This window comes from Paraburkholderia bannensis NBRC 103871 (genome assembly GCF_000685015.1).
GTDB lineage: Bacteria > Pseudomonadota > Gammaproteobacteria > Burkholderiales > Burkholderiaceae > Paraburkholderia > Paraburkholderia bannensis.
This window is the reverse complement of sequence record NZ_BAYA01000007.1, coordinates 228,039-280,769: the sequence shown is the minus strand read 5'-3', so window position 1 is coordinate 280,769 and position 52,731 is coordinate 228,039. Positions and strand designations below refer to the sequence as shown.

71 protein-coding genes (2 of these 71 running past the window's edge) are annotated in these 52,731 nt (G+C 62.6%); 44 read left to right on the top strand and 27 right to left on the bottom strand.

All coding sequences use genetic code 11. The features are described 5' to 3' along the window. On the top strand, positions 1-264 hold the final stretch of the coding sequence (locus BBA01S_RS14730; RefSeq protein ID WP_027817122.1) for a cation diffusion facilitator family transporter. Its footprint begins 642 nt before the window's first position; the window shows 264 of its 906 coding nt (coding positions 643-906); its start codon lies off the left edge, out of view; it ends in the stop codon at positions 262-264. 198 nt (positions 265-462) lie between these two features. Here the strand turns inward: BBA01S_RS14730 and BBA01S_RS14725 are convergent, their stop codons facing one another. Continuing rightward, entirely contained in the window at positions 463-825 is a 363-nt protein-coding gene (locus BBA01S_RS14725; RefSeq protein WP_027817121.1) for a DUF4148 domain-containing protein, read from the bottom strand. Between the two features lie 249 nt (positions 826-1,074). After that, the gene (locus BBA01S_RS14720) at positions 1,075-2,079 is read right to left on the bottom strand and encodes a LysR family transcriptional regulator (protein WP_027817120.1); all 1,005 of its coding nucleotides are present in this window, start codon (positions 2,077-2,079) and stop codon (positions 1,075-1,077) included. A gap of 188 nt (positions 2,080-2,267) precedes the next feature. On the opposite strand from BBA01S_RS14720, the gene BBA01S_RS14715 reads away from it, so the two are divergent. The 6 genes from BBA01S_RS14715 to BBA01S_RS14690 all read left to right on the top strand — a co-directional run bounded on the left by BBA01S_RS14715 (position 2,268) and on the right by BBA01S_RS14690 (position 12,311). Next, positions 2,268-3,242: an alpha/beta hydrolase gene (locus tag BBA01S_RS14715; RefSeq protein WP_084162165.1), complete on the top strand. Its 975-nt coding sequence runs from the start codon at positions 2,268-2,270 to the stop codon at positions 3,240-3,242. Between the two features lie 66 nt (positions 3,243-3,308). Beyond that, on the top strand, positions 3,309-4,529 hold the full coding sequence (locus BBA01S_RS14710; protein ID WP_027817118.1) for an efflux RND transporter periplasmic adaptor subunit: 1,221 nt from the start codon (positions 3,309-3,311) through the stop codon (positions 4,527-4,529). A 95-nt stretch (positions 4,530-4,624) separates the two neighbouring features. After that, positions 4,625-7,810 carry an efflux RND transporter permease subunit gene (locus tag BBA01S_RS14705; RefSeq protein WP_027817117.1) on the top strand — a complete coding sequence of 1,062 codons (3,186 nt, stop codon included), beginning with the start codon at positions 4,625-4,627 and terminating at the stop codon, positions 7,808-7,810. A 42-nt stretch (positions 7,811-7,852) separates the two neighbouring features. Beyond that, positions 7,853-9,415 (top strand): efflux transporter outer membrane subunit, encoded by a 1,563-nt coding sequence (locus tag BBA01S_RS41340; protein WP_042297214.1) that lies wholly within the window; start codon positions 7,853-7,855, stop codon positions 9,413-9,415. A 210-nt stretch (positions 9,416-9,625) separates the two neighbouring features. Next, positions 9,626-10,864, top strand: coding sequence for an acyl-CoA dehydrogenase family protein (locus BBA01S_RS14695; RefSeq protein WP_027817116.1), 1,239 nt, complete (start codon positions 9,626-9,628; stop codon positions 10,862-10,864). Positions 10,865-10,985: 121 nt separating this feature from the next. Further along, positions 10,986-12,311: an Nramp family divalent metal transporter gene (locus BBA01S_RS14690; protein ID WP_027817115.1), complete on the top strand. Its 1,326-nt coding sequence runs from the start codon at positions 10,986-10,988 to the stop codon at positions 12,309-12,311. Between the two features lie 146 nt (positions 12,312-12,457). Here the strand turns inward: BBA01S_RS14690 and flhC are convergent, their stop codons facing one another. From flhC to BBA01S_RS14675, 3 genes are all read right to left on the bottom strand, one after another. Further along, positions 12,458-13,060 carry a flagellar transcriptional regulator FlhC gene (flhC, locus tag BBA01S_RS14685; RefSeq protein WP_027817114.1) on the bottom strand — a complete coding sequence of 201 codons (603 nt, stop codon included), beginning with the start codon at positions 13,058-13,060 and terminating at the stop codon, positions 12,458-12,460. A 10-nt stretch (positions 13,061-13,070) separates the two neighbouring features. Then, positions 13,071-13,391, bottom strand: coding sequence for a flagellar transcriptional regulator FlhD (flhD, locus tag BBA01S_RS14680; protein WP_027817113.1), 321 nt, complete (start codon positions 13,389-13,391; stop codon positions 13,071-13,073). A gap of 733 nt (positions 13,392-14,124) precedes the next feature. Further along, positions 14,125-14,964, bottom strand: a complete 840-nt coding sequence (locus BBA01S_RS14675) for a helix-turn-helix domain-containing protein (RefSeq protein WP_245641499.1) — start codon at positions 14,962-14,964, stop codon at positions 14,125-14,127. Positions 14,965-15,211: 247 nt separating this feature from the next. Here BBA01S_RS14675 and BBA01S_RS47555 point away from each other — a divergent pair, with 247 nt between their 5' ends. The 3 genes from BBA01S_RS47555 (at position 15,212) to BBA01S_RS14660 (ending at position 16,396) form a co-directional block, all read left to right on the top strand. Continuing rightward, the gene (locus tag BBA01S_RS47555; protein WP_167336017.1) at positions 15,212-15,373 is read left to right on the top strand and encodes a hypothetical protein; all 162 of its coding nucleotides are present in this window, start codon (positions 15,212-15,214) and stop codon (positions 15,371-15,373) included. Between the two features lie 251 nt (positions 15,374-15,624). After that, positions 15,625-16,056, top strand: a complete 432-nt coding sequence (locus BBA01S_RS14665; protein ID WP_027817111.1) for a DoxX family protein — start codon at positions 15,625-15,627, stop codon at positions 16,054-16,056. Between the two features lie 70 nt (positions 16,057-16,126). Then, a complete protein-coding gene (locus BBA01S_RS14660; protein ID WP_027817110.1) occupies positions 16,127-16,396 on the top strand; it encodes a hypothetical protein in 270 nt (89 codons plus the stop codon). 103 nt (positions 16,397-16,499) lie between these two features. Here the strand turns inward: BBA01S_RS14660 and BBA01S_RS41330 are convergent, their stop codons facing one another. Both BBA01S_RS41330 and BBA01S_RS14650 read right to left on the bottom strand, forming a co-directional pair. Further along, complete coding sequence (locus tag BBA01S_RS41330) at positions 16,500-18,002, bottom strand: MFS transporter (protein WP_084162163.1); 1,503 nt, start codon at positions 18,000-18,002, stop codon at positions 16,500-16,502. A gap of 143 nt (positions 18,003-18,145) precedes the next feature. After that, complete coding sequence (locus BBA01S_RS14650) at positions 18,146-19,447, bottom strand: MFS transporter (RefSeq protein WP_027817109.1); 1,302 nt, start codon at positions 19,445-19,447, stop codon at positions 18,146-18,148. A 413-nt stretch (positions 19,448-19,860) separates the two neighbouring features. Between BBA01S_RS14650 and BBA01S_RS41325 the strand changes: the two genes are divergently transcribed. After that, complete coding sequence (locus BBA01S_RS41325; RefSeq protein ID WP_052391759.1) at positions 19,861-20,355, top strand: response regulator transcription factor; 495 nt, start codon at positions 19,861-19,863, stop codon at positions 20,353-20,355. A gap of 43 nt (positions 20,356-20,398) precedes the next feature. Beyond that, entirely contained in the window at positions 20,399-21,262 is an 864-nt protein-coding gene (locus tag BBA01S_RS45175; protein WP_156965954.1) for a hypothetical protein, read from the top strand. Positions 21,263-21,348: 86 nt separating this feature from the next. Here the strand turns inward: BBA01S_RS45175 and BBA01S_RS41315 are convergent, their stop codons facing one another. The 3 genes from BBA01S_RS41315 to BBA01S_RS14620 form a co-directional block, all read right to left on the bottom strand. Beyond that, positions 21,349-22,431: a phage integrase central domain-containing protein gene (locus tag BBA01S_RS41315; protein WP_167336016.1), complete on the bottom strand. Its 1,083-nt coding sequence runs from the start codon at positions 22,429-22,431 to the stop codon at positions 21,349-21,351. Beyond that, positions 22,421-22,627 (bottom strand): excisionase, encoded by a 207-nt coding sequence (locus BBA01S_RS14630; protein WP_027817108.1) that lies wholly within the window; start codon positions 22,625-22,627, stop codon positions 22,421-22,423. Before BBA01S_RS14630 ends, BBA01S_RS41315 begins: the two co-directional genes overlap by 11 nt. A gap of 403 nt (positions 22,628-23,030) precedes the next feature. Continuing rightward, the gene (locus BBA01S_RS14620) at positions 23,031-23,564 is read right to left on the bottom strand and encodes a hypothetical protein (RefSeq protein ID WP_027817106.1); all 534 of its coding nucleotides are present in this window, start codon (positions 23,562-23,564) and stop codon (positions 23,031-23,033) included. 62 nt (positions 23,565-23,626) lie between these two features. Here BBA01S_RS14620 and BBA01S_RS14615 point away from each other — a divergent pair, with 62 nt between their 5' ends. Further along, positions 23,627-23,845 (top strand): hypothetical protein, encoded by a 219-nt coding sequence (locus BBA01S_RS14615; RefSeq protein ID WP_156965953.1) that lies wholly within the window; start codon positions 23,627-23,629, stop codon positions 23,843-23,845. Here the strand turns inward: BBA01S_RS14615 and BBA01S_RS48090 are convergent. The 16 genes from BBA01S_RS48090 to BBA01S_RS14525 all read right to left on the bottom strand — a co-directional run bounded on the left by BBA01S_RS48090 (position 23,842) and on the right by BBA01S_RS14525 (position 34,920). After that, positions 23,842-25,035 carry a hypothetical protein gene (locus BBA01S_RS48090; RefSeq protein ID WP_063750543.1) on the bottom strand — a complete coding sequence of 398 codons (1,194 nt, stop codon included), beginning with the start codon at positions 25,033-25,035 and terminating at the stop codon, positions 23,842-23,844. The genes BBA01S_RS14615 and BBA01S_RS48090 overlap by 4 nt on opposite strands. Beyond that, positions 25,032-26,300: a hypothetical protein gene (locus tag BBA01S_RS45170; protein WP_052391756.1), complete on the bottom strand. Its 1,269-nt coding sequence runs from the start codon at positions 26,298-26,300 to the stop codon at positions 25,032-25,034. Before BBA01S_RS45170 ends, BBA01S_RS48090 begins: the two co-directional genes overlap by 4 nt. Before the next feature lie 21 nt (positions 26,301-26,321). After that, positions 26,322-26,792: an XF1762 family protein gene (locus BBA01S_RS14595; protein WP_027817104.1), complete on the bottom strand. Its 471-nt coding sequence runs from the start codon at positions 26,790-26,792 to the stop codon at positions 26,322-26,324. A 13-nt stretch (positions 26,793-26,805) separates the two neighbouring features. Then, on the bottom strand, positions 26,806-27,570 hold the full coding sequence (locus BBA01S_RS41295; RefSeq protein WP_052391755.1) for a DNA cytosine methyltransferase: 765 nt from the start codon (positions 27,568-27,570) through the stop codon (positions 26,806-26,808). A 232-nt stretch (positions 27,571-27,802) separates the two neighbouring features. Continuing rightward, complete coding sequence (locus BBA01S_RS14580; protein WP_027817103.1) at positions 27,803-28,243, bottom strand: ASCH domain-containing protein; 441 nt, start codon at positions 28,241-28,243, stop codon at positions 27,803-27,805. Positions 28,244-28,250: 7 nt separating this feature from the next. After that, positions 28,251-29,261: a hypothetical protein gene (locus BBA01S_RS14575; RefSeq protein ID WP_042297147.1), complete on the bottom strand. Its 1,011-nt coding sequence runs from the start codon at positions 29,259-29,261 to the stop codon at positions 28,251-28,253. 2 nt (positions 29,262-29,263) lie between these two features. Beyond that, the gene (locus tag BBA01S_RS14570) at positions 29,264-30,286 is read right to left on the bottom strand and encodes a phage Gp37/Gp68 family protein (protein ID WP_027817101.1); all 1,023 of its coding nucleotides are present in this window, start codon (positions 30,284-30,286) and stop codon (positions 29,264-29,266) included. A gap of 30 nt (positions 30,287-30,316) precedes the next feature. Beyond that, positions 30,317-30,913, bottom strand: a complete 597-nt coding sequence (locus tag BBA01S_RS14565) for a hypothetical protein (RefSeq protein WP_027817100.1) — start codon at positions 30,911-30,913, stop codon at positions 30,317-30,319. After that, a complete protein-coding gene (locus BBA01S_RS41290; RefSeq protein ID WP_042297146.1) occupies positions 30,910-31,983 on the bottom strand; it encodes a UvrB/UvrC motif-containing protein in 1,074 nt (357 codons plus the stop codon). The genes BBA01S_RS14565 and BBA01S_RS41290 overlap by 4 nt, the downstream gene beginning before the upstream one ends. Before the next feature lie 70 nt (positions 31,984-32,053). After that, on the bottom strand, positions 32,054-32,278 hold the full coding sequence (locus BBA01S_RS14555; protein WP_245641498.1) for a hypothetical protein: 225 nt from the start codon (positions 32,276-32,278) through the stop codon (positions 32,054-32,056). A gap of 74 nt (positions 32,279-32,352) precedes the next feature. Beyond that, the gene (locus BBA01S_RS46825) at positions 32,353-32,520 is read right to left on the bottom strand and encodes a hypothetical protein (RefSeq protein ID WP_156965952.1); all 168 of its coding nucleotides are present in this window, start codon (positions 32,518-32,520) and stop codon (positions 32,353-32,355) included. Between the two features lie 18 nt (positions 32,521-32,538). Next, a complete protein-coding gene (locus BBA01S_RS48445; protein WP_281176970.1) occupies positions 32,539-32,667 on the bottom strand; it encodes a hypothetical protein in 129 nt (42 codons plus the stop codon). Continuing rightward, the gene (locus BBA01S_RS47550) at positions 32,667-32,816 is read right to left on the bottom strand and encodes a hypothetical protein (RefSeq protein ID WP_167336015.1); all 150 of its coding nucleotides are present in this window, start codon (positions 32,814-32,816) and stop codon (positions 32,667-32,669) included. The genes BBA01S_RS48445 and BBA01S_RS47550 overlap by 1 nt, the downstream gene beginning before the upstream one ends. Then, positions 32,813-33,139 carry a hypothetical protein gene (locus tag BBA01S_RS14535; protein ID WP_027817098.1) on the bottom strand — a complete coding sequence of 109 codons (327 nt, stop codon included), beginning with the start codon at positions 33,137-33,139 and terminating at the stop codon, positions 32,813-32,815. The genes BBA01S_RS47550 and BBA01S_RS14535 overlap by 4 nt, the downstream gene beginning before the upstream one ends. A gap of 409 nt (positions 33,140-33,548) precedes the next feature. Next, a complete protein-coding gene (locus BBA01S_RS14530) occupies positions 33,549-34,169 on the bottom strand; it encodes a hypothetical protein (protein ID WP_156965951.1) in 621 nt (206 codons plus the stop codon). 16 nt (positions 34,170-34,185) lie between these two features. Beyond that, the gene (locus BBA01S_RS14525; protein ID WP_042297141.1) at positions 34,186-34,920 is read right to left on the bottom strand and encodes an XRE family transcriptional regulator; all 735 of its coding nucleotides are present in this window, start codon (positions 34,918-34,920) and stop codon (positions 34,186-34,188) included. Positions 34,921-35,014: 94 nt separating this feature from the next. On the opposite strand from BBA01S_RS14525, the gene BBA01S_RS41285 reads away from it, so the two are divergent. From BBA01S_RS41285 to BBA01S_RS45160, 18 genes are all read left to right on the top strand, one after another. After that, on the top strand, positions 35,015-35,242 hold the full coding sequence (locus BBA01S_RS41285) for a helix-turn-helix domain-containing protein (RefSeq protein ID WP_042297139.1): 228 nt from the start codon (positions 35,015-35,017) through the stop codon (positions 35,240-35,242). 1 nt (position 35,243) lies between these two features. Further along, a complete protein-coding gene (locus BBA01S_RS46820) occupies positions 35,244-35,450 on the top strand; it encodes a hypothetical protein (protein WP_156965949.1) in 207 nt (68 codons plus the stop codon). Between the two features lie 290 nt (positions 35,451-35,740). Continuing rightward, the gene (locus BBA01S_RS41280; protein WP_042297137.1) at positions 35,741-36,037 is read left to right on the top strand and encodes a hypothetical protein; all 297 of its coding nucleotides are present in this window, start codon (positions 35,741-35,743) and stop codon (positions 36,035-36,037) included. Positions 36,038-36,235: 198 nt separating this feature from the next. Then, positions 36,236-36,676: a phage regulatory CII family protein gene (locus BBA01S_RS14505; RefSeq protein WP_027817094.1), complete on the top strand. Its 441-nt coding sequence runs from the start codon at positions 36,236-36,238 to the stop codon at positions 36,674-36,676. A 5-nt stretch (positions 36,677-36,681) separates the two neighbouring features. After that, on the top strand, positions 36,682-36,954 hold the full coding sequence (locus tag BBA01S_RS14500) for a hypothetical protein (protein WP_027817093.1): 273 nt from the start codon (positions 36,682-36,684) through the stop codon (positions 36,952-36,954). Between the two features lie 11 nt (positions 36,955-36,965). Then, on the top strand, positions 36,966-37,241 hold the full coding sequence (locus tag BBA01S_RS14495) for a helix-turn-helix domain-containing protein (protein WP_027817092.1): 276 nt from the start codon (positions 36,966-36,968) through the stop codon (positions 37,239-37,241). After that, positions 37,238-38,245 (top strand): helix-turn-helix domain-containing protein, encoded by a 1,008-nt coding sequence (locus BBA01S_RS14490; RefSeq protein ID WP_027817091.1) that lies wholly within the window; start codon positions 37,238-37,240, stop codon positions 38,243-38,245. The genes BBA01S_RS14495 and BBA01S_RS14490 overlap by 4 nt, the downstream gene beginning before the upstream one ends. Positions 38,246-38,392: 147 nt before the next feature. Next, on the top strand, positions 38,393-38,746 hold the full coding sequence (locus BBA01S_RS14485; protein WP_027817090.1) for a hypothetical protein: 354 nt from the start codon (positions 38,393-38,395) through the stop codon (positions 38,744-38,746). Next, positions 38,743-39,279: a hypothetical protein gene (locus BBA01S_RS47790; RefSeq protein ID WP_063750542.1), complete on the top strand. Its 537-nt coding sequence runs from the start codon at positions 38,743-38,745 to the stop codon at positions 39,277-39,279. Before BBA01S_RS14485 ends, BBA01S_RS47790 begins: the two co-directional genes overlap by 4 nt. Before the next feature lie 2 nt (positions 39,280-39,281). Continuing rightward, the gene (locus BBA01S_RS14475) at positions 39,282-39,506 is read left to right on the top strand and encodes a hypothetical protein (RefSeq protein WP_042297134.1); all 225 of its coding nucleotides are present in this window, start codon (positions 39,282-39,284) and stop codon (positions 39,504-39,506) included. Positions 39,507-39,532: 26 nt separating this feature from the next. Then, on the top strand, positions 39,533-39,991 hold the full coding sequence (locus BBA01S_RS41265) for a DUF1064 domain-containing protein (protein WP_245641497.1): 459 nt from the start codon (positions 39,533-39,535) through the stop codon (positions 39,989-39,991). Next, the gene (locus BBA01S_RS14465; protein ID WP_156965948.1) at positions 39,991-40,590 is read left to right on the top strand and encodes a hypothetical protein; all 600 of its coding nucleotides are present in this window, start codon (positions 39,991-39,993) and stop codon (positions 40,588-40,590) included. The genes BBA01S_RS41265 and BBA01S_RS14465 overlap by 1 nt, the downstream gene beginning before the upstream one ends. Then, entirely contained in the window at positions 40,587-40,946 is a 360-nt protein-coding gene (locus tag BBA01S_RS14460; RefSeq protein WP_027817086.1) for a DUF4406 domain-containing protein, read from the top strand. Before BBA01S_RS14465 ends, BBA01S_RS14460 begins: the two co-directional genes overlap by 4 nt. Next, positions 40,943-41,380 carry a dATP/dGTP diphosphohydrolase domain-containing protein gene (locus tag BBA01S_RS41260; RefSeq protein WP_042297130.1) on the top strand — a complete coding sequence of 146 codons (438 nt, stop codon included), beginning with the start codon at positions 40,943-40,945 and terminating at the stop codon, positions 41,378-41,380. Before BBA01S_RS14460 ends, BBA01S_RS41260 begins: the two co-directional genes overlap by 4 nt. Positions 41,381-41,634: 254 nt before the next feature. After that, positions 41,635-42,078 (top strand): nuclease domain-containing protein, encoded by a 444-nt coding sequence (locus BBA01S_RS14450; RefSeq protein WP_027817085.1) that lies wholly within the window; start codon positions 41,635-41,637, stop codon positions 42,076-42,078. Beyond that, positions 42,066-42,401 (top strand): hypothetical protein, encoded by a 336-nt coding sequence (locus BBA01S_RS14445; protein WP_156965947.1) that lies wholly within the window; start codon positions 42,066-42,068, stop codon positions 42,399-42,401. The genes BBA01S_RS14450 and BBA01S_RS14445 overlap by 13 nt, the downstream gene beginning before the upstream one ends. Further along, positions 42,398-43,081: a phage protein NinX family protein gene (locus tag BBA01S_RS45870; protein WP_052391754.1), complete on the top strand. Its 684-nt coding sequence runs from the start codon at positions 42,398-42,400 to the stop codon at positions 43,079-43,081. The genes BBA01S_RS14445 and BBA01S_RS45870 overlap by 4 nt, the downstream gene beginning before the upstream one ends. A 32-nt stretch (positions 43,082-43,113) precedes the next feature. Continuing rightward, the gene (locus tag BBA01S_RS45160) at positions 43,114-43,686 is read left to right on the top strand and encodes a hypothetical protein (protein WP_052391753.1); all 573 of its coding nucleotides are present in this window, start codon (positions 43,114-43,116) and stop codon (positions 43,684-43,686) included. 102 nt (positions 43,687-43,788) lie between these two features. On the opposite strand, the gene BBA01S_RS14430 is transcribed toward BBA01S_RS45160, so the two are convergent. Then, positions 43,789-44,043 (bottom strand): hypothetical protein, encoded by a 255-nt coding sequence (locus BBA01S_RS14430; RefSeq protein WP_156965946.1) that lies wholly within the window; start codon positions 44,041-44,043, stop codon positions 43,789-43,791. 76 nt (positions 44,044-44,119) lie between these two features. On the opposite strand from BBA01S_RS14430, the gene BBA01S_RS14425 reads away from it, so the two are divergent. The 13 genes from BBA01S_RS14425 to BBA01S_RS14365 form a co-directional block, all read left to right on the top strand. Continuing rightward, the gene (locus tag BBA01S_RS14425; protein WP_027817081.1) at positions 44,120-44,611 is read left to right on the top strand and encodes a hypothetical protein; all 492 of its coding nucleotides are present in this window, start codon (positions 44,120-44,122) and stop codon (positions 44,609-44,611) included. Next, on the top strand, positions 44,611-44,964 hold the full coding sequence (locus BBA01S_RS14420) for an HNH endonuclease (protein WP_027817080.1): 354 nt from the start codon (positions 44,611-44,613) through the stop codon (positions 44,962-44,964). The genes BBA01S_RS14425 and BBA01S_RS14420 overlap by 1 nt, the downstream gene beginning before the upstream one ends. Before the next feature lie 136 nt (positions 44,965-45,100). Beyond that, a complete protein-coding gene (locus BBA01S_RS14415) occupies positions 45,101-45,577 on the top strand; it encodes a phage terminase small subunit P27 family (protein WP_027817079.1) in 477 nt (158 codons plus the stop codon). A 3-nt stretch (positions 45,578-45,580) separates the two neighbouring features. Further along, the gene (locus tag BBA01S_RS14410; protein ID WP_027817078.1) at positions 45,581-47,296 is read left to right on the top strand and encodes a terminase large subunit; all 1,716 of its coding nucleotides are present in this window, start codon (positions 45,581-45,583) and stop codon (positions 47,294-47,296) included. Further along, the gene (locus tag BBA01S_RS14405; protein ID WP_027817077.1) at positions 47,293-47,478 is read left to right on the top strand and encodes a hypothetical protein; all 186 of its coding nucleotides are present in this window, start codon (positions 47,293-47,295) and stop codon (positions 47,476-47,478) included. Before BBA01S_RS14410 ends, BBA01S_RS14405 begins: the two co-directional genes overlap by 4 nt. Before the next feature lie 48 nt (positions 47,479-47,526). Next, on the top strand, positions 47,527-48,741 hold the full coding sequence (locus BBA01S_RS14400) for a phage portal protein (RefSeq protein WP_245641496.1): 1,215 nt from the start codon (positions 47,527-47,529) through the stop codon (positions 48,739-48,741). After that, a complete protein-coding gene (locus tag BBA01S_RS14395; protein WP_027817075.1) occupies positions 48,738-49,706 on the top strand; it encodes a S49 family peptidase in 969 nt (322 codons plus the stop codon). The genes BBA01S_RS14400 and BBA01S_RS14395 overlap by 4 nt, the downstream gene beginning before the upstream one ends. Positions 49,707-49,804: 98 nt before the next feature. Then, positions 49,805-51,121 carry a phage major capsid protein gene (locus tag BBA01S_RS14390; RefSeq protein WP_027817074.1) on the top strand — a complete coding sequence of 439 codons (1,317 nt, stop codon included), beginning with the start codon at positions 49,805-49,807 and terminating at the stop codon, positions 51,119-51,121. Positions 51,122-51,182: 61 nt separating this feature from the next. After that, positions 51,183-51,368 carry a hypothetical protein gene (locus BBA01S_RS14385; RefSeq protein ID WP_027817073.1) on the top strand — a complete coding sequence of 62 codons (186 nt, stop codon included), beginning with the start codon at positions 51,183-51,185 and terminating at the stop codon, positions 51,366-51,368. A 6-nt stretch (positions 51,369-51,374) separates the two neighbouring features. After that, a complete protein-coding gene (locus BBA01S_RS14380) occupies positions 51,375-51,956 on the top strand; it encodes a head-tail connector protein (protein WP_027817072.1) in 582 nt (193 codons plus the stop codon). Next, a complete protein-coding gene (locus BBA01S_RS14375) occupies positions 51,956-52,318 on the top strand; it encodes a phage head closure protein (protein ID WP_042297116.1) in 363 nt (120 codons plus the stop codon). The genes BBA01S_RS14380 and BBA01S_RS14375 overlap by 1 nt, the downstream gene beginning before the upstream one ends. Further along, the gene (locus BBA01S_RS14370; protein WP_027817070.1) at positions 52,311-52,664 is read left to right on the top strand and encodes a DUF3168 domain-containing protein; all 354 of its coding nucleotides are present in this window, start codon (positions 52,311-52,313) and stop codon (positions 52,662-52,664) included. The genes BBA01S_RS14375 and BBA01S_RS14370 overlap by 8 nt, the downstream gene beginning before the upstream one ends. Before the next feature lie 4 nt (positions 52,665-52,668). Continuing rightward, positions 52,669-52,731: the start of a phage tail tube protein gene (locus BBA01S_RS14365; protein WP_027817069.1), read on the top strand. Its footprint extends 366 nt past the window's final position; 63 of the gene's 429 nt are visible here — the first part of the coding sequence; it begins with the start codon at positions 52,669-52,671; its stop codon lies beyond the right edge, outside the window.

Genomic DNA, 52,731 nt, shown 5'->3' with positions numbered 1-52,731 from the left:
ATGATCGTGGGCGAATCCGCGAGCCCGGAAATGCGCCGCGCTATCGAGGCCTATTTGCGCGCGCGTCCCGAGATTCGCAGCATCATCAGCCTCATTACCCTGCAATGGGGCAAGGAGGTGATGGTGGCGGTGCAGTGCGAAATGCTCGACTACGAGCACAGCCGCACGATGGTCGAAGCGATCAACGAGATCGAAGCCGATTTGCAGGCTCGCTTTCCCGTGGTGCGCTGGGTGTTTTTCGAGCCGGACTTCGTGAACCGCTGAAATTTCGCGCGATCCGCGCATGACGACAAGGCCCGGCAGTCGCGAGACTGCCGGGCCTTGTCAATTGCTGGCGCTTAATGGCGGAACGGCGTCCACACCGGCGTGGTGTTGTCCCAGTTGTCGAGTTCAGACGATTGCGGAATCATGATTTGGCATCCTTATCGAAGTGATTGATGAAACTGATTGGGCGCGGCGCTGTTATTCGCCGGCGCGCGCAATGCGCGTCGTGTCGTTGGCGCGGCTTTCCTGCAGCGCGATGCGTTGCGCCTGCGTGCGGCCAATCAGGCTTTGATCGGGGTAGCTGGTCTTGTTGAGCGCGGGCAGCGTGCCGTTGCGATACGCTTCGACGATTTCCGCCTTCACCTGCGCACGCGTCTTCGGTGCACTGTTGTCGACGGCTTGCACACTTTCGACTTGCGCCGTGGTTTGCGCGGCGGCTTGCGTGTCGCTTTGCGGCCCATACGTCCCAGCGCGTCCAATGCCGCCTGCGAAGGCCGATGCGCTGGCAGCGAGCGTGACGATTAGCGTGGCGCCGAGGGTGCTTGCGAGAGTGCGTTTCATGATCTGCTCCTGTGTTGTAGTGCCGCGAGCGCTGGTGCTTGAATCGGGCGTCGTGGCGACAGGTGCAAATGTAGGCAAATGGGCGCGCGCGATAAACGGCTGGAACACGAAAGGAATTGTCGAAATTCCGGAACAATCGGCTTTCAAGCGCTGCGCCAAAGAAAATCGCGCGCCAGCAAGTCCTTGCCCGGCGCGCGATCCAGCGGGGCCAGAACCCCGCGATAAGCTTCGAAACAGACGAAAACCGCTTTAAGCCGCCCACTCCGTAATCACCGGCGTTTCCAGGTTCGGCGCGGATTCGCGCTCTTCCAGCGTGCGCAGCGTGCAGGTCTTGTCGAGCGACCCGCGGCCCGAAAGCAGCGGGCAACGGTCGAACACTTCCGCGATCCAGTCCACGAATACGCGCACTTTCGGCGACAGATGGCGGCTATGCGGATACACCGCCGAAATCGGCATCGGCAGCGGCTTGAAGTCGGGCAGCACCTCGACGAGTTCGCCCGATTTCAGGTGCGGCAGCACCATGTAGCGCGGCGCCTGAATCAGGCCGAAACCTTCGACGCCGCAGGTCACATAGGCGTCCGCATCATTCACGGACACCATGCTCTTGAGCTTGACCTCGACTTCCTTGCCATCGACGAGGAACGCCCAGTCGATCACGCGGCCCGTGCGGCTGGAGAAGTAATTCACGGCGCGATGCTCGGCCAGTTCTTCAAGCGTGCCCGGCGTACCGTGACGCTCCAGATACGCGGGCGACGCGCACGAGACGCCTTCGAACAGGCCAATGCGGCGCGCGACCAGCGACGAATCCTGCAGCGCGCCCACTCGCACCACGCAATCCACGCCTTCCTGCAGCAGGTCGACGGGGCGGTCGGTCAAACCCAGTTGCAAATCGATATCCGGGTAGCGCGTGTGGAATTCGCACAGCGACGGAATCACGATCAGCCGCCCGATCGAACCGGGCATGTCGATACGCAGCTTGCCGTGCGGCTTGCGGTTGCGGTCCTGGAATGTGGTCTCGGTTTCTTCGACGTCCGCAAGAATGCGCACGCAGCGCTCGTAATACGCCGCACCGTCCGGCGTGAGCGAGAGGCGACGCGTCGTGCGGTGCATGAGGCGCACGCCAAGAAACGCTTCGAGATTCTGGATGATCGTCGTGACCGACGCGCGCGGCATGTCGAGCGTTTCCGCGGCGCGGGTGAAGCTGTTGGTGTCCACGACGCGGGTGAACACCTGCATGGCCTGAAGGCGGTCCATTGCCACTCTCCGAAAGACTTCGGGCGCACGCCGCGCGGCGCTCACTGAAGCGCGGCGGGCGACTAAAGGAAACACATTGTTCAGGTGCGCCGAATTGTGTTGCCGGATTATAGGCATTTATTTGCAAGTCTGCCGAACCCACAATTCGCACCATTCGAATTTACTTTCGCGCTTTGCGCCGTTTCGATATGGATGCATTTAAACGTTCGACGCAGTGGAATCTTGCCGATCTGGCTTTGCCGGAGGTCGCGGCCGATGCTGCGCCCGCAGTTGCCCCGGCGGTTGTTCCGGCAGTTGTTCCCGACGCCACGCCCGAAGCCGCGCCAGCCGCGCGCCGTCTGGCCGCCGCGCCTGCGCCGAAGGCCCGCGCCAAGGCGGCGATCGACGTGAATGAGGTGACGATCGAAGGCCACGCGCAGGACATCGTATTGCGGCTTTATCGTCCGCAGGGCGCGACCAATCTGCCGGTGTTGCTTTATTTTCATGGCGGCGGCTTTGTGCGCGGCACGCTCGACGACGCCGAATCGGCCAGCCGCTATTTCGCAGAACGCTTACCGGCGCTGGTCGTTTCCGTCGGCTATTCGCTCGCACCGCAGTTTCCATTTCCGGCTGCGCCTGAAGACGCACATCGCGCGGCGCTCTGGGTGCTCACCCGCGCGCGCGCTTTTGGCGGCAGTACGAAGCGCATTGTCGCGGCAGGGCACGACGCGGGCGGCCAGATCGCCAATGTGCTCGCATTTATCGGACGCGATCGCGGCGACGTAAAACTCGCGGCGCAAGCATTGTTCGCGCCGATGCTCGACCCGAGCCTCACGCGCCTGGGCGACGAAGCGCGCCTCGCTTCCGATATTTCCGCGAGCGAATGCGCGGCCTGCTATCGCGCGTACCTGCCCGAAGCGGCGCAGCGCATGCACCCTTATGCCGCGCCGCTGGAATGCACGCGTCTGGCGGGACTGCCGCCCACGTTCATCGTCACCGCACAAAACGACGTACTGCATATCGAAGCGGAAAAGTACGCCACGCGCCTGATCGAAGCCGGTGTACGCACCCATGTGGTGCGTTACCCCAGCGTCTCGCACGCGCAGATTGGCGCGCATCCGGAAGCGCTTGCCGAAGCCGTGCGCTTTTTCCGCTGCTGTTTCGAAGCCGGCACGCCTGCCTAGCGGATGCCGCGCGCGCCCAAGATCGACATTAACAAACAAAAACCACTCACTATTCTGGAGCCCGCCATGTCACTCAACTCGCAATCCCGTACGCGCATAGCGCTATCGGTGGCCGCTGTACTCGTCGTCGCGGGCCTCGGCACCGTGGGCGCGATGCGCCTGGACACCCACACCGCCGTGGCCGCCGAAGCGCCGCCCGCGCCCGAAGTCGATGTCGCTGCCGTCGTGAAGCGCAATATCACCGACTGGCAGTCCTACTCGGGCCGTCTCGCGGCTGTCGAAAAGGTCGATGTGCGCCCGCAGGTGTCGGGCACGATCGTCTCGGTGAATTTCCGCGACGGCGCACTCGTGAAGAAGGGCGACACGCTGTTCGTGATCGATCCGCGCCCGTATCAGGCCGCGGTCGACCAGGCCGCCGCGCAACTGGCCGCCGCGCAGGCGCGCACGGGTTACGCGACGAGCGACTGGGAGCGCGCACAGCGCCTGATCGGCGATAACGCCATTGCCAAACGCGATTACGACGAGAAGCAGAACGCCGCGCGCGAAGCGAGCGCGAACCTGAAGGCCGCGCAAGCCGCGCTCGAAGCCGCGCAGATCAACCTGGGCTTCACGCGCATCGTCGCGCCCGTTTCGGGCCGCGTGTCGCGCGCCGAGATCACCGTCGGCAACGTGGTGTCCGCGGGCGCAAGCGCGCCGCCGCTCACGACGCTGGTGTCCGTGTCGCCGATCTACGCGGAATTCGACGCCGACGAACAGACCTACCTCGACTACATCAGCCGCATGAAGGATGGCTCAAAGGTACCGGTGGACCTGGGTCTCGCGAACGAAACGGGTTACTCGCGCCAGGGCACGATCGAATCGGTCGATAACCGGCTCGATACCTCGTCGGGCACGATCCGCGTGCGTGCGCGCTTCGATAACGCTGACGGCGCGCTGGTGCCGGGCCTCTACGCGCGTATCAAGGTGAGCGGCAGCGCGCCCCATCCGGCGCTGCTGGTCGACGAAGCGGCCATCGGCACCGACCAGGACAAGAAGTACGTCTATGTGGTCGACGGCGCGGGCAAGGTGGCGTATCGCAATGTGCAGATCGCGGGCCAGCAGGGCAACCTGCGCGTGATCGTGGACGGCCTGCAGGCGGGCGACCACGTCGTGGTGAACGGCACGCAGCGCGTGCGTCCGGGCGAGGCCGTGCGCTCGCATATGGTGCCGATGAACGGCGACCCCGACGGCAACGCCGCGTCGGCCATGGCGACGCAGCCTCAGGCCAAGGACGCAAAGACTTCCTGAAGCGCGGCGTTTCGCAGGCAGCGTAGTCGCAGGGCGAAGTGCGCAGCCTGCGCGATCCTCGCATCCAGTTAGTCATCCGAATCAAAGAGCGACCCATGAACATATCGAAATTCTTCATCGACCGGCCGATCTTCGCGGGCGTGCTGTCCGTGCTGATCCTGCTGGCCGGCGTGATCGCGCTGTTCCAGTTGCCGATCTCCGAGTACCCCGAGGTCGTGCCGCCCTCGGTGGTCGTCCACGCGCAATATCCTGGCGCGAACCCGAAGGTGATCGCCGAAGCGGTGGCCGCGCCGCTCGAAGAGCAGATCAACGGCGTCGAGAACATGCTGTACATGCAGTCGCAGGCCAATAGCGACGGCAATCTCACGCTCACCGTCACGTTCCGTCTGGGCACCGACCCGGACAAGGCCACGCAGCTCGTGCAGAACCGCGTGAACCAGGCGTTGCCGCGTCTGCCAGAAGACGTGCAGCGTCTGGGCATCACGACCATCAAGAGCTCGCCGACGCTCACGATGGTGGTGCACCTGATCTCGCCGAACAATCAGTACGACATGACGTATCTGCGCAACTATGCGCTGCTCAACGTCAAGGATCGCCTGTCCAACATCCAGGGCGTGGGCGAGGTGCAGTTGTGGGGTTCGGGCGACTACGCCATGCGCGTATGGCTCGACCCGCAGAAAGTGGCGCAGCGCAATCTCACCGCGCAGGACGTGGTCAACGCGATTCGCGAGCAGAACGTGCAGGTGGCGGCCGGTGTGATCGGCGCATCGCCTAGCGTGCCTGGCACGCCGTTGCAGCTGAACGTGAACGCGCGCGGCCGTCTGCGTACGGAAAGCGAATTCGGCGACATCATCGTCAAGACCAATGCCGACGGCGGCGTGACCTACCTGCGCGATATCGCGCGGATCGAACTCGCGGCTTCGGAATATGGCCTGCGTTCGCTGCTCGATAACAAGCCCGCCGTGGCGCTCGCGATCAACCAGGCGCCGGGTGCGAACTCGCTCGCGATCTCGGAGCAGGTTCGCGCGGCGATGAAAGACCTCAAGCAGGACATGCCCGCAGGCGTGGACTACAAGATCGTCTATGACCCGACGCAGTTCGTGCGCTCCAGTATCGAGGCGGTGATTCACACGCTGCTCGAAGCGATTGCACTGGTCGTGATCGTGGTGATCGTGTTCCTGCAAACGTGGCGCGCGTCGATCATTCCGCTGATCGCTGTGCCGGTGTCGATCGTCGGGACGTTCTCGCTGTTGCTGGCGTTCGGGTTCTCGATCAATGCGCTGTCGCTGTTCGGCATGGTGCTCGCAATCGGCATCGTGGTGGACGATGCGATCGTGGTGGTGGAAAACGTCGAGCGCAATATCGCAAGCGGTTTGTCCGCGCGCGATGCGACGTATAAAGCCATGCAGGAAGTGAGCGGGCCGATTATCGCCATCGCGCTCACGCTCGTGGCCGTGTTCGTGCCGCTCGCGTTCATGAGCGGCCTCACGGGTCAGTTCTACAAGCAGTTCGCCATGACCATCGCCATTTCGACGGTGATCTCGGCGTTCAATTCGCTCACGCTTTCGCCTGCCTTGTCGGCGCTCTTGCTGCGCGGTCACGATGCGAAGGAGGACTGGCTCACGCGTGGCATGAACCGTGTGCTGGGCGGCTTTTTCAAGCGCTTCAACAAGGTCTTCCACCGCGGCTCGGAAAGCTACGGGCGCGGCGTGAACGGCGTGCTGCGCCGCAAGGGCGCAATGCTCGTGGTCTATGTCGTGCTGCTGGGCGCGACGGTGTTGATGGGGCGCATCGTGCCGGGCGGCTTCGTGCCCGCGCAGGACAAGGAGTATCTGATCGCCTTCACGCAGTTGCCCAACGGCGCATCGCTCGACCGCACGGAAACCGTGATCCGCGAGATGAGCGCGATCGCGCTCAAGCAGCCTGGCGTGGAAAGCGCCGTGGCGTTCCCGGGTCTTTCGGTGAACGGCTTCACGAATAGTTCGAGCGCGGGCATTGTGTTCGTCACGCTCAAGCCGTTCAAGGAGCGCAAGGGCAAGGCGCTGTCGGCGGGAGCGATTGCGGGCGCGCTGAACCAGCAGTACGGCGCGATCAAGGACTCGTTTATCGCCGTGTTCCCGCCGCCGCCGGTGCTCGGTCTCGGTACGCTCGGCGGCTTCAAGATGCAACTGGAGGATCACGGTGCGCTCGGCTACGAGGAGCTCAACCGCGCGACCCAGGACTTCGTGAAGCGCGCGTCGCAGACGAAGGAACTGGGGCCGACGTTCTCGAACTATCAGATCAACGTGCCGCAGCTCAATGTCGATCTCGACCGCACCAAGGCCAAGCAGCTTGGCGTGCCGGTGACGGACGTGTTCGACACGATGCAGATTTACCTCGGCTCGCTCTATGTGAACGACTTCAACCGCTTCGGGCGCGTCTACCAGGTGCGCGTGCAGGCCGATGCGCCGTTCCGCCAGAAGGCCGACGACATCCTGCAATTGAAGACGCGCAACGCTGCAGGCGACATGGTGCCGCTCTCGTCGCTCGTGACGGTCTCGCCCACGTACGGCCCCGAAATGGTGGTGCGTTACAACGGCTACACCGCAGCCGACATCAACGGCGGCCCCGCACCGGGTTACTCGTCGGGCCAGGCGCAGGCGGCGGCGGAACGTATCGCGGCTGAAGTGCTGCCGCGCGGCGTGAAGTTCGAATGGACTGACCTCACGTATCAGCAGGTGCTCGCGGGCAATGCCGGCGTGTGGGTGTTCCCGATCAGCGTGTTGCTGGTGTTCCTCGTGCTGGCTGCGCTGTACGAAAGCCTGACGCTGCCGCTCGCGGTGATCCTGATCGTGCCGATGAGCGTGCTGTGCGCGCTGACCGGCGTGTGGCTCACGCAGGGCGACAACAACATCTTCACGCAGATCGGCTTGATGGTGCTGGTGGGGCTGGCTTCCAAGAACGCCATCCTGATCGTGGAATTCGCGCGTGAACTGGAGCATGACGGCCATACGCCGCTGTCGGCGGCGATCGAGGCGAGCCGTCTGCGTCTGCGTCCGATTCTGATGACGTCGATCGCCTTCATCATGGGTGTGGTGCCGCTCGTGCTGTCGTCGGGCGCGGGTTCGGAAATGCGTCACGCGATGGGCATTGCGGTGTTCTTCGGCATGCTGGGCGTGACCGCATTCGGCCTGCTGCTCACGCCGGTGTTCTACGTGGTGCTGCGCACGCTCGCGGGCGGCAAGATCCACGTCGCGCAGAAGAACAATGCACGTCATCCGGCAAGCACGGTGGATGCGTAAGAAGGGATGATCAAGATGACTAACTATTCATTCTCGCAAAGCATGAACAGCCCGTTGTGGCGGCGCACGCGTCTCGCGCTGGGCGTGGCGCTGTTCGCATGGCTCGCGGCGTGCTCGGTCGAGCCGACCTACAAGGTGCCCGACGCGGGCGTGCCGAAGGCCTACAAGGAAGCGCCCCTGCAAACGCAGGGCCAGACGTCGGGCCAGGCACAGGCCGACCAGCCGCTCGGCCCGCACGACACCGGTTCGTGGACGGCCGCGCAGCCCGCCGACGACGCGCACCGCGGCCAGTGGTGGACGGTGTTCGGCGACCCGACGCTCAATCAGCTCGAAGATCAGGCGCAGGCCGCCAACCAGGACCTGAAGGCGGCCGCCGCGCGCGTGCAGCAGGCGCGCGCCGTGACGCAGGCGGCGCGTGCGTCGTGGTTCCCGTCGATCGATGCGGGCTTTGGGCCGACCTACGAGCACGCTTCGCCGGCTTCGCAGTATCTGCCGCAGAACACCCAGGTGCCGACGCAGACGCTCTGGCGTGCGCAGGGCACGGCGAGCTACGAGGCGGATCTGTTCGGCCGTGTCAGCTCGAACGTGAATGCGGCGCGTTCGGACGCGCAGCAAAGCGAAGCGCTGTTCCGTTCCGTGCAGTTGTCGCTTCAGGCCGATGTCGCGCAGAACTACTTCCAGTTGCGCCAGTTCGATAGCGATATCGATTTGTACCGCCGCACTGTGACGCTGCGCGAGGACGCGCTCAAGCTCGTCGAGCGCCGCTTCAAGGAAGGCGATATCAGCGAGCTGGACGTTTCCCAGGCGCGCAACGAACTCGCGAGTGCGCGCGCCGATGCCGTGGGCGTGGCGCGTCAGCGCGCGGCTTCGGAACATAGCCTGGCGATCCTGCTCGGCAAGGCGCCTGCGGACTTTACGTTCGCGCAGACGCCGCTCGTGCCGGTGACGGCGCGCGTGCCGGCAGGTCTGCCGTCGACACTGCTCGAACGCCGCCCCGACATCGCCGCCGCCGAGCGCGCGATGGCCGCCGCGAACGCGCGCGTGGGTCTCGCGAAATCGGCGTTCTTCCCGAAGCTCGATATCACGGGCGCGTTCGGCTACGAGTCGACGACCCTGGGCGACCTGTTCATGTGGTCGAGCCGCGCGTTCTTCCTCGGGCCGCTCGCGGGCACGGCGCTCACGGTGCCGCTGTTCGACGGCGGCCGCCGCAAGGCCAACCTCGCCCAGGCGCGTGCGAAGTACGACGAGGATGTCGCGCAGTATCGCCAGCAGGTGCTGGTGGCGTTCCGCGAAGTCGAGGACAACCTCTCCGATCTGCGCCTGCTCGACGACCAGATCCGCGAGCAGAACGATGCCGTGAACGCGTCGCAGCGCGCGGCGCATCTCTCGCGCACGCAGTACGAGGAGGGCGAGGTGAGCTACCTGAACGTGATCGATAGCGAACGCTCGGTGCTGGTCTCGCAGTTGCAGGCAAGCCACCTGGAAGGCTCGCAGGCCGTGGCGACGGTCAACCTGATCCGCGCGCTGGGCGGCGGCTGGGGCGATGCGAAGCCCGCCGCGCAGCCGGACGGCGCGCCGCCGCCTGCACCGCTCGCGTCGCGGTAAGTGCGATAAGCGATCGCTAATCGCTGCGTTGCTGTGCCTTCGCGGCTGGCCGGTATGCCATTGCATATCGCCAGCCGCGATTTCATTTGCGTAAACGATTCGTAGCCTGCCCGCACGCGCGCCACTATCATCGTTCGATCGAAGCTGGAGCGGATAGCGCGTTTGCACCGCGCCGCCCCGGCACCGCGCAACTCATTCGGGAACGCAGGCATGAACGATCCACGGCCGCCGCAGGCGCACCTTCCATCGACGACACACACGACGCAGGCGACGCGGGAAACCCGCGATGCGCCTCTCGCGACGCTGATCGAGGCCTTGCGCGCGAGCGCCGCGCGCCGCGACCTGGCAGGCGGCCACGCCGCCGCCGAAAAACAGTGGATCGCCGACGCGGGGCTGCTTGCGCTCGCGGTGCCGCACGAGTTCGGCGGCCGCTTCGGCAAGGACGGCACGCGCTGGGGCACGCTCTACGAGACGATCCGCACGATCGCCCGCGTCGATAGCGCGCTGGCGCATCTGCTCGGCTTCCAGTTCCTGCAGGTCGCGACGGTCGATCTCTGGGGCAACGCCGCGCAGCGCGCGAACTGGCTGCAAGGCACCGTCGAGCATCGGTGGTGGTGGGGCAATGCCGTCAATCCGCTCGATACGCGTCTCATTGCGCAGGCCGACGATGCGCAAGGCAAGGGTGGCTGGCGATTGCACGGCAAGAAAGGCTTCTGCTCGGGCACCACGGGCTCGCAGATGATGACCGTGAGCGGGCACGACCCTGCCACCGGCAACCCCGTGTTCGCGGTCGTGCCGACCACGCGTGCGGGCATCACCGTGCATGACGACTGGGATCCGATCGGCCAGCGCCAGACCGATAGCGGCACGGTCTCGTTCGACGCCGTCGAAGTGCATCCCGCCGAAGTGCTGCATCGCCCCGATACGCCGCGTGCGTCGCTGCGCACGCTGGTGTCGCAACTCGTGCTGACGAACCTGTTCGTCGGCATTGCGCAAGGCGCGCTGGAAGAGGCGCGCGAGTATGTGCTGGCCAATGGCCGGCCGTGGGTCAATTCGGGCGTGCAGCGCGCGGCCGATGATCCTTACCTCCAGCAGCGTTTCGGCGAAATGCGCATCAAGGCGCTTTCTGCGGCCGTGCTGGCCGATCGCGCCGCCGCGATTCTCGACGCCGCCTGGGAGCAGGGCGATGCGCTCGACGCCGCGACGCGCGCCGAAGTTTCGCTCGCGGTGTCCGAAGCGAAGATCGTGGCGCATCGCGCGGCGCTCGACGCGGGTGAGCAACTCTTCGACGCCTGCGGGGCGCGCGCCACCAACGCCGCGCTCGCGCTCGACCGCTTCTGGCGCAACGCGCGCGTGCATACGCTGCACGATCCGCTCGACTACCGGCTACGCGACGTGGGGCGCTTTACGCTCTTGAGAGAGCTGCCGCAGCCGACGCTGTACACTTAAGGGATCGATCGCGCGCGCGCTTTAAATCGACGTTAATCGGCTTCAGTCCGCTTTAGTCCGTTTCGAATTGCTGTAAACGCCACCTCGCCGCGCGCATTTCACCCCTTCGAGGATCGCACCGTTGGAGTTCCGCTTACCGACCACGGCGACGGCGCCGTTTTGTCCTTCCGAAGTACAAGGCAGCGTGGCGGTGTCGCCGCGCGCGCCGTTCTGGAAGAAGCTCCTGCAATTCGCCGGGCCGGGCCTGCTGGTCTCGATCGGTTACATGGATCCCGGCAACTGGGCCACCGATATCGAGGCGGGTTCGAAGTACGGTTACAACCTGCTGTTCGTCGTCGTGCTGTCGAGCCTCGCGGCGATGGCGCTGCAATGCCTGGCGATGCGCCTTGGCATCGTCACGGGCCGCGATCTCGCCGAACTGTCGCGCGAGCGCTACAGCAAACCCGTCGTGCTGGGCCAATGGGCGCTGGCCGAACTCGCGATCATCGCCTGCGATCTCGCCGAAGTGCTGGGCGGCGCGCTCGCGTTTCATTTGCTGCTGGGCTGCTCGCTGATGTGGGGCATTGCGCTCACGGCGTTTGACACGATCATCGTGCTCGGCCTGAAGGGCAAGAACTTCCGCACGCTCGAAGCAATCATGGCGGGCCTGATCGCCACCATCGGGCTGGGTTACGTGATCGAGCTGGCGCTCGTGAAGCCGCACTGGCCCTCGGTGTTCGCGGGCGCGCTGCCGTCGTGGCACGCGCTTGCCGGGCAGGAGCCGCTGTATCTGGCCATCGGCATCCTGGGCGCGACGGTCATGCCGCACAACCTCTATCTGCATTCGTCGATCGTGCAGACGCGCGCCGTGAAGCGCGACGATGCGGGCATCGGCCAGGCGATCGGGCTATCGCGCATCGACACCATCGTTTCGCTGGTGCTCGCGCTGCTCATCAATGCGGCGATCCTGATTCTTGCCGCTGCGGCGTTTCACGCGACGGGCCACACGGGCGTGACCGAAATCGAGGATGCCTACAAGCTGCTCGCTCCCATCGTCGGCAGCGGCGCGGCGGCCGTGCTGTTTGCGGTGACGCTGCTGGCTTCGGGGCAAAGCTCCACGTTCACGGGCACAGTGGCGGGCCAGGTCGTCATGGAAGGCTTCCTGCGCATGAAGATCCCCTGCTACCAGCGGCGCCTCATCACGCGCGTACTGGCGCTGATTCCGGCTTTCATCGGCGTGTGGTGGCTGGGCAACGGCGCGGTGGGCAAACTGCTGGTCGCAAGCCAGGTGGTGCTGAGCCTGCAACTGCCGTTCGCGCTCTGGCCGCTGATCCGCATGACGAACGATCATGCCCTGATGGGCAAGTTCGTGAACCGGCTGCCGACGCGGCTGATCGCATGGCTGCTGTTCGCCGTGATCACGGCGGCGAACCTGTGGCTGGTCTGGCAGACCTTCCTGGGGAACTGATGCGGGAATGGAAACAGGCGGGATGGTGAAGCGCGGGCGGTACTGAATGCGCTTCGCCGTCCGGCCCTCTGTGGAGCGCCGGACGGCTTCGCGTCTAGGTCTCTTTGCTGCTGCGTCCGGTTGACCGGATCTTGGCTCTCCTACGCTTACGCAGCCTCGGCAATGCCGTCCGGCGTTTCCACCGGAAGGTTGCTCTCGGTCTGCTCTGCGCCCCGTCGCGCTGCAGCCGCCTTCTTCGTCTTGCCGGCGCGCGAAGGCGGCTGGCATGCACCACACACGACGTTGTGCTGCAGGTCGTGTTTGTGCGCGACGAACTTACCGCCACAACGGCAGCAAGGCGTCATCTGCAGAATCTCCGCATCGAAAAAGCGCACCAGGGTCCACGCACGCGTGAGGTCGAGCACCGGCTCGGTCCCGCTGTGGCGGCAGTGTTCCAGATACAGCCGGAACCCCTTGGTGAGCGCGTCGAGATGCGAGCAACGCGCTTCGTTCTTGAGGAACAGGTACGTGTTGTAGAACAACGAGGCGTGGATGTTGGCCAGCCACGTCATGTACCAGTCCGCCGAGAACGGCAACATACCCTTGGGCGGCGATACGCCGCGGATCTCGCGGTACAGACGGATCATGCGGTCGCGCGAAAGCGAAAGCTCGCTCTCCAGCACCTGCATCCGTGCACCCAGCTCGATCAACGCGATCGCGCGAAAAACTTCCTGCGCGTCTTCGGTGAGGCTGCGGCGGTTCGTCGTCATGACCCGTCCCTCAGGCGAATTGCACAGCCGGCTGACCTGCAAGCAGGATCGCCGCGTGAGTGGCCGCCACGTCGGCATGCCGGGTCGTCTGCGTCAGAGCGGACAACATGGCATGGTCGTCGAAGCGGAAAAGACAAAGAAGCTGGTCGGAAGCAGCCAGCTTGACGATCTGTGCGAGTGACAGACCAGCAAGCAAATCAGCCAGTTCCGACGACAGGCCCAGGCGGAACATCCCGACCGGCTTGTCCTCGCGCAGCATGCGCTGTGCGAGCATCAGGTACGACAAATTAATTTCGCGGATTGAATCCAGCGTCTCGCTGCTACGGTCCATTTCTCTCTTTTCCGAAGCCCCGATTAACCCCCCGGCATTTGCTGCCGTTGTAACTTTTTTGGCTCTTGCGTCGGTCCACTCATTCACGGTGGCGCCTGACTCTTTGATACAACGTGTTACAACTCGTAACACGTTGGAGCGAATTGTATGAGGACTAATCTCAGAAATCAATCCCTTCGCAAAAAAATAATGCCGCTGTTACAAATAATTTCGGTAACTTTTTCTGCGGATTCAAGACGCTTCTGTGACAGTCGACAGCAAAGCCTTACGGGTCGGGGTGTTTGCCGAAAAAGCCCATGAAATCAGGGTTTTCGGGGTGTTGTCGATGCATGCGCAACGGGTCGGAAAAGACTGCTGCGCCAGGATATGCCGATTAAACGGTTTGAAAGGAATTACGTTGACAGGTAAGAAGTACCCAGTGTTTTGTTAATACATATGAGGATTAATCTGTAACTAACGTTTCGACCCCGTGTAACTGGCTTTGTCAAGTTGTGACAAAGCAGATACATCTGCGGTGTGTTGACGCGCTTTTTACCGGTGCTCGTTTACGCGTATATGTAATTGGCATGAAAACAACAGTACGGGCGGGCAAATTCGCCGTCTTTTTTGTATCGCAACGTGATATGAAGTGGCCGGGATCCGCGCCGTGTCTGAGGGAGCGCGTCCTGCCGGTTGCCGGGAGCACTTTGTAACAGTGCGGACGGGCTCCGCGTGTTGCTGGCGCCCTTGAGCATTAATCCCGCGTGAGGCGCAATGCTTCGGCGGTTTGCGTATCGGCGGGGAAGAATGCTTCGATGGCCAGTTCGGAAAGCGTGATATCCACCGGCGTGCCGAATACCGTCGTGGTGCTGTAGAACGACAGATCACCGCTGGCGGTGCGCACACGCAGCGGCACCGCAATGTGGTGCCGCATGGGCTCCACCTTGGCGGCCTCGGCACCGGGCGGCGCGGGGTAGGCCGCGAGTTCGTCATGAAGCTCGATGAGCGTGCGATCTGCGCTCGCCTCGATCTGGCGCTGCAGTCTCGCAAGCAGATGCGCGCGCCAGGCGTGCCAGTTGAGGATGCGCGGCGCGATCCCCTCGGGATGCAGCGAAAGGCGCAGCGCGTTGACAGGCGCGCTCAGCAGCGCAGGCGAAACGTCGCCGATCAGCGGCGCGAGCGCGCCGTTCGACGCAACGATATTCCAGTGCCGGTCTACGGCAAGCGCGGGGTAAGGTTCGTGGCCACGCAACACGAGTTCGACTGCCTCGCGCGCTGCCGTCAATTGGGGATCGTCCAGCGCGCGCTCGCGATAGAGCGGCGCGTAGCCCGCCGCGACCAGCAACGCGTTGCGTTCGCGTAACGGCACGTCGAGGCGTTCGGCCAGGTGCATCACCATTTCGCGGCTGGGCGTGGCCCGGCCCGATTCGACGAAGCTCAGGTGGCGTGTCGAGATTTCGGCTTCGGTTGCGAGCAGCAACTGGCTCATGCGCCGACGCATGCGCCATTCACGCAACAACTCGCCGACGCTGCGCCGGCTGTCACTGGCGGCCAGCGCGATGGCGGCAAACGGCGTGGGAGTGAGTGTGCTCATGTCGCCGATTCTAGCGAAACCGTGCGCTGGATCCATTACCCCGGACGTCATGTGCGTTGCACCACAGACGCCTTGGATGCAGGCGCTTAGCGTCGCGCAGCGCAGTCATGTCGGCATTCGTACGGATATAACAAAACCGTGCAAAAGAACGCTAAAGACGATTGCGCAAGCTGCTTACCGGTCGACTTTTGATCGCCTAGAATCTAATCCTCACACTCTGTCTGGCGGCTTGGCGAAGGAGACGGCCATGAGGGAAACGGTTGCTGCTTATCTGCTGGGCCCGGCCGTGATGGTGCTGGTGTGCGCGGTATCGTGGGCCATTTCGCGTCGCAGCCGGGGCGCGATCGAGCAGCGTGTGACGCGTTGGCTCGATGGCCGCCGTCCACACGGCATGCGCCACAAGCATTGAGCGTGCCTGGGTTCCATTTATATGTAGAAAGTAGCCGGCGCGGGTAAACGCGCAGCCAAAGCGTGGCCACATTGACCGTTCGATGTCGCGCCATATATGTCGTAGTGCGAAGCAATATGCCTTGCGCCAGGCGCGGCATGTTCGCGCCAGGTTCCTCCTTTGCCGATTCTTTCTTGCTCAGGTAATCCACTACGCCGGGGAACTGTGGGGCGCGTCCACGGTCATTGCGTAATTGCAAACCGGAGCCCTTCATGACCCGTCCCGCCGATTCCCTCATTATCTTCATCGCCCGACTCGCGCTCGCGATACTGTTTCTCTGGGGCGGCGCCATGAAGCTTTTGGGGTACGCGGGGTTTGTCGGCTACCTGCACGCGCATAACGTGCCCTATGCGCAGGTCGCTGCGCCTGTCGCCACCGCCGTCGAATTGCTTGGTGGTCTCGCGCTCGTGTTTGGCGTACGCACGCGTTTCGTCGCTTTCGTGCTGGCCGTGTACGCTGTCGTGACGGCGGTACTTGGGCACGATTTCTGGAACGTCACCCAGGCCGCCCTGCAGCAGGATGCCGTCGTGCACTTCTGGAAGAACGTCGCGATCGCCGGTGGTTTCCTGCTGCTGACGGTAACGGGCGCGGGACGTGCTTCTATCGATGGACTGCGCGCGCCGCGCGGCGGTTTCGGCGGCTGAAACCCCGGTTCGTCGCGCAGGTCGATCACAGACACGATCCATTGAATCCACACGAAACAGGGAGCCGGCTTTGATACAAAATTTCGACTTCAACGTGGGCGGCAAGACGGGGCAGTTCTGCGCGAGTCTCGCCGAAGACGGCACGCGCCGCGTGCTGATCAGCACCGCCGATACGGCGACGACGCTGGTGATCCTCGATGCCACGGGCCTGCTTGGCACGCTCAAGGCGGAACTGGAGGAGCCGGACAAGTTGATCGCTCACGCTATCCGCAAGGCGCAGAACGACGGACTCATCGAGCGTGCCTTGAGCACCGGTGCGATTCAGGAGACGTCGCTTTAAGCAGGCAATGCGCGTAGTTTTAGAAGAAAAAATGGCTCCGCAAGGAGCCATTTTCGTTTTCGTCAGAGGAGAGGCGGTGTACTGCATGGGGCGCTGCTTTACATCAGCGTGACGTCTTCATGCGCGGTTCAGCCGCCGGGCTTGGCGACGAATGTGCAATATCGGCGCGCATCGTCCACGCGAGACACGCGGCGACGAACAGGAGCGCAGCGGAAATCGCTGCATCGGCATGCAGGCCGCCGACTACCTCGGCTGCCGCGCCGCCGCCCGTGAGTGCGCCGAACGCCGCCACGCCCACCGCGCCGCCCGCCTGGCGCGCCGTGTTCAAGAGCGCCGATGCGGTGCCCGCGCGGGCGGGCTCGACCGAACTGAGCACCGTGGTCGTCATGGCGGGCACTGCGAGCCCCATGCCGCTCGGGATCAGCAGAAAGGCGGCCAGTAAGGCGACGAGCGGCGTGCCCGCATCGACGGGAATCAGCAGCGCGTAACCCAGCCCCGCTACCAGCGCGCCGCCGATCATCGGCAGGCGCGTGCCGAAGCGCGCCACGACGTGGCCGCTGGCGATATTGGAGAGCAGGAAGCCGCCCGTGAGCGGGATGAACGTGAGGCCCGCCTGCAAGGCCGTCTGGCCGCGTGCGTGCTGGAGAAACAGCGCGAGCACGAACACGGTGCCGTAATAAGTCAGGTTCACGCAGATGCCGAACACGACCGCCGCGCTGAAGGTGTGATTGCGCAGCATGCCGAGCGGCAGCATCGGGTCTGCCGTGCGGGCTTCCTGTGCGACAAAAGCCACGCCCGCGACTATGGCGAGCAGCAGGCCGCCCCAGATCGCCCAATGCGAGAAGCCGAGCGGCCGCCATTCGATCACCGCGCCCGTGAAGGCCGTGAGTGCGACCACGGCGAGCAATTGGCCGCGCACGTCCAGGCTGCGCGGGCGCTGGGGCGCGGGAGCCGTTACAGCAGCCTTGTTGGCGTTGCCGGTGTTGGACGACTTCGCCGGAATCCACGCGAGCGTCGCGGCCAGTCCCAGCGCGCACAGCGGCAGGTTCACGAGAAAAATGCTGCGCCAGCCGAATGCCGCGATCAGCAACCCGCCCGCGACCGGCCCGGCCGCAATCGAGATTGCGCCCGCTGCTGTCCAGAAGCCCACGGCGCGGGCGCGTAGCGAGCGTTCGTGACGGCAGGCGTCGTTGAGCAGGGCGAGTGAATTCGGCAGCATCGCGGCCGCGCCTGCGCCTTGCAGCGCGCGGGCGGCGATCAGCAGCGCGGGATTTGGCGCGAGCCCGCAGGCCAGCGACGCCAATGCAAACACGACGAGGCCGATCGCGTACATGCGCCGCGCGCCATAGCGGTCGCCAAGCACGCCGCCCGAAAGCATCAGCACCGCGAAGGCGAGCGTATAGGCATCGACGATCCATTGCAGGCGCGCGACGCTCGCGTGCAGATCGGCGGCGATGCGCGCGAGCGCGATATTGACGATGGTGACGTCGAGTTGGGTGACGACAAAGCCCACGCTGACCGTCCCGACGATGCGCATGAGCGCAGGCGTGAACGGGACGTGCTGGAGCGGTGGGGCGGCGGGCGGAGTGGGGTGTGCGGGGTTCATGCGTCTTATGTTAGGACGCGGGTTGCGGCGACGTTTCGGCCTGGCGTGAAAGGTGGAATCGTGGATCCGGCGGCGCGAACAAAAAACGGCGCCGGATCGTTGATCGGGCGCCGTTTTCAGGCCGACGAGAACGCGCTAACGGATCAGGCTTCCCGCACCGGATCCTTGAAGAACAGCGTGGTCAGCGCGCCCAGCACGCAGATCGCGGCGACGTAGTACGTCGGCGCGAGCGGCTGCGATTTCATCATCAGCGCGACGACGATCGGCGTGAGGCCGCCGAACACCGCGTAGGCGACGTTGTACGAGAACGAGATGCCCGAGAAGCGCACCACCGGCGGGAACGCGTTGACCAGCACGAAGGGCACCGCGCCGATCGTGCCCACCAGCAAACCGGCCAGGGCGTAGAGCGGCACCAGCATCGAACTATCGACGGCCATCTGGCGGAACAGCACGTAGTACGAGATCGCGAGCGCCACGCCGCCGATCGACAGGACGCGCCGCGCGCCGAAGCGGTCGGATAGCGCGCCTGAGCTGATGCAGCCCACGGTCAGGAACACCGTGGCGACGCAGTTGGCGAGCAGCGACGTGGTGGCGTCCAGATGGAACTGCTTTTGCAGCAGCGGCGGCGTCATCAGGATCACGACGACGATGGCGGCGGAGAGCATCCACGTGAGCAGCATCGACACGATCACGGCGCGGCCATGGTCGCGCAGGACGGCCTTGAGCGGAATTTCATCGGCGAGCGACTTGCGCGCCTGCATTTCCGCGAAAACCGGCGTTTCGTGCAGCCAGCGGCGCAAATACACCGAAAACAGGCCGAAAACGCCGCCAATCAGGAAAGGTATGCGCCACGCATACGAGGCGATTTCCGTCGGCGCGAAGTGATGATTGACCGCCGCCGCGATCAGTGAACCCAGCAGGATGCCGAACGTGAGGCCCGCCGTCAGCGTGCCGCAGGCGTAGCCGGTGTGACGGCGCGGCACGTGTTCGGAGACGAACACCCACGCGCCCGGCACCTCGCCGCCCACGGCCGCGCCTTGCAGCACGCGCAGCGCGAGCAGCAGGACGGGCGCGAGCGCGCCGAGCGTCGCGTAGGTGGGCAGGCAGCCCATCGCGAGCGTGGGCAGCGCCATCAGCAGCACGGAGAGCGTGAACATGCGCTTGCGGCCCAGCAGGTCGCCGAAGTGCGCCATGACGATGCCGCCGAGCGGGCGCGCAAGGTAGCCCGCGGCAAAGATGCCGAAGGTCTGCAACTGGCGCAGCCAGTCGGGAATCGCGGCCGGGAAGAACAACTGGCCGATCGCCGGAGCGAAGAACACGAAGATGATGAAGTCGTAGAACTCAAGCGCACCGCCGAGAGCGGCGAGGCCGAGCGTCTTGTAGTCGCCGCGCGTGAGCGCGCGCGCCGGGGCGCTCGCGCGAGCGCCCAGATCCGTTGCCTGCATTTCCGAAATATCCGAAGACCGTGAAATTGTTATCGATGTCGATTTGAAGCCGGATTGAAGCCCGTCAGGACGGGGTCAGGGCCGGATCAAAGTCGATTGGCGTCACGCGGGCGCTCGCGCGGATTGCGCGTCGGGCGGCGGCGGTCGGAAGGCGGGCGCGGGTGGGCACGGGGAACGACGCACGCGGGGCCGGGTAGGCCGAGGTAGGGGCGCGCGTCGATGACTTCTAGCCAGCCGGCGATTTTACAGGAAGCCGACGACGCGCCAGGCGAGGCGAGACTTTCGCCACGCGTGCCGGCTCATTGACGCAAACGCGTGAATCCGATTCGGGGTGCGGCAATTCAGACTCCTCTGATGGGCGGCCTTTGCACTTCTCCACAGAATTGCATGCTCCTTACATGGGAGGTTTCTTTATGCGTATCGCGATTCTTCAGCGCGACGCCACCCAGCGCGGCCAGATCGAACGTGCGCTTGCCCAGAGCGGGCACGCGTGCTTGCCGTTCAGCGACGGCATCATGCTGGCCAAGGCGCTGGCCGCTTCCACGGTCGACATGCTTGTGCTCGACTGGCAGGGCACGCGCTTTTCGGGCGTAGACCTGCTCAAGACGGTGCGAGCCGTGAACGGCAACCGGATTCCGGTGCTGTTTGCATCAGAGGACGCCTCCGACGACAGCGTGGTGCGCGCGTTTTCCGTCGGCGCCGACGACTACGTGAGCCTGCCCATCGGCGCGACGGTGCTGCGCGCGCGCGTGAACGCGCTGCTGCGCCGCGCCTTCCCCGAGCGCTACGACGTGCCGATGCTCGACGCTGGGCCTTATCACTTCGATATGTCTCACCAGTCGCAAACCCATGCTGGACGCGGGCTGTTTATCACTTGTTCAAAATTCGTTCAAAACCTGTCAGCTTAATCAAGACCGCCAATCGTCCGAATGTCATAGAATCGTCGACGGTATGAGTCAGCCAAACAAAGAGAAACGGGGGATTGGAATGCCAGAGATCGAGACTGTTGCAGAAGGAAGTGCGTCGCCGACGTGTGGGATCATCATGCCTCTATCTGCGATCGATGGATGCTCGCCAAGCCATTGGGGGGACGTACAGGCAATCATTAAAGAAAGTGTTGAAGTTATTGCGAATCCAAAATTTTCCGCTCGGATGGTCAGCGATGCGGATGATGTTGGTGTCATTCAGAAGCGCATCGTTTCAAACATTTATTTGAGCGACGTCGTGGTTTGTGACGTTAGCGGCAAAAACCCTAACGTGATGTTCGAACTTGGGATGCGATTGGCGTTTGATCGACCTGCGGTGATCATCAAAGATGATAAGACTTCGTATTCTTTCGACACTGGTGTTATCGAGCATCTCACCTATCCGAGAGACTTGCGATACACGACGATGCAGTCATTCAAGCAGCAACTTGCAGACAAAGTCGTTTCGACCTATCAGAAGTCTAAGGACGATCCTGCACATAGCACGTTTCTAAAAAACTTCGGCACTTTCAAAGTGGCCAACTTGCACACCGAGGAAGTTCGTTCGGACGAGTTGTTGATGTCTACGATGGAGCAGATACAAGCTCAAATGCAGCGGCTAACAAATAAGGTTGACCGCATTGGATTTGGGGGTTCAGAAAGCGTTCTTTCTGCAGCTAGGCGCCTGATCAAGCGCGAAAGAGAGACTATGGGAGAAGACAGTTGGCTGCGCGCTCGTTCGGACGAGAGTTTCGCAAAGTATATTGCAGAGAATCTTCGCAGGGAGTACCCACAGCGGGATGTTGACGCAGTTGTCGATAGAGCGATGCGTATGGTGGCCGAGCAATAAGAAGTATTCAGGTGATCGGTGGCCCAATCTTGGGCCCCGCGAAGTGTTAGCTCTGTGTGATGACGATGAGCGCCATGATTTGTTCGTTAGCCGTTTTCGATACGCACCTTCAGCGGCTCCAGTCCTCTGGAATTGGCATACAGATCGGCGCTGGCGTCGGTCAGATGGCCGAGCAATGTCTTGGTATCGACGCCGCCTTGCTCAAGATAAAGGCGTTTTGAGAGGCTACGGATTTCGTGAAACGTCGGCGCGTTGTTGTCCGGTATGCCGGCAAGGCGCCGCGCGTCGGTGAATTTCTCCGAGATCGTTTTGAGCTTGATGGGACTTCCCTTGGGCGCTGCCGGGTTACCCCGAATGTGGTGGATGAGGTATTTGCTCACGACCCCCGAGGCGCGACAGCGCGCGATCACATCGGCCAGCGACATGCCGATTGCATTCATGCGCAGTTCGTTCGGGATCGCGATGCGCACGCCGGTCTTTGCGCGCGTCAGCACAGACTCGCTACCGGTGCTGAACGATCGCTCCCAGCGCCCGATCGTGGATCGATCCTGCCCGGAGACGAGCGCGAGCAGCATGGCGTTCTGCAGCCAGAGCGCCACGTCAGGTGCCTTCGCGAAAATTGCGTTGAATGCTTCGAGCGACAGGCGCTGCCGCTGCACCTTCACCTCTGGGCGCTCGGTGGGATCGGCCGGGTTCTTGTCCATCCAGCCGAGTGCCATGCCTTTTCGGCAAACAGCGCGAACTCGGCTGCGCACCTGGAGCGCCATGCGCATTGCACCGCGCGCCTCGATCGCTGTGAGCATTTCAGCAACGTGCTTCGTCGTCAGTGCTTCGCAACGGATTTCGCCGAGCGCTTCACGAATCGCCTTGTCGAGATACTTTCGCGCCTGCACAGTGTTTGCTTTCTTTCCGACAGGCATGCGCGCGAGCAGATCAGTGATGGTCTCGCTGTGCATTGAGATCCTTTCGGCCAAGCGTTTTGACGGTTCTAACTCCTTGAGTTTCGCGTTGGTCTCGACCACCTCAAAGATGGCCTGTTCCAACGGCATGCGTCCAAGCGCTGTCGACTTGCCGCTGCGCGGGTCGCGCCAGACGTAGTAGCCTGGGCGCGGCTCGTGCAGATTCTCGGGCCAGTTGGCCCGACGTCGGATCCTTGGCCTAGCTGCCATAACCGAATACCTTGTGAACGAGTCGTGAAGTCGGCACGCCATTGCGGAATACCGCTTTGTCGTCGACGTAGTACGAACGGCCAACCTTTTCAGGTGCCGGAAAGATCTTGCGGTCTTTAATCCACTGGCGCGCCGTGCGGATGGCGGGCGGCGGATCGAATTCGCGCTTAAGCCACTCGTCAAGTCGGATCTTCATTGCTCGATACCCCTTCCTTGTTGCGTGTTGCCTTGTTGGTGCACATCTATGGGGGCGCGGTTACCAATCCGGGCCCAATCCTTGCGGGCCGCCAAGGCTCGAATCTTGCGTGCTATTGGGTGTCTAAATTCACACCCAGCGTTTTGTGGGGCAGGTTTCGAACCATGGCTAACCGAACACTTCACTTTGGCAAGCAAGAATTTAAGATCACTGCGGTTTCGAGCGGCCTCGGTCGCTGGATCGCTCAAATTGAGCACTTCGACCACTCTGTTGGAAATGCAGCCGTCCACATTGGAGAGATCCAATCGGAATTCGGGACGGTCGCGGAAACACTGGACGCTGGCGCGCGCGTTTGCACTGACATCGCAACGCGCTTCCAACTTCACTGAACGCGCTGTGCGGATCACGATTCACCTCCAGCGTTCGCTTCGGCGCGAGCCGCTTCTTTGCGCTTGAGGTAGTCGTCGAGCTGGGCGAGATACTCGTCGTGCGTCGGGCCGTCGGCCACGGTGAGCCAGTGCTCGAATCCAGAGCCATAGCCGCCTGATACCGAGTGTGTCGACAGATCGTCTGCAGCAACCCGGTTCGACAGGTTGAACAGCACGTCCGACAGCTCGCGCATGCTGTCGGCCTGAACATCAAGGTGGAACACGATGGCGCGCTGCGGCGCATCGGATGCGCGGTCGCGCGCCGCACGCAATTCAGCGATCAGCGCGAGCACGGTGGCGGGCTGCATGGCTTCGAGATATGCCTCGACGCCGTTTCCAAAGATCAGATCCGGCCACTTATCCTTCGGGTGATTGGTCGGCTCGATCACGCGCACCGTGTTGCCCTTGTCGCGCGCCATCACCCGACGCCAGCTATTGCTGGTGTGGATCTTCCATTCGCCTTGCGGCGCGGCTTTGGCGAGCGCTTCAAGCTTGTCCAGATCGGTCATTGCCCAACTCCGTATATTGTTGTGTGCTCAAGTTTTTGAATCTGATGCCGATAGGTGCGGACATGACTACGACACTGACAAAGGCTCAAGCCGAAGCCATCCTCGACACTGCGACGAAGCTTTTTGACCTCGTCGTGGAAGCCAGGCAGATCGCTGAGGGGTCTCCGGAGGCTCAGGAGATCTACACGAGGATCGTTCACGGCGCGCTCGGTGATGCTGCGCCGACGGCCACCGTGAAGGACATCCTTACCCTGCTCGGTGCACGCGGGCTTTACGACTAGCGGCACACCTCACCTCCCGAACGGTCGATACGCTCGATCTCTGCGAGGATCAGCGCGCCTGCCTTCACCAGATCGCGGCGCGGCGTGGTCGGCTTCCACCATGCGCGGGCCCAGTCGCACGGCCAATGGGGCGGCGGTACATCGATCCGCGTCCAGCGATGCGTAATTGCGTAGCAGGCTGCGGCGGATGCCAATTGCCCGAGGTCGTTTCGATCGTCGTGCGTGGCCGTTCGGCCTTCTTCGATGGCTTGCCGAACACGCTCGGCGAGCACGTCGCGCGCGGCGGCGCTCATCGGCGCGCCGAGTTGCATCGCGCGCGGCGTTTCGCGCAACACCTTCAGGTAGCCTTCGCGCGATTCGACGCCCTCGCGCAGCCCTTCGTTGTCGTCCATCTGGCCGAGCGAGAAGCCAGCCTGCAGACCGCGGCTATAGTGCATATCGCAGAGTGCGTCCGAACGATCTTCGCTGACAACGCGCGCTGCTTCAGGCAGCGGCGAATGCTTCGGCTTGGCCGCCTGCTTGGCGCTGATCTTCGCGACCGTTTCCGGCACGCTGATGCGCGCGAGTTCCGTCTCGCCGTCGGCGTGCATGTCCAGGCTGTTCGCGAGGCACAGCGCGGCAAGCGTGACCATGACGCCGCCGACTTCCTGATGCGGCTCGCCGACCGGGCGGCCGAACGCGTAGTCGACCAGCTGGTGCGCTTCGCTCGCGGTCATGCCGCATGCCTGCACCAGCTCGGTCGCCTCTTCGAAGAAGCGATGATTGCGCTCGGCGCGATCCGCCGAGATCTCGGCGCCGAAGCATTCCATCATCCACGGCTGCACGCGGGCCTGAAACGGCGCACCTGCATCAGTCGTCAAGCTGGGCGCGGGTCGCGCGGCGATGAGATCGAAGAATTGCTCGTCCACCATCTGCGAAACGTCCGCGTCGATGCTCTTCTGGTTTTCAATGAACTCTGCAATTCCTGGGAGGCCGTTTTTCTTGGCTAGATCAATTCCCTGAGACGAGGCAGAGCCGCCGATATTCGCTTGCCCTGCGCTTCCAGCGACGGATTGCGGGGTGGTGCGTATCGCAGCGACAAATTCGAGAATTTCGGCATCGTCCACGCGGGTGGTAAAGATGCGGTCGGCGATTTCAAAAATTTCTTCGCACACCGCACGATCGTCGAGCTGCGTGTTTTCGTTGCTCATTGTGCGGCTCCCTTATCTGCCTGGCGTTGCTGGATGCGCGCGCTGAGTTCACGCATGCGCTGGCGCTTCAAAGCGTTCTCAGCTTCGTACTGGTCACGACCGAACATCGCGCAAGGGCCGTCTTCGGTGTCGTAGATTCCCAGCAGAAGCCAGCCTTCTCCGGCGGGCGCCGTAGGCGTCCATTCGGAGCAATTCGAGAGCCCTTCCTCGTGATAGCGCTCCGAAAAATCGGGCAGATCGCTCTCCATCGAACGGAACCACGTCTCGATTCCGAACGCACTGAGAAACGCATCGGCGTTCGTGCCTTCGTCGCAAATCGGATAGTCCGGGTGCGAGAGCCAGCCGTTCTCGTCGCGCAAAATCTTGCGCGGAGTCAGCAATTTTTTGCGCAGGCCTTCGAGGTTGATCGGTGCTGCCGTAGCAGGGGCAACGCAAGCAGCGTAAATCGGCACGACCGCGCGCGATGGCGGGTTTGCCGCGTGCCAGAGCGAGACATTCGATTCAGCCTCGTTTGCGAATTGGGGATCGCTCAGCTTCTCCAGCGCAGTTTGCTCGACGTAGCCGATCGGCGACGGCGACGCGTCGACGCATTCTTCCTTCGCGGCGGCGCGGATGTTCGCCATGCGCTCAGCTGCCGTGAGATAGCCTTCGTGCAGCCCTGCGGTGAGCGTCCATGCTTCGCCGCGCTCGTTCTCCATGCGGACGCGCGACAGGCCCAACAGATCGCGCTCCAGCGGGCCAGCGAAGCGGAGCTTGGAGCCAGATTGCGGATCTGTCAGAAGCCAATCGGTAAGTTGCGCTGCATCGCGGCTGAGGGAAGGCGCGCCCACATCGGCTGAGGCAGCCTTCACCGTCTTGAGCGCGGCGTGCGCACGCCGCAGTGCAGCGCGCGAGCGCGGGCCGCAATTGCCTTCGTCAATCAGCCACGCGAGTTCGAGCACGAGATCCGTCTCGGCACCCGGAATCTCATCATCGGCTGCCGAAGCAGGCGCGACGGGAGCGGCGTAGATCGGAAGGTAGTTGCTCCCAGTGCGCACTGATACCTGCTTGGCAGTGAGTTCGTCGTCCGTCCAGTAATTGCCGCCAAGCACATAGCCATACGGCTTCTTAGGCGCTTCCGCTGCATCGGAAAGGAGAGCGGCGCGCGCCGTCTTTACTGCGCTGTCCAGCGTGTCGATGAGCGAGTCATCGAGCGCGGCCGCGCGATCGGCGGATACCACGTTGTCTGCCGCATCGAGGGCGGCGGTCAGTGCTTTTGCATCCATGGTTCAATCCTCGTGAGTGTGTCAGGCGGCAGTCCAGAGCGATTTCTGGCCGCGTAGCAGTTCGTCGGTGTCGACGCGCGGGCGCGCCGGTGTGTTCCAGTTGCCGCCGCCGCGCTGACCGATGAGCTTCCAGCCAGCTGCGTGCAGGCTTGCGCCACCTTCAGACGGCAGCGTGTAGGTGATGAGGCGTGCGTAGCCCATCGCTTTCGCAGCGCGCCACGCCGCGCCGTAGAGCATCGAGCAGGCGTTTTTCGTGCCGTCGGTGCAGCAGCGGTTGACTTCAAGCGTCCAGCCGTCGTCGTTGCCGCGCGCGACCGGTCGCCCGATGATCGCGACGCCGCAGACGCCGGTTGTCTCGTAGGAGCCCATCAGCATGTTGTCGGCAACCGCGATGCTGAATTTGTGGCCGACGACTGGCTTGTGGTGCCGGTGATGCACAGCCACGAAGGCATTCGCCTCTGCCAGTTCGATCGGAACAATCACCAAGCTCATATGCGTCTCTGCTTTAGTGGTGAGTCATCGCTTCGTCGGCGCATTCGATGAAGATTGCGGCTTGGCGCGCGTTGATCGCGTTGCCGTAGCCGCGGGCGCGGCATCGTTCCACTGCAATGGAAGGCTCATCGCCAGACAGTAGGCCGCTGTAATCACCTGCCATGAGTGCCCGGAGTCGAGCAGCCGCGTTGCGAGACTCGGCGAATGGCGCTTGCGCTGCGAGAGAAACGCGTTCGATCGGCTGATGTCTTTGCCGTCCCGTGCGCATGGAGTTGGCAACGAAGTAAAGTCGGTTTCGGATGTGATCCGCGCCCGCGCCAGCTGCACTGGTAATTGCCGCTGCGCAGGCGTAGCTCTCCGATTCCAGGTGATCGAAAACGCTGTCGAGCCATGTGAGGCCATCGCGGCTTCCAACCTGCTCACCAAAGCAAACGACAGGTCGGCACTCGCGGATGAGATCGAACCAGGTCGGGAAGAGATGGCGGGAGTCGTCGAAGCCAGCTCGCTCGTGCGCGACGGCTGCAATGCTGAACGGCTGGCAGGGGCAAGATCCCGTCCAAACAGGTCGAGAGTCGTCCCAACCGGCCATGCGTAGGGCGAATGACCAGACGCCGATTCCGGCGAAGAAATGGCACTGCGTGTAGCCTCGCAGATCATCAGGTCGGACATCTTCAATGCTCCTTTCGTCAACGTCGCCGGCGGCGATGTGCCCGGCGGAAATCAGGTTGCGCAGCCACTGCGCGGCGTATGGGTCGATCTCGTTGTAGTACGCGGCCACGGCGTCTCTGCTTTAGTGGTGGGTCAGGCGGTACGCGGCGAGACGCGGGCGCCCAGCGTCGTCGACCAGGTGCTCTGGCACCTCATCGCGCATGCACATCGGAACGTCTTTGGATGGCTGCCCGCATGTAAAGCAGGTTGCGCCAGTGCAAGCCGCGCTTTGCGGAAAGCCGTTCGTGCAAATCTGCCCACGCCTGAAAGCGGAGCACCACTTCGATCGTTGCATGCTCGTCTCACTCAATCGGTTGGGGTTCACGCGTGCCGCGCACCAGTGCAAGGAGTTCGGGCGCGACATCGAAGAAGCCGAGTGCGCCCTTGCACGGGACGAACTGCGTCGGCTTGGCGTCGGCGATCTGGAAGCCGAACGAGCCCTCGATGTGCCACGGCGACCTAGCGCTCGCCGGCGGCACGCAGTCGGTGATCGTGGCGATGCCGACGATCCCGCCGCGCTGAAGCTCGTTGCGGTCGGGCATCTCAAAGAAGAGCTCGGGCGGGATTCCTTCACCGCCGAATACGAAATCCTTGGCGAAGTCGTACTCGTCGCGCGTCATGCCCTTGCCGGCATGGATGAGCACCGGGCCGCGAAACTTCGTCGCCCAAGTGCGGTTCTCGATGTCCTTGTGGCCGTTGGCGACGAGCCACGCCCATGGTTGGCGGATCGACAGTGCTTTCATGTTCGTCTCAGGTTTGCGGTTCAAGCTGCTTGCGGACTGCTGCGGCGCGTGACTGCGAGCAGCCAAGAAACTTGCGGATCTCGTTCACGGTCGCGCGCACCTGCCCGGCCTTGATCGCGTCCTTGACTCGGGTAACGTCGTCACGCTGCTCCATGACGGGCAGGCTCAGCAGTTCGGCGGGCGCGGGCACTACAGGCTGCGCGACCGGCGCGGCGGCGGCCGGTGCGGCAGTCACGACTACCGGCACGTCGATACTCTCGGGCGTGACTGGCGTTACCGTTACTGCGTTACTCCCTTGCTGGGCGGGCGTTACCGGCGATTCAGTCACGACGCTAGTCACGGTCGCGGGGCGCAGCGCGAGCAGCCAGGCGAAGCACGCGACAGCCTCAAGCACGCCCGCGAACGCCAGCCCGGCGATCAGGTCGGCGCGCGCGGCGGGCAGGCCGAACGCGGTCATGGCGCCCGTTACCGGGTCAGCGAGGGCGGCGGCGCGGGCAGCGGTGGCTCGGTCTTGCGCGGCCTCGGCGCGGCGCGCTTCGTCGCGCTCGACGTCGAGGGCATCGACGCGGGCCGCGGCGGCGGCGCGCTCTGCAATCAGGTTCGGGCACGTGGCGACGCAGCGACGCGCATTGGTGCGGGCCAGTCGCGTTACTGCGTCTGCACGGTCACGTGCGATCTCGGCCAGTCCGCGTCCCTTTGCCGTGACTGCCGGCACCGCGGCGGCGCGCAGTTCACCCGCATGCTTCTGCGCCATCAGAAAGAAGACGGCATGGCCGTAACACGTTGCGGCGATGCAGCCAATCCAGAGCAGTGCGCCGACGGCGCGCACGCCGCGACCGTGGGCGCGCACCAGCGCGGGCAGCAGGTGGGCGGCCACGACGAGCACGACGCCGACGGCGATCCACAGCACGCGCTCGGCGAGGAGCCCGCCACGCTGCCAGCCAGCCATGATCGAGAGGCAAGCTGCAGTCGCGGTCGCCGCGACTGCGAGTAATGCCGGGAGAGTGCGCATCGGCATGGTCATGCCTTAGGAAAGTCGTCATGCGTGCGGCCGTCGAGATGGCGGCCAGCCTTTTTCTTGCCACACCGATACAGAACGGGCTCATCGTCGTAATGAATGCTCTCCGAGCCTTTTGGCGTGAGTTCGCCGAACATCCATTTGCCGTCCCACCAGTCCGCAGTGCGCTCTGTGCGCGTCAACGGGCCACCGCAGCTTTCACCGGGCGCCCACTCGCCCCACTGCTTGAAAAGGAACGGCACGCCGACTGCCTCGCACTGGTCACGAATATCGCGGGCCCAATCTGGATGCATCGGACGCGCACCGGGGCCGCTTTCACCGCCGACGATCACCCAATCGATCTCGGGCGAGCTGTAGCCGGATCCGTCCTCGGCGTATTCCGTGGTTGGGCCGTGAATCCAAGGCGCGTCGGCGGGGCAGTTCTCGCACGACTGCATTTCCTGCATGCAGCAATTGCCAGTGGGATCGAACCACGCCAGGAGATCGACTGGGCCAAGCAGCGGCTCAATGGAAAGGAACCGGCGGCGCGCCGGGGTCATCAGCAGCTTTTCGATGTCGCGATCGGCCTCTTCCTGATTGACGATCGTCGCGCCGAGCCAGACGTTGTCGGGCAGATGACCAGGAATCACCGAGACCATCATGGGCACGTTGCCAATGCGCTTCGTCAGCAGAAGCCAGTCCAGATTCGGCGTTTCGTTGATCAGCTTGAAAAGCTCCTCGCGCCACGCTGGATCGATGGCGTTATCGAAGACATCCGCGAGTGATGCGCAAAACACGCGTTGACGACGACCATGCGCAGCGAAGAACTCGGCATGCGCCGCGTTCCACGCGCGCGGCTTGCGCCAGTTGGCTTCCGACGTGCGACGGCGCGGTGCGCCCGGCCCCCAGTTGATAGCGGTGCCGCCGGCATAGCGCGCATTGCGCGTCTCGGCATAGCAGTTATCGCAACCCGGGCCGACCTTCTGGCAGCCTTCCCACGGATTGAACGTGTGGTCAGTCCACTCGATTTTGCTGTTCTCGCTCATGCTCTTCTCGTGATTGGATGGCTGGTGCCGTCAGGCGGCTGCGGACGCTGTTTGTGCGGCTGCAATCGCTTCTGCAGCGTTAGCGAAGCGACAGCGGGCCAGGAAAGCGTCGTCACGCGAGCTGGGCAACGGCTCGTATTCCCAGTCGCCGTCCTTGTTCAGGACGTCGCTGCCGCGCTTCGCCTTCCACAGATAGCTGCCGTCCATCTGCGACGTGCGCTCAATCGTGATCTGGCAGTAGGGCGCGCCAATCTCGATCGCATAGCTGGCAACTGCGACACCGGTCATTGCCTCTTGCGCAGCAAGAGCGGCGGCGATGCGCGGGTGCAGTTCGATCACGTCCTTCGTCAGATCGATCAGCTGGTTCGAAGGGTTGCTCAGCGTCGAGTAGCCGCCGATCACGCGCCAGATCGCGCCAGAGTTCTCGGCGATCTTCTTGAGGCGCTTGTGCAGCGCTTTCAGGTGGTCGATGTCGTCTTCGTCGAACCAGTCGGGCACTTCCGCATCGTCGTCGGTGGCCGGGTGGTCGCCGCGGCTGATGGCATCTACGAGCCCGGCGAGTTCATAGGTCACTTCCATGTCGGCGGCGTCGGCGCGCGCCATCTTCATCTTGACGGTCGTGTTCATGCTGCCACCCGTTCTGCGCTGACTGCAGGGACGACAACGTTCGGCGCGTCGTGCCAGTTGCGGGCCTCATGCGCGGTGAACTTGCCTGCCTTCGATCGATCAGTGGTGTATCCCCGGAAGTTCGTGCAGTGATACGCCTGATGCTCCATGTGCCAGACCAGGAACAGTTCGGGGCTGCCGGGGAAGGTGATGTCTCGCAACTTCGCCGCGCGTTCGAAATCCATCTTCTCGATCGCACGCGACATCTCGCGCTCAAGGCGGCTACGACGCAGTTCACCGTTGCGCTTGATGCGCAGATTGGACGGCGACACCGTGAATAGCTCGAAGTCGGCAAGATTCTGATAGTCGTACTTCCCGCTGACGACCCACCACATATTTCCGGTGTTGTAGTACGCGGTGCCTTCGCAGATTCGGCCCTTGCGGTCGCAGAACCAAACCCGTTGGCCGTGTTCGAGCATCGCACCGTTCGCAGACTTGCGGTTGTAGTTCAGCGACCCGCCCAGCCTTTCAGCGTATGCATCCCAATCACCCTTGAAGTGGGAGCTTTCGGCGTAGAGCATACGGAGCGCGTCCAGCGCCGTCACATCAAGCGGCTTACGGCGGCGGCCGCGCTGATCATCGTCGAAGCTGTAGCCGTCGAGCGCGTTGCAGAGGTAGTCGCGAATTCGGCGTCGCGTGCGCTCCATTTCGAGGCGCATCATGTACGGCATGAGCGATTCTTGGTCGAACTCGTAGCGGCCACCGTGATCCGGGCGATTGGGCGCATTCACGTTCTGGAACATGTCGAACTCGATGCGGCCGCCACTCATCTTCAGGTCGGCGCGCAAATCTCCCTTGCGGGCATAGCGATTGTTGTTGCCCGTGAAGATGTGAGTGTTAGGGCCGACAGTCCATCCAAGGCGGCGCAGCGTCTGGACGATGCGCGCGAACACGTCTCGCTTGAACTCACGCTCAAGGCGCAATTGTTCCGCCCAGACGCGTGAATGAACGCCGTCCTCGCGCACAAACAAACTTGCATCGCCGAACCGAATGACGCCTGTGCGTTTGATCGGTGCTTTGGTCAATGGCATGATTGATCTCGAAAAAGAAGGGCCGGTACTGCGCCCTCAAAGCCGCAGCTCGGTGGAGCCGCCGGAGCGATTAGGCGGCGGCCGGCAGGCCGTCGTAGTTGCGATCCGCGAAATCCGGATCACCGGGAAAGCGTTGCGTGCCATCGGCGCGCTGCCAGCAGAACAGCGAGCCCTGGCGGTGCGGAAACCAGTAGCCTTCGCACGTGCACGTCATGCGTGTCGTGTTGCGGCGATTCATCCAGCGGTCTACGCGGTATTCGCGCTTGCCGCAGACATCGCAGGCGGGCAGTCGCAAGTACTCGGACAGCTTTCGCTTCAGGCATCGGCGCGTCGTGCAGTGGCGACAGCGAACGTGGCAGCGCATCGCAACTACTCCCACGCGCGCGGGTAGGGCTCCGCGTCGTGCATAAAGGGGCTGCTGACGAACTTCAGCGACTGGCGCTCGCGCTTGAGCAACTTCGCCGCGCCGAGTGCAACGGCAGCGCCAACGATCAAACCAATTGGGACTGCTACGCAAATAACTTCAATCAGTACCATCGGTGAGCCTTTACAGGATCAGGTGCAGCGATGAACGTTGCAGGCCTTCGGCGCGTTCAGTTCGTGCAGCTCAGCTTGAGCAGCCAAGAGAGCGAGCAGGACAGGAATCGCGATCGAGAGGCGCATGCAGAGCTTGAGCGTATCCATCACGCACCAGCACCAGCGCGCAGCGCGACGATCAGATACCAGCCCAGGCCGACGCCAGCGAAGAGGCCAAATGCAGCAATGCGCGTGACCTTGCTGTAAAGCGCATCGCACTGGAGCAGCAGGGCGTTGTCAGCGACGGAGCGGTTCATGCGTCGCCTCGTGTTGCGATCATCATGTCGGCGAAGTACCAGCGCCACGCAAAGAATTCCGCGACTCGCTGTTCGGCGTCCCACGCCTCGACTGCTGCAATCGCGTGGCGATACTTCGCGTCGAATCCCTTCACGTTCGCGCCGACATCGCTTTCGTCGAGCCAATCGCCGAGTCCCTCCCATTCCCTGTACTGCTCTTCGCTCAATTCTTCGCGCGGTACAGGGACGATGGGGCGCGGCGTCGCGGGCTTGTGCTTAAACCACTTCGGGATCTCGCTCGGCGCGCTGGTTGCGAACGAGTCGCGCAATGAAATGAGGCTCATATCTCAAGCTCCGGTATCTATCGCAGCACTGAGCGGGGTGCGTCTCGTCCTAGTTCACATGCGGAGATCGCTACGGGCTATTTTTGGGAAGTCGCCTCGACGAACTTCGAGACGCCCCCGCTCAGTGCTTCGTTGTGTTCGGTAGTGCGTGGAAATGATTATGGCAAATGCACTAGATGATTTCAAGTGCAATAGCAATAATTCGATGCACTCACGCAAATCGTTTGCCAACGTTTACGGAGCGAACACCACAGGTGTCGGCAAATAGGAGGGTAAATAGCGGAAAACCGTAAAGTTTTGTTGCGGGGATGCAACGCACTTTATGCCAAAAGCATTCGCTATTTGTATTCGTATGAAGAAAAAAGCCCCGCTCAATGGCGGGGCTCATTTGCACTAGGCGAGGGGATGTTTATAGCTTCGAGGCGTTTTCCGTACTGGTTTGCTCGTCGGCCTTCGCGCGAGCCTCCCAGTACGCCCTATCGCTGATCATGACTTGCGCAGTATCGACTTGTCCGGAGCGCTTCTCGGCGGTGATCGTGACGTGCTTGCCGACCCATTGCAGCGTTTCGTTATCGAACTCAGCGCCAGCTTTCGATTGCACCTTGCCGACGGTGTCCTTGCTAGGCTTTCCGTAACGCTGAATCAGGACTTTCGCGAGCGCAGTGAAGTTGTCGCTGGAAGTCCCGAGGACAAACGAGTTGGGCACGCTATTGTCGAGCATGACGTTCACGCGGTAGCCGAAACCGAGGTCGGGAAGTCCCAGCAAAGATCCGTATGTCGACCGGCTGTCGCCGTCGTAGCAAAGATAGCCTGGTCGTGGGTTGGCGACGTGCGCGACGAGCATCGGACAATCCGGCAGCGTCTGCGCGTCTGGAATCGACTGGCCAAACTTGATGCCTAAGAAACCGTCAGGTTCCTGCGCCCACTCGGGCTGGTGCTGGGGCTTTTCCTGTTTCGCTGGCGCCTTTGCGTGCGCCAATGGCAAGCCAATCGCTGCTGTTAAAGCCAGCAGCGCTCCAATTTTTCTCACGTTTTTCCCCGGTATCTCAGTGTGTAGCGAACCCGGAACCTGATCGATACACGCATTCTCCAACGATGTGGACGCTATCCATATCCTCGGGCCCTACCTCGACATCTGGGTAGGATGGGTTGAACGAGTGCAGCACCAGGCGGCCGCCGGGTTTCTTGAATATTTGCTTTACGAGAGGCTCGTCTTCGAAATAGACCGCATAGATCTTTCCGTCTTTGAGGGCACGCTTGCTTTCGTCGATCATGAAGACGTCCCGGTCGAACAGGAACGGCTCCATGCTGTCGCCACGCACGCATACCAGCTTGCAGTCTTTCGGACGCGCCCCGATCGCCTTGAAGAACGACTCGTTAAACGGGAGGGCCTGCTTTTCCCGCACTTCCCATTGAATCAAACCTTCGCCCGCCGAAAAGTGGTAGTCATAGCGATCGATCCAGACGCGATTATCCCCGCGCAGGTCTTCTTCGCTGCCCCAGACGGCCACATTGCCCTTGTCCTGAGGAATGCGGTAGCGCTCCTCAGGCGATGCCTCGATCGGTGTTTCGACGCTCTTCGGCCCCTTGCCCGAATTCAGCCACTCAACGCGTATCGCAAGTGCTTCGGCAATCTGGACTAAGTGCTTACTTCCTTGATTCCGTCCACTTTCGATATTAGCAACTGTCGACTGGCTTACGCCAGCGCGCTTTGCGAGGGCAGTTTGCGATAGACCGGCGTCTTCCCGGCAGGATTTGAGGCGTTCAGCGAGTGTTCTCATAGTGCAATCGTAATAGATCGGCCTACCCCTTTTGCCTTCACTTCAATTCGTTATGCACTTGCAAGGTAAGTGCAAATGCCATAAAGTGTCGCTCATGGACGCCAAAACCCTCATCGACGAACTAACAGCAGCCGGTCTGACGCAGATGGAAATTGAGCGTCGGAGCGGCGTTGACCAGTCCACCATTTCCGGAATCAAGACCGGGAAGCGGGGAAAGCGTCCGACATATCAAACGGTGGACGCGCTGAAGCGACTGCGTGACACGGTTGTCCGCGCGGCTAAGCGAAGAGGGCAACTGGCCACCCACCCGGAGGCAGCCTGAAATGAAGAACCTGTATGCGCGATTCGTGCTGTTCCTGATCCGCCCGGCAGTGCAGCGCGCCCTGCACGAAGGATTGAAGCAGGGCGGCAAGCATTTACCCAATCGAGTCATTGTCAGCGGATGGTCTGCGGACGATTCGCGGCTGACCGAAAAGATCAGCCTTTCGGTACGAGCCGCAGTTGCGGAGCGGGAGCGCGCAGGCGCTTGATCGCTAGCTCGAAGGCAGCGCGGTCTAAGTCCGTTCGCTCGCGTTGATCCGACAGCGATTCGAGTGCGCTGGCCAAGATTTCGCTTACGCCAGGCTCCATTGCATCGAGATACGCGAGCAGTGCGGTTATCACAAAGTAATTCGCTCGGCACTGGACATCTAGTCTCGACTCCAAATCCGCTTCTGGATTGCCGTTTTCCATGAGGTTCCTTTGTAGACAGGGTTGTGTGAGAGCTGCCAAGTCTACCGGCGAAAGCCAGGAACCTCACCCTAATAACCACGGAGCATATATGCACCTTCCGCAACACCAAGAAATGCTGCGCAACGCGGCGAAACACGGTGGCCTGCCGGCCGTCATGCAGATCATCCGCGAAGAAAACCCCGGTGCGCTCCACACGGAAGTCACGCTCAGCCAGCGCCGTTTCTTTCATCAACCCGCGCGCGACATTCCGCTTGCGGGCTTCGAAAAGCACGTTGACTGGGTAAAGGTCGCCGAGGCGACGCGACTCGCTCACCGACACAGCAGCGGTGCCAGCGCTGCGAGCAAGAGCAGCGAGGCAACCGATGAGATTGCTGCGTTGGCTTGAGGCAGTGCGAGAGTTCGCCCAACTCCATAGAGCGGAGCGGGCGAGGGAGAGGCGAAGCGATTCCCCGCGCGTCGCGTTGAAGCAGTACCGACGGTAACCGTCAGCATCGTTTTCATTTTTCTTATCCCCGATTTGTTGCGTCTTGAATGGACTTTAGTAGTCCTGACGTCAATAAAAAACGTCTATTTGGAGTTGCGATTGAACGTGACCGATACCGCGCACGCAGTGGCGCATGAATACAAGGGCGGCTGCGAATCGCTCGCGCCGCGTATGGGCTTGTCCGGAAACATCCTTCGCAACAAGGTCGATCCGCGCAAAGACAGCCACAAGCTCTCGCTCGACGAAGCCGTGCGCATGACCGACCTGACGGATGACGACCGAATCCTCGAAGCGTGGGCGCGTCAGCGTGGCTACACGCTTACCAAGCTGCCGGACATCGAAGGCTGCAACGACGCGGCGATCGTTGAACTGATGGCGGAGGCATGGTCTACGCACGGCCTGGTGGGCAAGGAAATCGTCAAGACGCTCGAAGACGGCCGCGTCGAGCACAGCGAGGTCGAGCGCGTCGAGAAGTGCATCTTCACGCACGCGCAGGTGCTGTTCAACATCACCGCGCGTCTGCGCGGCATGGCGGAGTGACCCACATGCGATCCACGCATACACAGCGCGCGGCATACGACGCGCTCGACGGCGGCGCGCGCCGCACGCAGAAGCAGATGATCCTCGACCTGTTCTACAGCCCGCACCAGACGCTCACACGGCAGGAGATCGCTGACCGCACGAACATGCGCCTCGGCAGTGTCTGCGGTCGCGTGCGCGAGCTGATCGAGGACGCGAAGCTGGCCGTTCGCGGCACGCAGAAATGCGCGGCGACGGGGCAGCTGAACGAAACGCTCGGCCTGGTGGCGGCGGGCTGAGCGAGGCGACGATGAGCAACATTCTCGTGAAGCGCGCGTGGCGCACGCAATTGCCGAGCACCCAGAAGCTGCTGCTTCTTGCGCTCGCCGAGCAGGCGGGCGACAGCGGCGACGCAATGCACGCTTGCTGGCCGACCATCGACCGCCTCGCGGAAGTCTGCGGCGTCACGCGCATGACGATCTCCGTCGCGCTCAATGCGCTGGAGGCGCGCGGGCTCGTGACGCGCCAGCGCCGCGCTCAATCGTCGTCGATCTACCGCCTTCACCTTGAGGCGGAGGCCGCGTGAGCATCAAGGTCATGGACAAGGTCTGGGATCGCTACCCCGAAGGCGGTGGCGAACTGAACCTCGCGCTCAAGCTCGCCGACTACGCCGACGACGACGGCACGCACATCTTCCCGAGCATCGAGACGATGGCGGTCAAGACGCGTCAATCCGAGCGGGCGGTGCAATACCAGATCAAACGCATGCTCAAACGCGGCTGGCTGATTCTGGTCGCTAATGAAGGCGGTGGGCGTGGCCGTGCCCGCGAATACCGAATCAGTGCTGATTGGCTGAACGGTGCAGATCTTGCACCCATTCAGTCTGGCCCAAAGGGTGAAGAAATTGCACCCAATGGAAAGGGTGCAAACGACGACGTAAAGGGTGCAACTGGCGACAGAAAGGGTGCAATTCAGAGCGCTAAAGGGTGCAAAGCTTTTGCACCCGACTCGTCAGGAACCACCAAAGAACCGTCAGAGAACCGTCAAGGCGCGCGGCAAGCGCCGCGAATTGCGTTGCATGCCGAACTTCGAGCCATCGAATTGCCTGCCTGGCTGCCCGCCGAATCGTGGCTCGACTGGTGCGAACACCGTGAGGCGAAAGAGAAGAAAGCCGACGTTCCCTGGACGCGTCCCGCAGCGAAGGTCACGTTGAAGAAGCTCGCGAAGCTTCACGAGCTGGGCCGCGATGTCGTGACGGCAATCGACGAATCGGTGTTGCGCGGCTGGACGGGCATCTGGGAAGCGAAGGATGAAGCGACTGGCGACACGACCACTGGCGGCGCGCCGGACGGTTGGTGGCTGGGCGAGGCGGGTTGGCGCGAACAGGGCAAGCGTCACGCCATTGACCCGGCGCGCTTCCAGTACTTCGAGCAGTTCAAGGCGAAGGTCTGCAAGGTGCTCGGCCCGGGCCCTTGGATGGAATACCTGCTCGCCGCAGTCAGCCGAGAGAGCGAAGAGCGCGGCGAAGCGCTGTACGCCTACCTCAACGATGTTCGCCGCGAGCAAAGCGACCAGCAGGACGCAGGTTGAGCGGGCAACGAAGCAGAGGCGATTTAAGCGGTTGGCGGTGCGTGGGTATACCGAGGCATTGCCAAGGTGTCACGAAAGGAATGGCGGTACGTGCCCACAAGCCGCAGGCGGTGTGGCGGGTCGGATCAACTACATGGAAAACCAGAAATGAGCCTGGATCTTTCGAGACTTCTGAAAAACGTCACTTTCGACGCGCTGCTCGCGGCGTGTTTCTACCTGTACTTGGTGTACGGCATCACGGGCGCGAAGTTTTTCATCGACGTGTTGATCTGGTTCGCGTGCGTCTGCTCTTGGATCATGGTTTTGAGCGGACGGGCTCGGGAGGTTGATCGGCCCGCCCCATTGAACGCTGCCTACGAGTGGGTTTCGTCGCTCGCCTTTGTGCTTGCGCTGATCTGGGTCGGAGAGCTGTTGTTGCCCGCGGCGTATTGCGTGGGATCTCTCTTGTACGCCAGCCTGCGCGGGGGCAAGCAGTCGGCGCAACAGCCGGAGGGCGCATGAGCAACGACAAGGTGATCGAAGAGCATTTCGCCTTCGTAAGTTCGGCCTACAACGAAGGCTTCCGTGTGCGGTTGATGATCGACGGCGGCGTGCGCGGTGTGGCGGCGCTGGAAAGCCTGAATCGCGATCTCGACAAGCCGTTTGGCGAAGTGGCGCTTGCTTCGCGGGCACTCGCATTCGCACTGTGGCAGGACGGCTGGCCGATCGAATGGCGTCGTGAGGATTGTCCGGGCGACTGGCGCGAATGTTCGCCGTCATGGGAAGGCGAATTGTGCTACCGCGTGTTGCCGAAGCCCGAAGAGCTTGTGCTGCCGTCGATCGACTGGAGTCACGTCGCTGCCGAGTATCGCTGGTTGGTGCAGGACGGAAGCGGCAGTGCGTACCTCTCGCCCAAGGAGCCTGCGGTCTTTGACGCGCAGGGCGGCGGTTGGGCCGCATTCTGGCTGGTCAAGGATGCGACACACTTTTCCTCGTTCAAGCCAGGCAAAGGCGACTGGCGAAAGCTGATCGTGCAACGACCCGAGGGCGCGTGACCATGAATCTCTTCGACCCGAAGCCGTTTTACCTCGTCTGGTCGCCGACCGGCCAAACGCCACCGACGTTCAAGCACCAGTCGCGGCAGAGCGCAGTGATGGAGGCGGAGCGGCTCGCGCGGGCGCACCGCGGGCAGAAGTTCTTCGTGCTGGCGACGACTGACAGCCGCATTGTCGACGACATGGTGCGCTCAACGTTCACCGCTGAACCGGACATCCCTTTCTGAGCATGGGCAAACGCAACGTATGGCCGATGCGTCTCGAAGAGGGCGCAACCAGCATCGGCACGGCAAAGATCAGCGGCTCCGAGCCGCGCACGTGGCCCGCGCCGCACCCGGTAAGCAAGCCGGAAGCGGCGGGCACCGCTGCGAAGAAGGCGATGCAGGCGCTGGGACGGCTGAAGCTCGGCGAGCTCAACCAGACCGAGCAGCGATACGCGCAGCACCTCGAAGAGCGCAAGCAGGCGGGCGAGATCGCGTGGTTCGGCTTCGAGGCGTGGAAGTTTCGCCTGGCAGACAACACGTTCTACACGCCCGATTTCGCGGTAATGCTGGCCGACGGTCGGCTCGAATGCCACGAGGTCAAGGGACACTGGACAGACGATGCGCGCGTGAAGATCAAGGTGGCCGCGTATCAGCACCCGGTGAAGTTCATCGCCGTTACGGCGAAACCCAAGAAGGCCGGCGGCGGCTGGCAGGTGGAGGAATTCTGATGACTGGGATCTACAGGGGAATGCCGCGCGCTCCGGAATGGAGCCCGGAAGAGGATGCGCTGCTGCGCAAGGTCTGGGATGAGCCGGCAGCACTGAAGACCGTTGTGCATTTGTTTCCGCTTCGCACTGAGGCCGCGCTCACGGCGCGCGGGCGCGATCTGGAGCTTGCGGATCGCCGCCGCGCGATTCCGGCGAAGCGGGCGGCCCAAAGCAGCGGTGCGCGTATGAGGGCGATCCTCGAATCGCGCAGCGCGACTGCCGCGGAACTCGCGGAGCTTGCCGTGTGCTCTGAGCCGACAGTGCGGCGCTTCATCGGCGCGAATCGTGCCGAAATGCACATCACGCGCTACTTGCCTACGTGTGGCGACGGCGCGCCGACGGCTGTGTGGGTCTGGGGTGCCGGTCGCGACGCAAAGCGACCCACGCCGAAGTCTAGGCAGGAGCTGAGCAAGCGCTACTACCGGAAGCTCAAGCGCGAGCGCATCGACAAGTTCGACGAGATCCGCGCGCAGCAGCGCAAGCGTGCCGCAGAGAAGCGGGGCACCTTTGTTCGCCGTGATCCGCTGGTCGCGGCTCTTTTCGGGGCAGCAAACGCATGAAGCTTTATATCGCCGGCCCGATGACGGGCTACGCCGAACTCAACTTCCCGGCGTTCCACGCCGAGGCACGACGCCTTCGCGAACTGGGCTTCGAGATCGTCAACCCGGCTGAGATCAATACGGACAAGTCGGCCGAATGGCTCGACTGCATGCGGGCGGACATCAAGCAGCTCGTCGATTGTGACGGTATCGCCCTGTTGCCCGGTTGGGAGCAGTCGCGCGGTGCCTCGCTCGAATGCCATATCGCCCGATCACTCGGCTTGCGCGTGTTCACCGCGACGTATCTGGTCGGCCTTGCGGGCGAAATGCCCGTGATTTCGCAGGCAGCAGTCACTGCGCAGCTGGAGGCGGCATGACAGCTAAGCCATCGAACCCGAAAGACCTGGTGGGTGTGCGCAAGGCGCCGATGTCGACTGTCTCCGCTGCGGTCATGGCTGAAGTGGGCGTCGCAATGCTCGAAGGCGCTGCGAAATACGGGCGTCACAACTATCGCGCCGTCGGCGTGCGTGCGTCGGTCTACTACGACGCAACGATTCGACATCTGTTCTCGTGGTGGGAAGGCGAGGACATCGACCCGGATTCCGGCATGTCGCACATCACGAAGGCGATCACGTCGCTGGTCGTGCTTCGCGACGCCATGATCCAGAACATGATGACCGACGACCGCGCGCCCAGCTCGAAAGACTTCTACGCGGCGCTCAACGCGGCGGCGGGCGCGATCCTCGACAAGCATGCGGACAAGAACCCGCGCCATTTCACGATCGAGGATTCGGTGCGGGAGGCGGATTGAAGCTCTGTATCAATTGCCGCTTCTACGGGGGGGCGTGTGGCAGCCATCGAAGGGCGGCCAATTATTCCGCCGGCAGTCGAGAGCAGCGCGTGCACGCATCCGTTGGCCGGTCGGATCAGCCCTGTGGATGGCAAGCCAAACTTCTTTGCGCCAGCCGCGCGCGCCAGCGTACAGCGACAGTATCCGCATTGGTTCGCCGTCGTCACAGGGCATTGCGGCAAGCGGGGCCGGCTGTTCGAGGCGAAGGGGGCGGATTGAAGCGATCGGGATTCGGCCCGCGTAAGAAGCCGATGTCGCGTGGCTCCTGGAAGTCCTCACCTTCGGCGGCCACGCTGAAGCAGCGCTCGACGATGAAGCGCCGGGTGAAGAAGCCGACGGTGGCGGAAGGATCGAAGTATCTGGCGGCGTGCCGCGACGAGCCGTGCTACCTGCGCGTGCCGGGCATCTGCCGCCGCAACCCGAACGACGAAACGGTCGTGCCGTGCCATGAGAACAGTTTGGCCGCCGGCAAGGGAATGGGATTGAAGTCGAATCACGCGCGCACGGTGCCGGGCTGCTTCTGGTGCCATAGCTGGTTGGATCAGGGAAGCGCGACACGCGAGAAAAAGCAGGTGACGTTCAGCCAGGCGTTTCTTGAGTGGGCACCGATCCGCGCGCGAAAGATGGGTATTACGGAGGAAGCTGAGTGCAGCCAGTGAAAGTCGAGATCAGCCTGCCGATTCCGGCGGCGCCAGTGAAGCGTTGGTGCGGCAGTCGTTACAAAGTCGATCGCATTCAGAGGTCGGTGCATGCGATGGCCTATGGCTTTCGCCGGTACCGGAAGAAAGACCTGGGCGGCAACGAGTACATCGTGCGGGTGCTAGCGCTGATCCCGAGCGGCTATCGGATCTTCGTGAAGCGCTGGCAGTGGGCGACTGCCGAACTGGCGTGGGTGGACGCGCTTATCGCGCTCAACGGCAACACGTTCCAGCCGTTTCTCGCGAGCGGCGATGAAGAATGGCGCGCCGAGGTGCCTGCATGAAGCCGATCCGCCTACAGGTTCAGATGCCGGTGATCGGTATGTTCAGCATCGGCGGGCGGTCGGGCGTCGGGGAGGTCGAGCAGCTCGTCGAGACGACCGTAACCAGACTACGCCGGAGCGAGCACAACGGCGTGCAGGTCGAGGGCAGTGCGATGGCGCTCGCGTTCGTGCCCGAGCAGTTCCGTCGCTATCTGCGCGAAAAGCGTCGACTGGTCGGCGAAGAGCATGCGTGGCTCGCGGTGAAGATTGCGGACAACAAGAAGTCGCTGGCGCCGTTCATGGCTAGCGGTGATCGTGAATGGGGGAGGGAGGCTGTACCGATGAAGGTTGCGGAGTTGGTTGGCGGGGAACTCGACTTCTGGGTCGCGCGCGCTCGCGGTGTATCGGTGGAGCTGAAAAACGGCGCGGCGATCGTCGAGCGGGTGCGCGTTGGTGTGCTCGATGGCGTCGCCGACCCGGCAAATACCTTCGTCGCGCATGGTCTGTATCAGCCGTCTACGGACTGGATGGACGGCGGCGCGCTGATCGAGCAAGAGCGTATCGCGCTTTTTCCCGCAGCAGGCGACGCCAATTTCTGGATGGCGCAGACGCAAAGCGGCCACTGTTCGCAATTCGGTGAGACCGCGCTGATTGCCGCAATGCGCACGCACGTGATGAGCAAGTTCGGCGACGAAGTATAGGCGCGAGCAACAATACAAACGACAGGGCAGATATGAACGCACGACACGAAGGCATTTTCCGCAGCGCCGAAGAGGCGATCACTTTCGCCTGCAACTATTCGAGCCAGCAATACGCGATGTCGCCCATGGCGAAGCTGCTGCAAGGGCCGTCGCGCGGTAGCGGGCGCGGGCTGACCGGCCTCGACGGCGCGGGCCAGTCGGGCATGGTGTTTCGCGAACTGGAGGGCCTCGACTATTGGCAGATGCTCGCGCTGGTGGCGGGTAAGGCCATCCGCAGCGAAAGCTGCAACTGCTTGAGCCCGTGCTGCCGCGGTTGGCGGATGACCGAACTGTTCCGCGAGTCGGTGTCGCAGCTTGCCGATCAGGTTGCGCGCGAGGCGCGCGATGTGTTGCCGGTGAAGGCGTTCCGTGTCGCGGTGCTGCGCAAGCACTTCGGCGACAAGATCCACGTTCTCGACGAGGCGGAAAAGCTCGGCATCGACGAGCACCCGGCGAACCGCCACGCAACGACGATCCGCAAATGGATTCGCGAGCTGGAGAAGAAGGGGTTGACCGCGCTGAGCGAGCGCCTCGACGAAGTCGGTATGCTGATGAGGACTGCTTGACGTGCGAGAAATCCTCGCATAAACTCCATTTTCATATACCGTACGAATGGTGCGAACACGAAGCCCGCAAGCGAAAGCAAGCGGGCTTTTTTGTTTCTTAGATCAGATCGAATACCCGGATACCCCGATCTGCCAAGCGGAATCATCCAGAATTTCGAGCGCCAGAGTTCTCGATACGCCGATATTCACCTCCACGACTCCTTCTGGGCCGTGCAGAGCAACTGGCGAAGAGTCGCCACTGAATCGGTAAAGTAGCGCCTTCCCTTCAGCTGTATAGCAAGCGAACTTAATCTTCACGGATTTTGCGTTCGGGGGAATGTGGCCATTCAGGTCAATGTTGTCGATTCTTTTTGCCATTGTTCTCTCGATGATGGTTAGTGGAACGACGCCCTCGAAGTTCCGCCTAGATGGTATCTCAATGACTGGGTCGACCATGAACATCAAAGCCATCATTCAGAAGATCGTCTCGTGGTTCAAAACCGAGGCGAAATCTGTGGAAGCCGCTTCCGCAGTAGATGTGACTGCGCTCAGTTCGATGCTGTCTGCACGAATCAGTCAACTCGAAGCGCACGCCAACGCGAACAGTGTCGCTATCGCAACCGAGCAAGCCGCGCGGCATGCAGTCGATGCTGCGCTCGCTGCGCCCATCGACATTGTTGGTGGGCAATCGACCGTTGAAGGTGCGCTCGCGTATCTCAACAGACTCATCCCGAAGACGCAACTCGGCGCCGATGTGCTCGCCGCCATTCCTGAATCAACTACCGAAGGACTCGCCATGAACGCAAGCAACGTCAACGTCGCAATCCAGATCGCTCTCACCCTGAAGGCGAACGACCCGAGCCTGACCGATGCAGCCGTGCAGGCTGCAACCAATGCCGCGCTCGCTGCCGCGTACCCGGCGCCCGCGCCGACGCCGGCCGCCTGATGCCAGCGCGGCCAATGCGGCCGTGCAAGCATCGCGGCTGCCGCACGCTGGTCGCGGGCGGCAAGACATGGTGCGAGGCGCACGCCTCCGAAGAGGTTAAGTGGGCGCCCGACTCAAAGCGGGGAAATCGCCACGCGCGCGGTTACGGCAACGCCTGGGTCAGGCTGCGCGAGCGAATCCTCGCGCGCGACTGCGGGTTGTGTCAGACGTGCAAGAGTGCTGGTCGCGTGACGATCGCGACCGAAGTTGACCACATCGTCCCTAAGGCGCGTGGCGGCACCGACGACGACTCGAACCTGCAATCTATCTGCCACCCCTGCCACGCCTCGAAGACCGGCAGGGAGAGCGGCTGAGCGGCTTGCGCGGGCATCGTCAGCTGCTCGGCTGGGGGTAGGGGGTGTGCAATCTCTGGGGCCGAATCGCTCCGGTACCGACCGTTCCGTCGAAAAAACACGCCCGCGAAAAATGAAATTTAAAGGTTGAGAAAATATGCCCGGAGTCGCGGGCCGCTCCGGACGTCGCCCGAAGCCCGTCGCTAACAAGGAGGCCGCCGGCAATCCGGGTAAGCGGCAACTCAATACACAGGAACCAGATTTCGGTCTGGCCACGAACATCGACCCGCCCGAATGGCTCGACGTCGATGCGGCCGAGATGTGGAAGCGCGTCGCGCCGCTCCTCTGCAAGCAAAAGATCTTGCAGCTGACGGATCTCCACAACCTGGAGATTTTCTGCTCGGCGTACGGGAACTGGCGGCGCGCGCAGGACGAACTTGTGCGGCATGGACCGGTAGTCTCGGGCGCGCAGGGCGGCCCGGTGAAAAACCCGGCCGCGACTGTCGTCAAAGAGGCGGCGGGCCAGATGGCGACGTTCGGCGCGATGCTCGGGCTCGACCCTTCGAGCCGTCAACGCCTGATGGGGCCGAAGAAAAAGAACGAGGGCAATCCGTTTGCCGCACTGTTGGGCTAGAGCATGCCGAAAGAATCCTTTCCGCTGGTCGCGAAGGCGAACCAGTTTGCGCGCGACGTCGTGCGCGGAAAGTTTCCGGCATGCCGGTGGGTAATTCTCGCGTGCCAGCGGCACCTTGACGACCTGGTTGCGAGCAAGACGGCGGCGTTCAAATACAAGTTCGATCCGGCGAAGGCCGAGAAGAAGCTGCGGCTCATTCAGTTGATGCCGCACACGAAGGGCGAGTGGGCATTTAAGCGGCAGCTCGTGACCCTTGAGCCGTGGCAAGTCTTCGGGCTTGCGTGCACGTTCGGCTGGGTCAAGAAAAAGACCGGCTTCCGGCGTTTCCGGGAGTCGTATTGGGAGGTGCCGCGCAAGAACGGAAAGAGCGTGATCGCCGCAGGCGTCGGCATTGCCATGTTCACCGCTGACGACGAGTTCGGCGCCGAGGTCTATTGCGGCGCGACGACTGAGCGGCAGGCCTGGGAGGTTTTCCGGCCTGCGCGCCTTATGGTCAAGCGATCGCCGATGTTGGTTGATCACCTCGGCATCGAGGTCAACGCGCAAAACCTGAGTCGTCCGGAAGACGGCAGCCGCTTCGAGCCGATCATCGGAAATCCAGGCGACGGCGCATCGCCGTCGTGTGCGATCGAAGACGAGTATCACGAGCACGACACCAACGCGCAGTACGAAACGATGCTCACCGGCATGGGCGCGCGCCGGCAGCCGCTGATGTTCGTCATCACAACGGCGGGCGCGAACATCGAAGGCCCGTGCTACGACAAGCGGCGGCAGGTCATTGAAATGCTTGAGGGCACAGTGCCCGACGACGAGCTCTTCGGCTGGATCTGGACGATCGACGAGGGCGATGACTGGACTGACCCGAAGACTCTGGCCAAGGCCAACCCGAACATCGGTATTTCGGTCTATCAGGAGTATCTGGAGAGCCAGCAGCAGCGTGCGATCAAGTCGGCGCGCTTCACAAACACGTTCAAGACAAAGCACCTCAACGTCTGGACGTCAGCCAAGACGGGCTACTTCAACCTCGAAGACTGGAAGGCGTGCGAAGACCCAACGCTATCGCTCGAACAGTTCGAGGGGCAGTCGTGCGTTCTGGCGTTCGACCTTGCGCGCAAGCTCGACTTGAACAGCATGCCGCGCATCTTCTGGCGCGACATCGACGGTCGCCGTCATTATTTTTGCGTGGCGCCCCGCTTCTGGGTGCCTGAAGACACGGTGCGCAACACCGAAAATCGCCGGATGGCGGAGCGCTATCAGAAGTGGGTCAATCAAGGCTTCCTCGTAGAGACCGATGGCGCCGAGATCGACTATCGCGTGATCCTCGAAGAAGCGAAGGACGCCAATCGGCTTTGCCCGGTGCAGTGCTCGCCGATCGACCCGCACGGTGCGACCAACCTGTCGCACCAACTCGATGACGAAGGGCTAACGCCCGTCACGATCGTGCAGAACTACACGAACATGTCGGATCCGATGAAGGAGCTGGAGGCCGCCATTACGTCGGGCCGGTTCCATCACGACGGCAATCCGCTCATGACGTGGTGTATCAGCAATGTGATCGGGAAGAATCTACCGGGTAACGACGACGTCGTGCGCCCGGTAAAGCAGGGCAACGACAACAAGATCGACGGCGCCGTGGCGCTCATCATGGCGATCGGTCGCGCGATGCTGGCCGATCGCGTCGACTCGGAGTCGATCTACGATCAAGGGGTGGGTGTTTGAATTCAATTGGCGTCGCTGCATGGGTGGCCGGGCTGCTCGGGTTTGCGCTGTTGGTCACTGGCGTGGCGCTCATCAGCCTGCCGGCTGGCCTGATCGTCGCGGGCGTCCTGATGCTGCTGTGGGCATTCCTCGCCGACGTGGCCGCTGCGCGCGCAGCGCGGGCCGCAAAGCCGAAGGAGTGACCCATGTTCTTTAGCAAACAGTTGCTCGCCGAGGGCGGCACGACGCAGATGGGGCCGGGCGGCTGGCTCTCGTCGTTTCTGGGTAGTTCGCGCTCGGATTCCGGGCAAGTCGTTTCACCGGCAAGCGCGCTCTCGCTGACGGTTCTGCAGAACTGCATTACGTTGCTTGCCGAAAGCATTGCGCAGTTGCCGATCGAGCTTTATCGGCGCGTGGGTGATGACCGAAAGCCAGCGACCGACCATCCGCTGTATCCGATCCTGAAGTACGCGCCGAATCCATGGCAGACGCCGTTCGAATATCAGGAGCAGTCGCAGGTAGCCGTAGGCCTCCGCGGCAACAGCTACAGCTACATCGACCGTGACTCGGACGGTGTTATCCAGGGCCTGTATCCACTGTGTAATGAGTCTGTGACGGTGATGAGGGGCGGTGATCTGATGCCCTTCTATCGCGTCTACGGCTCAGATCCGATGCCGCAGCGTCTCGTGCACCACGTGCGCTGGATGTCGATTAACGGCTACACCGGCCTGTCGCCGATCATGCTGCATGCGAACGCTATCGGGCACGCGCAGGCAATGCAGCAGTACGCCGGGAAGTCGTTCCTGAACGGCACCGCGCTCTCGGGCGTCATCGAGCGCCCCGGCACGCCGCTCAAGGATCAGGCGAGCGTCGATCGCATCACTGACTCATGGAATGCGAAGTTCGGTGGCTCCGGCAACGCAAAGAAGGTTGCGATGCTTCAGGAGGGCATGACCTTCAAGCCGTTGTCGATGACCAACGTCGATGCGGCGCTGATCGACGCCCTGAAGCTTTCGACGCTCGACATTGCGCGCATCTACAAGATTCCGGCGCACATGGTGAACGAGCTGGAGCGCGCGACGTTCAGCAACATCGAGAATCAGTCTCTGCAGTACGTGATCTACACGCTGCTGCCGTGGGTGAAGCGGCACGAGCAGGCGAAGGCGCGCGATCTGCTGCTCCCGTCGGAGCGTAACGAGTACTTCATCGAATACAACCTCGCGGGTCTCCTGCGGGGCGATCAGGCGTCGCGCTACGCCGCGTATGCGGTCGGGCGCCAGTGGGGCTGGCTGTCGATCAACGACATTCGCCGCCTCGAAAACATGCCTCCCGTCCAAGGCGGCGATGTCTACCTGCAGCCGCTGAACATGGTGGACGCGTCGAAACCTCTTCCGCTACCAGTTTCGGCTGGCAAGAGTGAGCCGACCAAGGCGGAAATCGAAGACGTTCAAAGGATCCTATCTTGAGACCACACCTCCGGCTCGCGAGCCTGCTCTTCAACCAGCCGCAGCTTGTGACTGACCACATGATGGATCTCGCAATGCAGTGGGCGAGTCAGTCGCTGCACCTGAACATCGTCAACCTGAGTGTGAATGGCGTGCAGCCGCAGATCATGGACGACGACGGGCCGTACGGTGGCCCGGAAATGCGGCCCAGCGCGTCAGAGCGCCGGGCTGCGGTTGTCGCCGATACCGGGCTGGACATCATCCCGGTGTCGGGCATCCTCGTGTCGCGCTCGGCGCACATGAACGCGTGCGAGCCGATGACCAGCTACGAGGGCCTGCGAGGGTCGGTCAACCAGGCCGCTGCGGATCCTATGGTCGAGCACATCATCCTTGACATCGACACGAACGGTGGTAGCGCCACCGGCGCCTTCGAGCTTGCGAACGACATTCGCGCCGCCTCGCAGGTGAAACCGATCACGGCGATCGTCAACTTTTCTGCCTTCTCAGGCGGCTATCTGATCGCCGCCGCTGCTTCGAACATCATCGTCAGCCAGACGTCGGGCGTCGGCTCCATCGGCGTCATTGCGAAACACGTCGATGTCTCGAAACGTGACGAGCAGCAGGGCGTCAAGGTGACGTCAGTGTTTGCGGGTGACCACAAAAACGACCTCACGCCGCACGAGCCGCTGAGCGATCAGTCGCTGCAGTTCCTGCAAGGCATGGTGCAGAACAGCTACGAGCAGTTCGTCGATGCCATCGCCAACTTCCGTGGGCTCAGCACGCAAGCAGTGAAGGACACGCAAGCCGGTATCTACTTCGGCAAGCAGGGCATCGACGCGAAGCTCGCGGACAGCATGGAAACGCCACAAGCGGCAGTGAACCGCATCGCAGCGGAAGTGCGCGCCTCGCGCTCATCGCGCCAGCCGACGTCGCGTCGCAGCGTGGCCGCGCAGGCCGCGGCCATGAACATGCTCGCGCGCTGCTGAAACACCAGTTGTTTTGACCCGCCAAATTCTCGTGTGAGCGCGTTCGCGCCACAGTGAAGTGTCGCCGCCTCCGGGCGGCATTTTTTTTGGAGATGACTTTGAACCTCAATGAACTTCGCCGCGAACGCGCCAACATCAACCAGCAGGTTCAGGCGCTCGCGGCAATCGAAGCCGGCGGCGTTGCGTTGACGGCCGAGCAGCACACCGAATTCGCGAACCTCTCCACGAAATTCGGCGAAATCGCCGCGCAGATCGAGCGTGCCGAAGCCGCCGAGCGGATGGCCGCGGCTGCAGCAGTTCCCGTCGACCCGACGCCGGCTGCGGTGACCGCGCCTGCGGGCAGCCCGGCGGCGAGTGTGCCGGCTCAGCCGAAGATGCCGGAAGTGAAGGGCGCCAAGATGGCGCGCATGGTTCGCGCTCTCGCTGCTGCCGGCGGCGACGCGAAGCTTGCCTCGCAGCTCGCGATCGATCGTGGTTTCGGTGAAGAGGTCGCGATGTCGCTGAACACGCTCAGCTCGAGTGCGGGCGGCATCCTCGTGCCGGCAAATCTGTCGAGCGAAGTGATCGAGTTGCTGCGCCCCAAGTCGGTCGTTCGCAACCTCGGTGCGCGCACGCTTCCGATCTCGAACGGCAACATCACCATTCCGCGCTTGAAGGGTGGTGCGGTCGTCGGCTACATCGGCGCCGACAGCGACATGCCCGCGACCGAGCAACAGTTCGACGATCTGCAACTGACGGCGAAGAAGCTCGCCGCGCTGGTGCCGATTGCGAACGATCTGATCAAGTACGCAGGTGTCAACCCGAACGTCGATCAGCTCGTCGTCTCGGATCTGACGAGCGCGATCGGCGCCCGCGAAGACAAAGCGTTCATTCGTGACGACGGCACGGCCAACACGCCGAAGGGCCTGCGCTTCTGGGCGCTCGGTGGCAACCTGATCCCGGCGAGCGACGGCTCAACTCTGCAGAAGGTCGATACCGACCTCAACAAGGCGATCCTCGCGCTGGAAAGTGCCGACGCCAACATGACTCAGCCCGGCTGGATCATGGCGCCGCGCGTCTTCCGCTTCCTCACGAGCCTGCGCGACGGCAATGGCAACAAGGTCTATCCGGAACTCGACAACGGCATGCTGAAGGGCTATCCGGTCGGCAAGACCACGCAGGTTCCGGTCAACCTGGGTGCTGGCACGAACGAGTCGGAAATCTACTTCGCTGACTTCGGTGACGTGTTCATCGGCGAAGAAGAAACGCTCGAAATCGACTACAGCAAGGAAGCCACCTACAAGGACTCCGAAGGCAACGTCGTCAGCGCATTCCAGCGCGACCAGACGCTGATTCGCGTGATCGCGAAGAACGACTTCGGCCCGCGCCACGTCGAATCGATCGCCGTTCTGACCGCCGTGACCTGGGGCGCGTAAGCCTGTCCTGTGAGCCTGCGGCCCGCGCCTGTGCGTGCGGGCCGCCAATCGGAGAAAGAGCATGAAGCTGGTCAAAATCAAGCGCCATCACCGGCAATACACGCCCGGTGATGTCACCGGTTTCGAGGATGAGCGCGCGGATAAGCTCATCGAAATGGGCATCGCGGAAGAGCACGAGGCGGACGCCAAGGATGCTAAGCCCGCGGCGAAGGGCGACGCGGCGAAGGCTGCTGCGGCTAAGGGCTAACGCACTATGGCCGCCGTTCTCGTCGCATACATAGACGACGCGGAGCCGCTCACCTTCGAGGATGTCGACTCGCAGTGCCGTATTGACGACGAAGACGAGCGGCAATACGTCGAAGACGTCGTGATCCCCGGCGCGCGCCAGGCAGCAGAATCGCAGGCCGGCGCGGCAATCCGAAAAGCGCGCTACGTCGAGCGCTTGCCCGGCTTTCCGCAGGGCGAGTTTCCGCTGTCGCTTGGGCAGGTGCTGAGCATCGAGAGCGTCGAGTATCGCGACACGAAGGGCGTCGCGCAAACGCTCGATCCCAGCGCGTACGAGCTTGTGCAGTATGGCAAGGAGTCGGCCCTCTCGCCGACCAGCATCGCGCCGTGGCCATGGCCGCACGCGCGCACTGTGACCATCACGTATCAAGCGGGCACCGATCTCGCCAAGTTTCCTTCTGTTCGATCGTGGATGCTGCTTGCGGCCGCATTGGCGTACGAACAGCGCGAGCTTTTCGCTGTTGGCCAGTCGCGGCAAGCCATCGTGGAAATACCGGATGGTTATGCGGCCTATCTGCTGGCACCAATCACTGTCCCGCCGAGGTTCTGATGGAAGCAGGGAAGCTAAACCGCCGTGTTCGGATTGAGCGCCGCGCAGGAGACGACGATCGCGACCCGGATACCGGACAGCCGCTCGACACTTGGGTCGAGGTCATGACCGTTCGCTGCAACGTCAAGATGCTCACGGGCAAGGAAACGCTCCGGGCGGACAGCGATGTTGGCGAGGCGACGGCGAGCATCCGCATCCGCTTTCGAACCGGCATTGACAACGGTATGCGGGCGGTCGTTGTGCGAACGGTTGGTGGTCTGGAGGTAATCGACGGGGTCTTCAATATTCTGAAGGCCTTGCCCGATTTCGACACACGGGATCACACGGATCTTGCGTGTACGGAGGGCGCCAACGATGGCTAGCGCTGAATCTGTGACCTATAGCGCGATCAAGGCGCTGGCGAGCGGTCGGGTCTACCCAGACGTCGCGCCCGCGACTGTCGTCAAGCCGTACATCGTCTATCAGGGTGCCGGCGGCGTCGATGAAACCACGTTCGACGGCGCAGACACGCTTCAAAACTGCCGCATGCAGGTGACCGTATGGGCGACCACGCGTGCCGAAGCGGCGACCCTCATTCAGCAGGTGCGGGCGGCTATGACTTCTGCGCCTGTGTTTGGCACGCCGATCGGTGCGTCCGTCCCGGATTACGAGGACGAAACGAAGCTTTTCGGCAGTCGGCAGGACTATTCAATCTGGTATCAGGAGTGAAACCATGACCAGCACCGCAGTCAGTTCGCAGGGCACAAAGCTCGCGAAAAACACCGGCACGACGCAG

Excerpts from the sequence above, each read along its gene's own strand:
- BBA01S_RS14500 (WP_027817093.1), top strand. The coding sequence starts at position 36,682 with ATGCGATCCACGCATACACAGCGCGCGGCATACGACGCGCTCGACGGC.
- BBA01S_RS14410 (WP_027817078.1), top strand. The coding sequence starts at position 45,581 with ATGCCGAAAGAATCCTTTCCGCTGGTCGCGAAGGCGAACCAGTTTGCG.
- BBA01S_RS14675 (WP_245641499.1), bottom strand. The coding sequence starts at position 14,964 with ATGAGCACACTCACTCCCACGCCGTTTGCCGCCATCGCGCTGGCCGCC.
- BBA01S_RS46825 (WP_156965952.1), bottom strand. The coding sequence starts at position 32,520 with ATGGTACTGATTGAAGTTATTTGCGTAGCAGTCCCAATTGGTTTGATC.
- BBA01S_RS14620 (WP_027817106.1), bottom strand. The coding sequence starts at position 23,564 with ATGACCGATCTGGACAAGCTTGAAGCGCTCGCCAAAGCCGCGCCGCAA.
- BBA01S_RS46820 (WP_156965949.1), top strand. The coding sequence starts at position 35,244 with ATGAAGAACCTGTATGCGCGATTCGTGCTGTTCCTGATCCGCCCGGCA.
- BBA01S_RS41340 (WP_042297214.1), top strand. The coding sequence starts at position 7,853 with ATGAACAGCCCGTTGTGGCGGCGCACGCGTCTCGCGCTGGGCGTGGCG.
- BBA01S_RS14485 (WP_027817090.1), top strand. The coding sequence starts at position 38,393 with ATGAGCCTGGATCTTTCGAGACTTCTGAAAAACGTCACTTTCGACGCG.
- BBA01S_RS14580 (WP_027817103.1), bottom strand. The coding sequence starts at position 28,243 with ATGAAAGCACTGTCGATCCGCCAACCATGGGCGTGGCTCGTCGCCAAC.
- BBA01S_RS14575 (WP_042297147.1), bottom strand. The coding sequence starts at position 29,261 with ATGCCGATGCGCACTCTCCCGGCATTACTCGCAGTCGCGGCGACCGCG.
- BBA01S_RS14705 (WP_027817117.1), top strand. The coding sequence starts at position 4,625 with ATGAACATATCGAAATTCTTCATCGACCGGCCGATCTTCGCGGGCGTG.
- BBA01S_RS14710 (WP_027817118.1), top strand. The coding sequence starts at position 3,309 with ATGTCACTCAACTCGCAATCCCGTACGCGCATAGCGCTATCGGTGGCC.
- BBA01S_RS14495 (WP_027817092.1), top strand. The coding sequence starts at position 36,966 with ATGAGCAACATTCTCGTGAAGCGCGCGTGGCGCACGCAATTGCCGAGC.
- BBA01S_RS14415 (WP_027817079.1), top strand. The coding sequence starts at position 45,101 with ATGCCCGGAGTCGCGGGCCGCTCCGGACGTCGCCCGAAGCCCGTCGCT.
- BBA01S_RS48090 (WP_063750543.1), bottom strand. The coding sequence starts at position 25,035 with ATGAGCAACGAAAACACGCAGCTCGACGATCGTGCGGTGTGCGAAGAA.
- BBA01S_RS14595 (WP_027817104.1), bottom strand. The coding sequence starts at position 26,792 with ATGAGCTTGGTGATTGTTCCGATCGAACTGGCAGAGGCGAATGCCTTC.
- BBA01S_RS14525 (WP_042297141.1), bottom strand. The coding sequence starts at position 34,920 with ATGAGAACACTCGCTGAACGCCTCAAATCCTGCCGGGAAGACGCCGGT.
- BBA01S_RS14385 (WP_027817073.1), top strand. The coding sequence starts at position 51,183 with ATGAAGCTGGTCAAAATCAAGCGCCATCACCGGCAATACACGCCCGGT.
- BBA01S_RS45870 (WP_052391754.1), top strand. The coding sequence starts at position 42,398 with ATGAAGCCGATCCGCCTACAGGTTCAGATGCCGGTGATCGGTATGTTC.
- BBA01S_RS41325 (WP_052391759.1), top strand. The coding sequence starts at position 19,861 with ATGCGTATCGCGATTCTTCAGCGCGACGCCACCCAGCGCGGCCAGATC.
- BBA01S_RS14475 (WP_042297134.1), top strand. The coding sequence starts at position 39,282 with ATGAATCTCTTCGACCCGAAGCCGTTTTACCTCGTCTGGTCGCCGACC.
- BBA01S_RS41285 (WP_042297139.1), top strand. The coding sequence starts at position 35,015 with ATGGACGCCAAAACCCTCATCGACGAACTAACAGCAGCCGGTCTGACG.
- BBA01S_RS14630 (WP_027817108.1), bottom strand. The coding sequence starts at position 22,627 with ATGAAGATCCGACTTGACGAGTGGCTTAAGCGCGAATTCGATCCGCCG.
- BBA01S_RS47790 (WP_063750542.1), top strand. The coding sequence starts at position 38,743 with ATGAGCAACGACAAGGTGATCGAAGAGCATTTCGCCTTCGTAAGTTCG.
- BBA01S_RS14430 (WP_156965946.1), bottom strand. The coding sequence starts at position 44,043 with ATGGCAAAAAGAATCGACAACATTGACCTGAATGGCCACATTCCCCCG.
- BBA01S_RS41290 (WP_042297146.1), bottom strand. The coding sequence starts at position 31,983 with ATGCCATTGACCAAAGCACCGATCAAACGCACAGGCGTCATTCGGTTC.
- BBA01S_RS41315 (WP_167336016.1), bottom strand. The coding sequence starts at position 22,431 with ATGGCAGCTAGGCCAAGGATCCGACGTCGGGCCAACTGGCCCGAGAAT.
- BBA01S_RS14420 (WP_027817080.1), top strand. The coding sequence starts at position 44,611 with ATGCCAGCGCGGCCAATGCGGCCGTGCAAGCATCGCGGCTGCCGCACG.
- BBA01S_RS14665 (WP_027817111.1), top strand. The coding sequence starts at position 15,625 with ATGACCCGTCCCGCCGATTCCCTCATTATCTTCATCGCCCGACTCGCG.
- flhD (WP_027817113.1), bottom strand. The coding sequence starts at position 13,391 with ATGGACCGTAGCAGCGAGACGCTGGATTCAATCCGCGAAATTAATTTG.
- BBA01S_RS41280 (WP_042297137.1), top strand. The coding sequence starts at position 35,741 with ATGCACCTTCCGCAACACCAAGAAATGCTGCGCAACGCGGCGAAACAC.
- BBA01S_RS47555 (WP_167336017.1), top strand. The coding sequence starts at position 15,212 with ATGAGGGAAACGGTTGCTGCTTATCTGCTGGGCCCGGCCGTGATGGTG.
- BBA01S_RS14375 (WP_042297116.1), top strand. The coding sequence starts at position 51,956 with ATGGAAGCAGGGAAGCTAAACCGCCGTGTTCGGATTGAGCGCCGCGCA.
- BBA01S_RS14650 (WP_027817109.1), bottom strand. The coding sequence starts at position 19,447 with ATGCAGGCAACGGATCTGGGCGCTCGCGCGAGCGCCCCGGCGCGCGCG.
- BBA01S_RS45170 (WP_052391756.1), bottom strand. The coding sequence starts at position 26,300 with ATGGATGCAAAAGCACTGACCGCCGCCCTCGATGCGGCAGACAACGTG.
- BBA01S_RS41260 (WP_042297130.1), top strand. The coding sequence starts at position 40,943 with ATGACAGCTAAGCCATCGAACCCGAAAGACCTGGTGGGTGTGCGCAAG.
- BBA01S_RS14535 (WP_027817098.1), bottom strand. The coding sequence starts at position 33,139 with ATGAGCCTCATTTCATTGCGCGACTCGTTCGCAACCAGCGCGCCGAGC.
- BBA01S_RS14460 (WP_027817086.1), top strand. The coding sequence starts at position 40,587 with ATGAAGCTTTATATCGCCGGCCCGATGACGGGCTACGCCGAACTCAAC.
- BBA01S_RS14380 (WP_027817072.1), top strand. The coding sequence starts at position 51,375 with ATGGCCGCCGTTCTCGTCGCATACATAGACGACGCGGAGCCGCTCACC.
- BBA01S_RS41330 (WP_084162163.1), bottom strand. The coding sequence starts at position 18,002 with ATGAACCCCGCACACCCCACTCCGCCCGCCGCCCCACCGCTCCAGCAC.
- BBA01S_RS48445 (WP_281176970.1), bottom strand. The coding sequence starts at position 32,667 with ATGGATACGCTCAAGCTCTGCATGCGCCTCTCGATCGCGATTCCTGTC.
- BBA01S_RS14725 (WP_027817121.1), bottom strand. The coding sequence starts at position 825 with ATGAAACGCACTCTCGCAAGCACCCTCGGCGCCACGCTAATCGTCACG.
- BBA01S_RS14715 (WP_084162165.1), top strand. The coding sequence starts at position 2,268 with ATGGATGCATTTAAACGTTCGACGCAGTGGAATCTTGCCGATCTGGCT.
- BBA01S_RS14400 (WP_245641496.1), top strand. The coding sequence starts at position 47,527 with ATGGGGCCGGGCGGCTGGCTCTCGTCGTTTCTGGGTAGTTCGCGCTCG.
- BBA01S_RS14615 (WP_156965953.1), top strand. The coding sequence starts at position 23,627 with ATGACTACGACACTGACAAAGGCTCAAGCCGAAGCCATCCTCGACACT.
- BBA01S_RS41265 (WP_245641497.1), top strand. The coding sequence starts at position 39,533 with ATGCGTCTCGAAGAGGGCGCAACCAGCATCGGCACGGCAAAGATCAGC.
- BBA01S_RS14370 (WP_027817070.1), top strand. The coding sequence starts at position 52,311 with ATGGCTAGCGCTGAATCTGTGACCTATAGCGCGATCAAGGCGCTGGCG.
- flhC (WP_027817114.1), bottom strand. The coding sequence starts at position 13,060 with ATGACGACGAACCGCCGCAGCCTCACCGAAGACGCGCAGGAAGTTTTT.
- BBA01S_RS45160 (WP_052391753.1), top strand. The coding sequence starts at position 43,114 with ATGAACGCACGACACGAAGGCATTTTCCGCAGCGCCGAAGAGGCGATC.
- BBA01S_RS14425 (WP_027817081.1), top strand. The coding sequence starts at position 44,120 with ATGAACATCAAAGCCATCATTCAGAAGATCGTCTCGTGGTTCAAAACC.
- BBA01S_RS14570 (WP_027817101.1), bottom strand. The coding sequence starts at position 30,286 with ATGAGCGAGAACAGCAAAATCGAGTGGACTGACCACACGTTCAATCCG.
- BBA01S_RS14565 (WP_027817100.1), bottom strand. The coding sequence starts at position 30,913 with ATGAACACGACCGTCAAGATGAAGATGGCGCGCGCCGACGCCGCCGAC.
- BBA01S_RS14720 (WP_027817120.1), bottom strand. The coding sequence starts at position 2,079 with ATGGACCGCCTTCAGGCCATGCAGGTGTTCACCCGCGTCGTGGACACC.
- BBA01S_RS47550 (WP_167336015.1), bottom strand. The coding sequence starts at position 32,816 with ATGAACCGCTCCGTCGCTGACAACGCCCTGCTGCTCCAGTGCGATGCG.
- BBA01S_RS14695 (WP_027817116.1), top strand. The coding sequence starts at position 9,626 with ATGAACGATCCACGGCCGCCGCAGGCGCACCTTCCATCGACGACACAC.
- BBA01S_RS14465 (WP_156965948.1), top strand. The coding sequence starts at position 39,991 with ATGACTGGGATCTACAGGGGAATGCCGCGCGCTCCGGAATGGAGCCCG.
- BBA01S_RS45175 (WP_156965954.1), top strand. The coding sequence starts at position 20,399 with ATGAGTCAGCCAAACAAAGAGAAACGGGGGATTGGAATGCCAGAGATC.